The sequence below is a fragment of the Euryarchaeota archaeon genome (assembly GCA_016207515.1).
In the GTDB taxonomy this organism is placed as follows: Archaea; Thermoplasmatota; SW-10-69-26; order JACQPN01; family JACQPN01; genus JACQPN01.
In genome coordinates, this window is sequence record JACQPN010000006.1 from 1 (window position 1) to 40,853 (window position 40,853).

Annotated in this window: 33 protein-coding genes; 21 read left to right on the plus strand and 12 right to left on the minus strand. The window is 63.6% G+C overall.

Features of this window, described 5'->3' with window-relative positions; genetic code table 11:
• The first annotated feature begins 200 nt into the window (after positions 1 to 200).
• From HY556_02880 to HY556_02890, 3 genes are read left to right on the plus strand one after another with little or no spacing between them, the layout of a single operon-like run.
• Positions 201 to 734, plus strand: coding sequence for a hypothetical protein (locus tag HY556_02880; protein MBI4392727.1), 534 nt, complete (start codon positions 201 to 203; stop codon positions 732 to 734).
• 2 nt (positions 735 to 736) lie between these two features.
• Positions 737 to 1,609 carry a hypothetical protein gene (locus tag HY556_02885; protein MBI4392728.1) on the plus strand — a complete coding sequence of 291 codons (873 nt, stop codon included), beginning with the start codon at positions 737 to 739 and terminating at the stop codon, positions 1,607 to 1,609.
• Complete coding sequence (locus HY556_02890; protein MBI4392729.1) at positions 1,606 to 2,940, plus strand: hypothetical protein; 1,335 nt, start codon at positions 1,606 to 1,608, stop codon at positions 2,938 to 2,940. Before HY556_02885 ends, HY556_02890 begins: the two co-directional genes overlap by 4 nt.
• Positions 2,941 to 3,076: 136 nt before the next feature.
• Here the strand turns inward: HY556_02890 and HY556_02895 are convergent, their stop codons facing one another.
• From HY556_02895 to HY556_02910, 4 genes are all read right to left on the minus strand, one after another.
• The gene (locus HY556_02895; protein MBI4392730.1) at positions 3,077 to 4,561 is read right to left on the minus strand and encodes a hypothetical protein; all 1,485 of its coding nucleotides are present in this window, start codon (positions 4,559 to 4,561) and stop codon (positions 3,077 to 3,079) included.
• A gap of 180 nt (positions 4,562 to 4,741) precedes the next feature.
• The gene (locus HY556_02900; protein ID MBI4392731.1) at positions 4,742 to 5,575 is read right to left on the minus strand and encodes a DsbA family protein; all 834 of its coding nucleotides are present in this window, start codon (positions 5,573 to 5,575) and stop codon (positions 4,742 to 4,744) included.
• A 518-nt stretch (positions 5,576 to 6,093) separates the two neighbouring features.
• Positions 6,094 to 6,522, minus strand: coding sequence for an SRPBCC domain-containing protein (locus HY556_02905; GenBank protein MBI4392732.1), 429 nt, complete (start codon positions 6,520 to 6,522; stop codon positions 6,094 to 6,096).
• A gap of 276 nt (positions 6,523 to 6,798) precedes the next feature.
• Positions 6,799 to 7,635, minus strand: a complete 837-nt coding sequence (locus HY556_02910; protein MBI4392733.1) for a rhomboid family intramembrane serine protease — start codon at positions 7,633 to 7,635, stop codon at positions 6,799 to 6,801.
• Between the two features lie 149 nt (positions 7,636 to 7,784).
• Between HY556_02910 and HY556_02915 the strand changes: the two genes are divergently transcribed.
• Entirely contained in the window at positions 7,785 to 8,342 is a 558-nt protein-coding gene (locus tag HY556_02915; GenBank protein ID MBI4392734.1) for a hypothetical protein, read from the plus strand.
• 235 nt (positions 8,343 to 8,577) lie between these two features.
• Positions 8,578 to 10,899, plus strand: a complete 2,322-nt coding sequence (locus HY556_02920; protein ID MBI4392735.1) for a hypothetical protein — start codon at positions 8,578 to 8,580, stop codon at positions 10,897 to 10,899.
• A gap of 138 nt (positions 10,900 to 11,037) precedes the next feature.
• Here HY556_02920 and HY556_02925 read toward each other — a convergent pair whose 3' ends face one another.
• Positions 11,038 to 11,880 carry a polymer-forming cytoskeletal protein gene (locus HY556_02925; protein MBI4392736.1) on the minus strand — a complete coding sequence of 281 codons (843 nt, stop codon included), beginning with the start codon at positions 11,878 to 11,880 and terminating at the stop codon, positions 11,038 to 11,040.
• Positions 11,881 to 12,042: 162 nt separating this feature from the next.
• On the opposite strand from HY556_02925, the gene HY556_02930 reads away from it, so the two are divergent.
• The 5 genes from HY556_02930 to HY556_02950 all read left to right on the plus strand — a co-directional run bounded on the left by HY556_02930 (position 12,043) and on the right by HY556_02950 (position 18,859).
• A complete protein-coding gene (locus HY556_02930) occupies positions 12,043 to 14,961 on the plus strand; it encodes a PAS domain-containing sensor histidine kinase (protein MBI4392737.1) in 2,919 nt (972 codons plus the stop codon).
• A gap of 81 nt (positions 14,962 to 15,042) precedes the next feature.
• Complete coding sequence (locus HY556_02935; GenBank protein MBI4392738.1) at positions 15,043 to 15,507, plus strand: MaoC family dehydratase; 465 nt, start codon at positions 15,043 to 15,045, stop codon at positions 15,505 to 15,507.
• Positions 15,507 to 16,361 (plus strand): CoA ester lyase, encoded by an 855-nt coding sequence (locus HY556_02940; GenBank protein ID MBI4392739.1) that lies wholly within the window; start codon positions 15,507 to 15,509, stop codon positions 16,359 to 16,361. Before HY556_02935 ends, HY556_02940 begins: the two co-directional genes overlap by 1 nt.
• 231 nt (positions 16,362 to 16,592) lie before the next feature.
• Positions 16,593 to 18,410, plus strand: coding sequence for a PAS domain-containing protein (locus tag HY556_02945; GenBank protein ID MBI4392740.1), 1,818 nt, complete (start codon positions 16,593 to 16,595; stop codon positions 18,408 to 18,410).
• Positions 18,407 to 18,859: a response regulator gene (locus tag HY556_02950; protein MBI4392741.1), complete on the plus strand. Its 453-nt coding sequence runs from the start codon at positions 18,407 to 18,409 to the stop codon at positions 18,857 to 18,859. The genes HY556_02945 and HY556_02950 overlap by 4 nt, the downstream gene beginning before the upstream one ends.
• 58 nt (positions 18,860 to 18,917) lie before the next feature.
• On the opposite strand, the gene HY556_02955 is transcribed toward HY556_02950, so the two are convergent.
• From HY556_02955 to HY556_02985, 7 genes are all read right to left on the minus strand, one after another.
• A complete protein-coding gene (locus HY556_02955) occupies positions 18,918 to 20,462 on the minus strand; it encodes an acyl-CoA carboxylase subunit beta (GenBank protein MBI4392742.1) in 1,545 nt (514 codons plus the stop codon).
• Between the two features lie 4 nt (positions 20,463 to 20,466).
• Entirely contained in the window at positions 20,467 to 20,955 is a 489-nt protein-coding gene (locus HY556_02960) for a biotin/lipoyl-binding protein (GenBank protein ID MBI4392743.1), read from the minus strand.
• Positions 20,956 to 22,449 carry an acetyl-CoA carboxylase biotin carboxylase subunit gene (locus HY556_02965; GenBank protein MBI4392744.1) on the minus strand — a complete coding sequence of 498 codons (1,494 nt, stop codon included), beginning with the start codon at positions 22,447 to 22,449 and terminating at the stop codon, positions 20,956 to 20,958. It abuts the gene before it with no gap.
• A 38-nt stretch (positions 22,450 to 22,487) separates the two neighbouring features.
• Positions 22,488 to 23,147: a hypothetical protein gene (locus HY556_02970; GenBank protein MBI4392745.1), complete on the minus strand. Its 660-nt coding sequence runs from the start codon at positions 23,145 to 23,147 to the stop codon at positions 22,488 to 22,490.
• Between the two features lie 82 nt (positions 23,148 to 23,229).
• Positions 23,230 to 24,180, minus strand: a complete 951-nt coding sequence (locus HY556_02975) for a hypothetical protein (GenBank protein MBI4392746.1) — start codon at positions 24,178 to 24,180, stop codon at positions 23,230 to 23,232.
• Positions 24,181 to 24,219: 39 nt separating this feature from the next.
• Positions 24,220 to 24,993 (minus strand): AAA family ATPase, encoded by a 774-nt coding sequence (locus HY556_02980; GenBank protein ID MBI4392747.1) that lies wholly within the window; start codon positions 24,991 to 24,993, stop codon positions 24,220 to 24,222.
• Complete coding sequence (locus HY556_02985; protein ID MBI4392748.1) at positions 24,987 to 25,307, minus strand: hypothetical protein; 321 nt, start codon at positions 25,305 to 25,307, stop codon at positions 24,987 to 24,989. Before HY556_02985 ends, HY556_02980 begins: the two co-directional genes overlap by 7 nt.
• A 448-nt stretch (positions 25,308 to 25,755) precedes the next feature.
• Here HY556_02985 and HY556_02990 point away from each other — a divergent pair, with 448 nt between their 5' ends.
• The 11 genes from HY556_02990 to HY556_03040 form a co-directional block, all read left to right on the plus strand.
• A complete protein-coding gene (locus HY556_02990) occupies positions 25,756 to 30,444 on the plus strand; it encodes a PAS domain S-box protein (protein MBI4392749.1) in 4,689 nt (1,562 codons plus the stop codon).
• A 4-nt stretch (positions 30,445 to 30,448) separates the two neighbouring features.
• Positions 30,449 to 30,871, plus strand: a complete 423-nt coding sequence (locus tag HY556_02995) for a response regulator (protein MBI4392750.1) — start codon at positions 30,449 to 30,451, stop codon at positions 30,869 to 30,871.
• Positions 30,871 to 32,352, plus strand: coding sequence for a helix-turn-helix domain-containing protein (locus HY556_03000; GenBank protein ID MBI4392751.1), 1,482 nt, complete (start codon positions 30,871 to 30,873; stop codon positions 32,350 to 32,352). The genes HY556_02995 and HY556_03000 overlap by 1 nt, the downstream gene beginning before the upstream one ends.
• Before the next feature lie 423 nt (positions 32,353 to 32,775).
• A complete protein-coding gene (locus HY556_03005; GenBank protein MBI4392752.1) occupies positions 32,776 to 33,795 on the plus strand; it encodes a right-handed parallel beta-helix repeat-containing protein in 1,020 nt (339 codons plus the stop codon).
• Between the two features lie 187 nt (positions 33,796 to 33,982).
• Positions 33,983 to 35,050 (plus strand): winged helix-turn-helix transcriptional regulator, encoded by a 1,068-nt coding sequence (locus HY556_03010; GenBank protein MBI4392753.1) that lies wholly within the window; start codon positions 33,983 to 33,985, stop codon positions 35,048 to 35,050.
• Between the two features lie 61 nt (positions 35,051 to 35,111).
• Positions 35,112 to 35,465 carry a hypothetical protein gene (locus HY556_03015; protein MBI4392754.1) on the plus strand — a complete coding sequence of 118 codons (354 nt, stop codon included), beginning with the start codon at positions 35,112 to 35,114 and terminating at the stop codon, positions 35,463 to 35,465.
• Positions 35,466 to 35,649: 184 nt separating this feature from the next.
• A complete protein-coding gene (locus HY556_03020; protein ID MBI4392755.1) occupies positions 35,650 to 35,949 on the plus strand; it encodes a hypothetical protein in 300 nt (99 codons plus the stop codon).
• 168 nt (positions 35,950 to 36,117) lie between these two features.
• On the plus strand, positions 36,118 to 36,918 hold the full coding sequence (gene rsmA / locus HY556_03025) for a ribosomal RNA small subunit methyltransferase A (protein MBI4392756.1): 801 nt from the start codon (positions 36,118 to 36,120) through the stop codon (positions 36,916 to 36,918).
• 25 nt (positions 36,919 to 36,943) lie between these two features.
• Complete coding sequence (locus HY556_03030; protein ID MBI4392757.1) at positions 36,944 to 37,714, plus strand: methyltransferase; 771 nt, start codon at positions 36,944 to 36,946, stop codon at positions 37,712 to 37,714.
• Positions 37,715 to 37,954: 240 nt separating this feature from the next.
• On the plus strand, positions 37,955 to 39,676 hold the full coding sequence (locus HY556_03035; protein MBI4392758.1) for an HYR domain-containing protein: 1,722 nt from the start codon (positions 37,955 to 37,957) through the stop codon (positions 39,674 to 39,676).
• 262 nt (positions 39,677 to 39,938) lie between these two features.
• Positions 39,939 to 40,853 (plus strand): HYR domain-containing protein (locus HY556_03040; GenBank protein ID MBI4392759.1); only part of this gene is annotated, 915 nt, incomplete at its 3' end.

The following is a 40,853-nucleotide window of genomic DNA, read 5'->3' on the forward strand; positions in this document are numbered from 1 at the left end:
AGTCGCGCCAACACGTTGGGATCATCGAACACGGGCTTCACCAGGACCACCGGTCGGGGGTCAGGGTCGACGGGTTTTAGCCCGTTTGCCCGGGTCGTTTTTGGAGTTACAAAAGGGGCCGGTTTAGGAAGTTACAGCACAACTTAAGGCTGTCCATAATCCCTCAAATACCCGTGCCAAGACGCTACAATCTGGTCAGTATGAAGTGGGGACGTTCTGCGGTCTTTGCCAGCATAGCGATAATCGGGGGGGTCTACGCGATCGCCATCGCGCCCGCCTTTGTCGGTTTCCCGGAAGAGCTAGACGCGGTCATCGGCACGACTCAATTCGAGAACGTGCCGGGAGGCGACTCCATCTCGTCGGGTGCTCTTGGCATGACCTTCTCGCATTCTATCATCGGATTCGGCGCGCTCGTCCCCGGGGAATCCTCGGCCGCGGTCGAACTTGAAGTCACGAACTCGGGGGCGCTCCCGTTCACGCTCTCCGTCTCCGCGACGGACATGACCGACGCGGCGAGCGGTGCCTCCATCCCGGCGTCCAAGATAAGTTACGCAACGAGCGCTTCCGGCCCGGGACAAAGCCTCGCCGAGGAACAGAAGATCCCGGGTCTTTCGCTCTTGCCGGGCGAGTCCGCTTCGATATTCATCCGGCTCAAAGCCCCATACGGCGGCTCCCAGTGGCTTCCCGCGGGCGATTACCAGGGTTCCATCACGATCACGGCAAAGGGGGTCTGAAGATGAACGAAGACGACAAGCGGAACGTCCGGTTCTTGGTCGTCCTCTTCATGCCCCTGCTCTTCGCCTCGACCGCGTGGGCGGATCAAGTCCACAGCCAAGCGAGTGTGAAGAACAAGGGGCCTCACGTCGTCGGCATCGACTTCGCAGATGCCGATGATGACGAGGGCACCCCTGGAATACAGATAAGCCCAGTGCCGGGTGGGAGTCGCACGTTCTCCCTCATGGCGCATGCGCAAGACGACAACGGGTGGCAGGACATCTCAGGCATGAGCCTGAAGTTCAAGCGCCCCGACGGGTCGCAGGTGGGAGGCGACGTCTCCGGCGCCGACCGCGGCCACCAAGGGCGCTCCCGCGACTTCGCGGCCTCGTTCACGCTCCAACACTACGACCCACCGGGAACTTACGAACTCGAAGCGGAGGTCTCGGACGGAGCTGGCGACAAGGAGAGCCTCATCGTCGTCGTCACCGTCCAGCAGCTACTCGCTTTCAGCCTCGATGCAAGCTCCATCAGTTTCACGGCCGGTAGCCTCGACCCGGGTTCCTCGACCCACTCGGGACCCTCGACCGTCGGCATCATAAACAAGGGCAACGTGAAGATTGACTTGCAGGTCTCGGCCACGGACATGGCCGCCCAAGGGTTTGACGCCTCCATCCCGGCCGGTAGGATCAAGTACAGTAATGCAGCCGACATGGCGGGCGAGGTAGGGCTCGCAAGCGCACCATCGACCGACGCGTCGTTCGACCTTCTGCCAGGTTCGGGCGCCGTGCGCTCCGCGTACTTCGACATACACGTGCCGACCGGCGACGAGCAGTTCGTCCCGGCCGCCACCTACACTGGCTCGATCAGCATCGGAGCGGTGGTGAGCCAATGAAGTCCGCCACGATCATGACCCAACTCGCTTTGGCGCTCGTGACCATGCTCGCCGCGACCTCGTTGGCGGCGGCGCAGACCAACAACGCAACGAACAGCACGGGCAATGGCAGCGGTTTCGGCGTGACGCCCGTGGAGTTGGAGTTCACCGACCCCGCGCTTCTACGTGGCCAGGCCTACGAGGGCCAGTTCCGGTTGAACAACCAGTTCGACGAGACGCTCACGATCACGACTGAACCACAGGGTGTGATGGCCTCGTGGATCTCCGTGAATCCGGCCAATCCGTTCACGATTTCACCCGGCACGGCGAGGATCCTGAAAGTCACGCTCACCGTCCCGGCGGACGCGGCGAACGGCGACTATGCTGGCGCCGTGCGCATCCACGCCCAAAGCGGCGGCTCCCCGGCCGGTTCCGGCGCGAGCGTCAACATGGAACTCGTCCCCGCGATCACGGCCAAGGTCGGCGGCGTCGAGACCTTGAGGTTCTCCCTTGAAGCCGCGAAGATAGCGGATGCCGAGGCGGACAAGCCGTTGAGCGTCATCGTGGACGTGATCAACACGGGAAACGTCCGCGCGGCGCCCAGTTTCGACGTGCAAGTCTACGATGAGAACGGTGATTCCGTCCTCGTCGAGACCATCCAAGGTTCGAGTGTGCCGGCTAGCGGGCACGCGACGCAAGCGCCCCGCACCGTCAAAGGCCTCCCCGTGGGCGAGTACGAAGCCACGGTCGCGCTCTCCGAAAACGGCGACCTCGCTCCCTTCCGTGGGCTCCTCTTCAAAGTGGTCCCGGCGGGCACGCTGTCGCTTTCAGAGGGCAAACAAGGCTCCTTCGTGTCGCTCGATGCGGACAGGGCCGTGAAGCCGAACGGACTCGCGAAACTCTCCGCCGCGTTCAAGAACACGGGTGCCAAGGACATCATCAACGCCAAGCTCAACGCGGAGATCTCGCTCGATGGCGAACGCATCGCGGTCATCACGTCCGACCCCGTGTTCGTCCCTGCGGGCGAAGAGATGGAGATCCCGATGTACTGGACCGCGGGCGAAGCCGGGACCTACAAGGTCACCGGTTGGGTCACGTTCGACGGATTGAAGAGTGTTTCCAAGGACGTGGAGATCCTCGTAAGCTCCACCGCGTCAGGCTCGACGGACGGCTCGGGCTCGAAGTCGAACACCATGACCGGCGGTTCGAACGATTCGACGGGTTCGAAGGCCAGCGATGATTCAGGAAAGAGCAGTGATCAAGGCGCTCGCACGCCGGGCCTCGGCTTGCTCGAGGCGTTGAGCGTCGCGGCTGTCGCCGGGATCGCATTCGGCCGCAGATCCAGGAAGTAGGCGCCGCCTTCAAATCGCCCGAGGTCCTTCGGGTGCATTTGCCGCAGGACGCCCACGTGCAGGAATTGGACGCCATTAGCGACAGTGGCCGGCGAGCAAACCACGCCGGTCTAGTTTCTCTTCTACTTCCGCAGGTCTAGTTTCTCCTCTGCTTCTTCTTTGCATGCATCATTGCGGATCCCGCGACGAGCGCGATTGGAAGGGCCTGGGTCGGCGCATCCGCTTCGTTCGAGGACTCTGATGCGGCGACGGCATCGACCACCGGGGTGGCAGGCGGTTCCACCTCCACGTCCAAGTTGTCGCGTTCCGTCGCGGATCTAAGGCCTGTCGCCGTCCCATCAAGGGCGATAAGGATCGTGCCCGGCTCAACGGCCGGTGCCGTTATCGGCGCGCTCGGCGTCGAACTCATGCCAAAGGGAAGTGGCAATGGGTTCGGGGGGACCGGGTCAGAAGGTCTCTTGATCATGATGCTTGCGGTATCGATCGCGTTCCATGTGTCCTTCGCCGTGATGCGCAGGGTTTGCGGCGCATCCGCGTAGGGGACCCGCGTCCCATAGGATTGAGTTCGTCCTGAGAAATCGAAGTCGTTGGAACCGGCGGCAAGGGCCACCGCCTCCTCGTTCGGAAGAAGTGCTACCGTGAACCGCGTTCCGTCGTCCGTCGTGGCCTCGACTGCGGAGATGTCGCGACGCCCGTTCGTGTCCGAGACTTGGAAAACGACCGTCGCGCCGCCGTCACGCGCAGAATCGACGACCCGCTTCGCTCCGATGCGGGGGCCGGAGTTGGCGACGCTTAACGATACCGACACCGAGTGCCCGGCCCCGATGATCGCGCTCCCGGGCTCATCGCTCGCCGTCGTCGATGAGGATGGCGCCGGTTCTACGCCCGTCTTTTCAGGCTCGATGGTCTCTTTCCCGCCAGTCAACGTCGGCGTGTCTGTGGCGTCCGCGTGTGACGTGCTGCCGGGGGAGCTAGTCTCCGTGAGGCCCGCAAGTGTCGTCGACGACGCTACGGCATCCGTGCCCGTCGAAGCGGGCGACGACGGACCGGTGGCGGCTGGTTGCGTTGCGGATGTGGTAGGTTCCTTGTTCGTGGCGCTCGACGCGTCGATCACGGTCGCGGACGGCGGCGCGTCGTCGCTTTGCTCCATGGTCGTCGGTCCGTGTCGTGTGCCATCGCTCGTCGTACCGGTCTCTTCGGCGCTGTCTGATCGGGTGACATCGGTTGACGGATCGGCAACCTTCTCAGCGGGCGAGTCCTCCAACGGACCGTCTAGAGAGACCCCAGCGGTGTCGGCGTTTTCTGTGGCTTCGCTCGTGGATGTCCCGTCGCGTCCAGCGTTCGCTCCGGTTCCATCCGTCGCTTGCGCATCGGTGCCCTCCCCGATGTCGGCCGGACGCTGGTCGTTGAAAACCTGGGGCGCCGGAGCCTCGATGGGTCGTTCGCCCATGAAGGACATCCTCGCGATGGCGGTCGCGGCGCTCGCCGTGCCGTCTACCATCGAATGCACCGTGGCCATCGCTTGGCCCACTATGGCCACCTCGCCGCTCCCGGGCATTGCCATGGCGGCGCCCACGAGGGCGGCGCCCATGAGCACGCCCACTACCACCGACAGCCTCATTCGCAGTGCAGGCCGCGCAGGGGCTCATAAAGAATCTCGGAATTTTCTATTCGAGAACGCTCCAAGACCAGAAAACCATGTCACGGTGTATCATGGTAAGAAGTCTGATTTCGCGGCGCGCACGGACCATCGGTGGGGAGTACCACGTCGTTCCGGTGCCGCCGCGCCGCTATGGGTCCGCTACTTCGCGATCCAGTGCGGAGCGCCCGCCAAGGTCGTCCGCTTGAGCTTCCCCGCTTTCTCGAACGATTCGAGCTCCTTTTCCATCTTCTCCTGCGGCACGCCGAAGACGCGCGACAACTCGATGAGCGGCGCCGCGCCGTGGTGTCTCACGTAACCGATGACATCCGTCGGTGTCGCCTTCTTGAGTTTGCCGCCGGAAAGCCAGTCGATCGCGCCTTCCACTTGCTCCGGGTCGAATGCGTGGTCGATGGTCACGACCGTGCCGTGGCCGTCGGTGATCGCGATGTTGTAGAACCCGATGTGGACGTCGAACGCCTCCCCCTGCTTCTCGAACGCCGCCTGGCAGGCCTCCTCATCCGCGTACGCCTTCTCGAACTTGGAAACGTCAAGGCCGGCCGCCTTCGCAGCTTCCGTGAAATACGCATCGTCTCGCGGCCAATCGCCCTCTACGACCGTGCGGCGAAGGATTTCGCGCACGAATCGAGCGCCCTTCGAGTCGCCTTGCTTGTACGCGGCCATGGCGGCCATCGTCGCGGGAAAGACGGTCTCCGGCATGACGAGGCCATCATAGTCCGTCGGGATCGGGACGCCCATGATGTCGATCGCCTCCTTCGCCCACTCCGTCATGTCCTTCATCGAGTTGAGCTCGTAGTGCTTCTTGTACTCCGCCAGGTCGTTGTAGACGGCGAGCGTCATCGTCTTCACGTCGATCTGATTGCCATAGACAAGCTTCAGACGGTTCATCAGGGCCTCGTAGCCCCATGACCACCAGCAGGTGGGCGCGGTCGCGTGATAGACCTGGATCCGGTGTTCGTGGTCGTGATGCGTCATGAGAAACCCCACGTCGCGAGCGGGCCGACGCTATATCTGGTTTGGCTGAGGCCCAGGGAACCAGGCCCAGGCCTCCGGCACCCGACAAGGAAACACCCGAGGGTCGAAAGTCACGAAGCGGTCGGCGGACGAAACGCAGGCGATTCCCTGCGTCGGAAGGCCCCACTCTTGCACCGGTTCAAATGGGCGACGCGTCAAATACATAGTCGACAAGGAGCAACCCTGCGGTGGAAAGATAGCTGCCGTCGGGTCGTCGCTCCCCGACCGGTGGCGAAGACAACACCTCGGATCAGCGCAAGCCCCAATCGCCAAACCAGAAGCCAAGCAACGCTTGGCCCGCCACCGGCCCTCCCTCTTACAGGCGGAGGCAAGAAGGCACGGGAGGCCGGCCGTGAAGCGAACGAGCTTCCGGCAGACTGGGTGGAGGGGGACAAACCCCCTCCCCTTATTCCACGTAAGGTCGAATCGCGGTCCACACAAGTGGATGACTCTCGGTCCGCACCGTCACGTTCCCCGCATCACTTCTTTAGCCGTCTCTTCGGTAGGCACGAAATGTTCTCGGCGATGTATTCTCTCCAAGGTTTCCAGTAGTGCTCGTGCCAACCCGCATCAAGTGCTTCATACTGGTCGTCCGGGACGTTCGCGTGCACGAGATCCAAGACGGCGCCGTTCATGTCCTTCGAGAACGATAGCACCAACAAGGAATCGGCGTCATCCTCTCGCCAGTCGGAGCCGCGCCATGACTGCACGATGAGCCGCTTGGCGACGACTGCCAGGTTAACGCCTTCGATGAAGCCGTCCCAAGCCGTGAACGGGGCGCCAAGCTTCATCGAGATCATCGCTCCACCGCCCGTCGCCGCGGAGTGTCTTTTCGGATCGAGGTAAGTGTCGAACAAGTCGTCGGGCGTCGTCGCGAACTTCACGCTCTGGATGATGGTCCTCGCCATAGGGTCGGCCTTCCAAGGAGGGACACGCGGCTCCCCGCTTAATCATGCCCTTTCGCCGTTCGAGCCGACCGGGTGAAACGGGATAATCTTCTCCCGCCATCGAACAGCTGTCTGCCACGAGGGACGCGTCAGACCCACGGCCAAGACGCGTCTCGTGGCGGCACTCTCACAAGCGAGATCCGCCACCTCTCCCGTGGACACCGATCCCACGTGGTGAGATGGGACGAACCCCCGGATCGTGGGACGGGTCCGCCCTGTCCCAGCACCGAGGGCGCGTCAGTGACGGCGATGGAGGATCTCCACCCCACTTCGCCGGCGCACGAGTCTCGCTTTGAGGTCGTAGCCGTAGGCGACCCCGGCCGCGAGCCCCGCAAGATGCGCGAGGTGGGCGATCTTGGTCCCGTCGCCTAGCCCGAAGATGTCGAGGACCGCGAAAATCGCCGTCATCGCGTAAAGCGGCATCGGGAATATGATGAAGATGACGGTTAGGTTCGGGTAGAGGATGGTCACGGCACCGAGCACGCCCATCAAAGCGCCGCTGGCGCCGAGCACGGTTCCCGGGAACAGGAGAGACTGCGCGACGCCGGCCACGAGGCCGCACACGATGAAGAACCCGAGGAACCGCGCCGGCCCTATCTCCCGCTCCAGGTAGGGGCCGAAGAAGTAGAGGAAGAGCGAGTTGAAGAGGAGATGGAAGGGGTTGTACGGGTCGTGGGAGACGATCGACGTGAGAAGGGTCCACGGGGCGCTTTGGACCGTCCCGACGTTGAGGCCGAAAAGTGCCAGGACCACGCGCGGGTCCCCCGAGTAAAAGAGGACCGCCCACTCGGCCAGGTACACGACCACGAGTGTCAAAAGCAGTTTCTTGTTCATCGAACCGCGCGTGAAGGTCCGTACGCGCGACGCGACCGACGGCCCGCGCGCGACGGGTGAGCGCCACTCGGGTTGGAAGAACTGTCCCGAAGACCTCGCGCTCTCCCGATATTGCGAGAGGGCCGCGCATTGGTGGCTCTCCGGCAATCGGTGGTTGACGCAGAACGCGCGGTTGCAGAACCTGCATTCGAAGGGCAGATACTCCTCACGGCCGCACAGATGGCAGCTTCCCGAGACCATCGAGGCGGCGAACGCGCCATGCTATAAAATAGGTTGTTCGCGCTGCACCGTCCATGGTACAGGGGCCTTTCTCCGGCGCGGAAGCGAGGGGCGGTAGGGAAGCCAGAAAACCCAACCCGCGGTCGCGACCGATCCTACCGTTTACTCCTATGCCGATCGGCTCGGCCTTGAGCGCCGACCCGGCGGTCGCGACGATGATGGCGGCGGGCCGTCTCATCGCTGCCGCGCGTCTTCCGGCGAACACGGTCGTCGACCTCTCGTCACGCTACGGTCCTCGAGTCACCGCCACGGCCGCTGGGTCTCCCTGCGGAAAACTTGAGCCCGATCACTTCGTCGAGATCGTCGACTACGATCCCAGGCTCAACAATCTCACGTTCATCGGACCCGCCCCTGCCGGAGATTTCGCGCCCCTCCACTGGCTGATCCATCGCGCGAAAAGGGAAGTGAACGCCGTCATCTCGGTGAGAGACGACGTCGTTGACGAGGCGCGAAGGAAAGGCGCGGATTTCACGGCGACGACGGGCCCGCCGGCGCGCGACTTTCTGGAACTCGCCATGCAAGTTCTCGCCGGGTTGAGGGCGTCGAACTACGTCGTCACCGAAGGGCACGGTATCGTCTGCGCAGGAAAGACGCACGACGAGGTCGCGAAGACGGTGGTGGGGCACCGGGACATGGCGCAACGGTTCCTTGCCGGACGGACGAGTTGAAGGGTTTTCTCTTTCGCGTCCGCGCTCCATCATAGTGAACCCTCCGGTTGCACTTCACGGCCGTTGGAGAACACTTGTTCAACAAACCATATCGGGGACCTCCGGTAAGCCGCGTTACGGGCTTTTCGTGGCTAAGCCTTCTCCAGATGGGGAGAACCAAGGTTCAACAAAGCCTATATATTGAGCACGGCAAGTCTGGTCATCCCTTCTTAAAGGGAAATAGGAGTCGAGTCCGATGAAAAAAGCCCGCGCCAAAACCTTCGCGATCCTCGCTGTCTGCTTCATGGCACTCTCGGTCGTTCCGGCCGGAGCGCTTCCTACGCCAGGCCTGTCGGGCTCAGCCTCGCAGACCGTACTCGGGCGCGTCTTCCCGGAAGCCATGCAGACGAACGATTACATCTCGTACGACGAGGCGAGACAAGGCCTGGACATGCTCGCCGCGGCTCATAGCGACCTCATGAAGGTCATCGAGGTCGGTCCCTCCGTCGGTTGGGTCAACGCGGCGACCGGACAAAAGGAGCCGAGCCAGGTCATAATGGTGGAGATGACGAACACCAAGTCGGCGATCGCCCGCGAGGACAAGATCGTCGTCCTCTACATGCTCTCGATCCACGGCAACGAGAAGGGCGGCCGCGAGGGGGGACTCCGGGTCATCGAAGACCTCGTGACGACGCAGGGGATCGTCGTCGCGAAGCCCGAACTCAAGAAGTACCTCGATTACATGATACTCCTCTTCCTTTTCCCGAACCCAGACGGTTGGACGCACGAGGAGGCCGAGTACCGGGCGAACTGCCCCGGTTACTTCCCCGTGCCGGCTCCGACCCCTGACGGGTGCATCGAGAGCCAGAACTTCGTCCGCGTCAACGGCAACGGCGTGGATCTCAACAGGCAAGGGCCGACCGTCGGATGGTCGCGCGGCCAAGGCTCGCACGCGTCCATGTCGCAGCCCGAGTCGCAGGCCTACTTCAATTACATCAAGGCGAACTACGACAAGATCGACTACGCCACGGACATCCACGGGATGTTGCAGCCGGCAGACGGCGACCAGAACGTGGTGAACCAGAACGCGCAACCGCCGGATCCGATGGACGGGGCGCCGAACCCCGATGACTTCGTCCACACGGGCCCCGTGATGGAGAACGACGTGAGGTCGCGTGGCCATTTCGTCCTCACGATGCTTCCCGCCGGCCGGTTCACGCCGAGCGAGATGGTCGATATCACGTCGCTTGCGGAGCTCGTGAAGGAGCGCCTCAACGCCGACCCCGCCTTCACCGAGTGGAGCACGCTGCCGCAGTCCGGGGTCGCCTGGGGAGGCGAGTTCAACGAGTGGGGTACCGTCTGGGACACGATCGGTTACACGGACAGCGGTTTCTCGTCCGACTTCTTCGCGCAGGACCAGGGCCTCAACGCGCCGGGTGTCGACTTCGAGCTCGCGTACAACCACGTCACGTTCGACAACTACTACCCAGGCCTCGCTGCGCGCATCAACGCGTACCACGTCGAGGCCGTCCGCATAATCGTCTCCGCCTTCATGGACCAGGCGGCAAAGCAGATCAAGAACTCGATCGAGACCAACGGCAAGAGGACGGCCTATCTTGACAACCCGAAGGTCGTGACCAACGCCGACGATGGCAAGCCATTGGAGGGCTGGGCGAAGGAGAACCCGTTCGACGACACGTGGGACCTCGACCACATCGTCTTCCAAGCGACGCCGAACGACTACTTCGCGGACCTCAAGCCGTTCGTCGCCGACGGCGACAGGCCCGGTGTGCTGATGCCGATCGTCGCACGGGAACTCGCGACGCCGGCGCTTTCGAACTACGACAACCTGATAGTCGCCGGAAGCGCCGCGGAGACGATCAGCGGGAACGCCCAGGCGATCACCGCGCTCAAGGACTGGGTGTCGGCCGGCGGGAACCTCGTCGTCACCGATTCGGCGTTGACGCTTCTTGGCGAGATGGGGATCGTGCCTTCGGCCTCCATCCACCAGAGCTTCTACTACGCCGGCTGCAGTAACCTGGTGCGCGAACACGCCTTGAACGTGGGAGTGCGGGGTCTTGCAAGGATGCTCTACGAGCCCGTGCCGCTCGGTTACACCATCTCCAGTAACTCCGCCCCGGGTTATTACTTCGACCTGGATGCGATGAAGGGTGCGGGAGCGGACATCGCCGGCTACGGCGGCGCGGGCCAAGGTTGCGTCGAGCGCGTGAACCAGACGAACCTCGGCATCGTGAAGCTGGGAAGCGGCAAGGTCACGTTCATCGGCGCGATGCTGCCGGACCCGTCGGAGGAGTTCTACCACCCGTACGGGCTCGACTCGTACGCGACTACCTATTCCGCGAACCAGATCCTCAGAAACGCCTTGGGTTGGGAGCAGGTATACGCGCAGCCGCCGAAGGTCCTCGACGACCTTGGAAAGGAGGTCACGGCAGACCTCGGCGCAGGGCTCGACGCGCAGACGACGGCTCCCTCCAGGACACCAGGCTTCGAGACGATGGCGCTCGTCCTGGCAGGGGCATTCGTTGCCCTCGCCGGACGCCGGAAGCGAAGCGCCTAGGCGCCTCTCGTCGCCCGTGTGGGCGCGGAACGCGTCGTTTCATCGCGGTGGGCGCTAGAAAGAGCCGTGCTCAAGGCGGATTGCGTGAACCGTGCCCCCTGATATTGGGACTTTGACGCCTCTTCGACGGTGGACGCCTCATTCGCCGAGGGAGACCCACGCCTGTACCGACGACGGATCGGTCTCCAAGGCGGGAAGCTGCCCGTCAGCGCCTGTCACAAGCTTGAAGTTAGGCGAAAACGCGTGGCCAAGGACGTTGACGAGCGACAGGACGGGGATCGGCCACCCCGGCTGCGACCCTACGTCGCCGGGAAGGTCTTCTGGTTTTCCGGCCGTGATGAGTGCCCGGTGCTTGCCGAAACGTTCGACCGACACCGGGATGACGAGCGGCACGACCTTCGCAAGCAGCACATCGAGTACGTCCGAGTGGGTCCACGGGCGTTCGCCCTCCTCGATCCCGTAGACGGTGGCGATCGGGGCGCGTAGCGCGGTGAGTGTGTCTTCGAGGGCATCATCCGGCAGGCCCCACCACGTGCCGGCGGCGTAGGAAGCCCTTCGTTTGAAGGTGTCAAGAGCTAGAAGGAGGAGACATGATAGCGTGTCCCGGATCGCCCCACGGGCCAACTCGACTTCCAGCGCTTCGACGCGTTCGGGGGCCTGGGCGCGAGGCTCCGGGCCTGTGGGCGGTCTCGGGCCGGGCTGTTCGTCGTCAAGTTCCCCGGCCGAACTCACGTCCGCGAAAGAATGGACCTCGCCCTCGATGACGGCGCCCGCCTCGACTAGTACGGGGCCTCGTGACGAGACATCGCCCTTGACGCGCGCGCCGCCCGAAACGACGACGCCGCGCAATCCCACGACGTCCCCGGAGCACACGGCACCTTCCCCGATTACGAGGACGCCCGAAGCCGAGATGCCTGCCGGCACTCGCGTACCCGGAGGGATCTGGAGGTCGCCGGCGAACCTAGTCAGTCTTCGCTGCATGGGAGGAGTCTCCTTCTATGCACGATTCTTCGTCACTTCTCTATTTGGACTTGTCGAGGGGGGAGTCGCAACGGCGCAGCGTCGGGGCTCCTTCTCCTTGGAAGGCAGCCTAAATAGTTGTCGCATGTCGGTTAAGTACGGGGGGCAAGGAAGGACTCTCCCATGGGCGGCCAAGATCCGGGCGCTCCAGCCGACGCGCCAGCTACGAGCCCGCAGATGGGGAAGGTGTTCTCCGCGGAGAAGCGCATCGCGGGCGTGCGGCTTGCGGTGATCGCGACCGGCACCATCCTCTACCCCATGGTTCTCGACAAGACGGGCACTATCCCCTGGCTTGCGTATTCGCTGCTTGGCCTTGCCTGGGTGTATGGGACGTACGTCTACGTCGCGGAGCCGTATCGAAGCAACCCCGTGCTCCTATCCTCATACGTGTCGGTCGTCACGGACGCCTTCTTCACAATGCTCTGGCTCTACGCGACGGGCGGCTTCGAATCCCCGTTCTACATCGCCCTGTACCTTGCGGTCGTGGCGGTGGCTTTCCGGTTCGGGCCCAAGGAGACGATGTTCGCCGCGACCGCGTATGCGGCGGGCTACGTGGCTCTTCTCTGGCTCACCGGCGAGTTGGTAGCTCACGAAGGCGAGACGTTGACGCGGGTCACGTACATTTTTCTCGCAGGCCTCGTGGGCGGCGTCATCGCAAAGGAGATGCTCGTAGAGACGGGCGAAAAGCAGGAGGCGCGCCTCCTCGCCCAGGATCTTGACCGCCAGGTCAGGGAACGGAAGGAGGCCGAAAAGGAACTTCGTCGACAGAAAGACCAGTACGAGACGCTGCTCCAAGCGCAAAGCGACGCCGGCGAAGCGGTCGCCGTGGTCGACATCTTGACCCAGCGCGTCATCTACGCCAACGACGCGATCCTCCGCGTGCTCGGCTACACCAGGGACGAACTCCAAGGCACGCCCTTCACCGCGTTTGCGGCACCCGAAAGCATGGACATAGTGGTCTCTCTGGTAAAGGCGGCGATTGGGGGAAAACGCCTTGGTGAACGTTACGAGGTGGTCGTGCTGAGAAAGGACGGGAGACGAGTGACCGTGGAGGTGACGGCGAAACGCCTCGAAGGCCAACCGGGCCTGAAGTTCATGATCGTTGGGCGCGACGTAACGGAAAGGAAGGCGCATGAGGTCGCCCTCGAACAGAGCGAACGCCGGTTCATGGCGCTTTCGAACGCGGCCCTGGTCGGCGTCGTCATCCACGAGAACGGAAAGATCGTGGAGTGCAACGCGGAGTTCGCGAGGATGTACGGCTATTCGCGCGACGAGCTCTTGGGCAAAAACGGCCTCGACCTCATCGCCCCGGCCTCCGTCGAGGAGGTGAAACGGGGTCTAATGGACCTCCGTGGCGACACCTACCTAGTCACCGCCCTGCGAAAGGACGGTTCCACGTTCCTCATGGAAGGAGCCGCGCGCGATCTGACGTTCGAAGGACGACCCGCGAGTGTCGCGACGGTCCGCGACGTGACGGCGAGCAAACGGGCAGAGACCGAGATAAAGGAGACCGCATCGCTCTATTCGGCGACGCTCGAATCAACGGGCGACGCGATCGTCGTCATCGGCCGAGGGGGAAAGATCAGAAGCTACAACCAGCGCTTCATTGAGATGTGGAAGATCCCCGAAAGCATGATGCGATCCGGCGACGACGCCAAGGCGATCGCGTCCGTTCTGGGCCAGCTTTCCGATCCCGAAGCCTTCGTCAAGAAAGTGGATGCCCTGTACGCCGACCCCGACGCCGAGAGCTTCGATGAAATCCGATTCCGCGACGGGCGCATCGTCGAGCGCTATTCGCGCCCTCAAAGGGTATCGGGAAAGAGCGTGGGCCGCGTCTGGAGCTTCAGGGACGTGACAGAACGCAGGCAGGCGGAGGAAGCGCTCAGGAACAGCGAGGAAAAATACCGGCGGGTCGTGGACAGCATCCAAGACGGCTACTACGAGGTGGACCGTCATGGCACGATCATTCTTTTCAACGATTCCCTCGCCCGCCTCACGGGACTCGGAGCCGACGAGCTTTTCCACGCGAACTACGCGGATTTCATGGACAAGGCGGAGGCGTTCCGGGTCTTTCAGGCCTTCAACAGCGTCTGGCAGACGGGGGGCCCGATGGACAGCTTCCCTTTCACCCTGCGCCACAAACGCGGCGAGGAGACCCCCGTCGAGTGCTCGGTCTCACTCGTGGTCGACGACCACGGGCATAAGGCAGGCTTCCGGGGCATCCTTCGTAACGTCGCCGAGAGGCGGCGCGCCGACGAACTTGCCGAGCAGGCGAAGGAGCTTGAACGCCTCAAGGACATGAACGAGTTCAAGGCGCGTTTCCTCAACACGGCGGCCCACGAACTGAACACGCCGCTCACCCCGATAAAACTCCAGTTGCACCTGCTTCGCACCGAGGCGAAGGGCACGCTCGCCCCCGGACAGGCCCGCGCCGTCGTCCTCCTGGAGCGCAACATCGACCGGCTAGGTCGGCTCGTCGGCGACCTCCTCGAGGCCTCGAGGCTCCAAGCGGGAAAGCTCGGCATCGAACACAAGCCAGTGGACGTGAACGTTGTGGCCCGGGAGGCGATTGAATCATTCAACGAGCCCGCGCGAAGGGCAGGCGTGGAACTCGTGCTGCACGAAGGCCCCAAGGCGATCGTCCTCGGCGACGACAAACGCCTGACCCAGGTCCTCTACAATCTCTTGAGCAATGCCGTGAAGTTCACGGAGGAAGGCGGCCGCATCGACATCGACACGGGCACCCACCGGGGCGCGGCGGTCGTTCGCGTGAGCGACACCGGCGTCGGCATCCCAAGACCCGACATGAAAAGGCTTTTCCAACCCTTCAGCCAAGTCCCCGATCCCGGAGGAAAGCCGCGCCCGGGCACGGGACTTGGCCTCTACGTCAGCAAAGGGATAGTTGAACTCCACGCCGGCCGCATCTGGTGCGAAAGCGCCGGAAGGGGACAAGGGGCAAGTTTTGCCTTCGAGATACCGCTCGCGAGCGAATCGAACCACACGCCTCCGTCGGCCGAGGGCACTACGACGGGCCAGGCATAGGAAAGAGGACGCGCGCCCCCCACGCCGCCACTTGACGGCAGGTCAAAAGATTTTAACGCGACCAGAGGCCTTCCCGTCCACGTGCCGGGCAGATCTTACGAGGACTTCCAGGTCGGCGAAGTGATCATGCACACCATGAAACGCACGATCACGGAGTCGGACAACACGCTCTTCTGCTCGCTCACGATGAACACGCAGCCCCTCCACATGGACGAGGAGTACGCGAAGAAAAGCGCGTTCGGGGCCCGGATCGTGAACGGGCTGCTCACGATGGCGCTATCCGTGGGGATCAGCGTCCGCGACCTCACCGAAGGCACGCTCATCGCGAACCTCGGCTACGACCGCGTGGAGCACCCGAAGCCCGTCTTCCACGGCGACACCATCGGCGTCGAGACGAAGGTGCTCTCGAAGCGCCGCACCTCGCAGCCCGGGCGCGGCCTCGTGGAGTTAGCGCACACGGTGAAGAACCAGAACGGCGAGGTCGTCTGCAAGTACCAGCGCACGGTCCTCATCCAGGTGCGCGACCCGGAAGAGAGCGGTGCTTGATGGACCACCGACCCCTGCGCAGCGTACTTTTCACTCCCGCCACAAGGGCGGACCGGTGGTTGAAAGCGCTTGAAGGGCCGGCGGATGTCGCCGTCATCGACCTCGAAGACGCGGTCGCTCCTGCGGACAAAGAGACTGCCCGGCGCTCGGTAGCCGACGCGCTGAAATCGACGAGGGCCGGGAAGACGCTCCGGGGTGTTCGCATGAATTCGTGGACGAGCCGGTGGGCCAAGGACGACTTGGAGGCGATCGCTCCCCTTCGACCGGACCTAGTCGTCCTCCCGAAGGTCGAATCCGGCGACGACGTGATCGGGGCCGACCTCCTCCTCACAGAACGCGGATGCGACGCGGAACTCCTTCTCATCATCGAGACGGCAAGGGGCGTCATGGCGGCCTCCGCGATCGCCTCCGCCTCACCTCGCGTACGCGCCGTGGCGTTCGGGGCGGAGGACTACGCGGCAAGTGTAGGCGCAAGGCGGACCGTCGACGGACTCGAAGTCCTCTATGCGCGTAGCCACGTCGTCGCCTCCGCAGCGGCCGCGGACGTGGACGCGATCGACCAGGTCTTCGTGGATTTCAAGGACGCCGCCGGGCTCGAACGCGACACACGTTTCGGCGCCCAATTGGGGTTCACGGGTAAACAGGTCATCCATCCCGACCAGGTCCCGACGGTGCACCGGGCGTTTCGGCCATCGGCCGGCGAAGTGGCATGGGCGAAAAAGGTGCTGGACGCCGTACGCTCGGCGGGGACCGGCCAAGGCGGTGTCGTCGCCGTCGATGGCCGCATGATCGACCCGCCGTTGATCCGCCAAGCCGAGCGCGTCATCGCATTATCTGTCTTAGACGCGCCTTGAGATCGCCGGGCAGCAGTACGCCAGAAGCATGACATCACCACACCGGACGCGGCCACCCACGGCCCTAGGCGCGCCCGTCGGATGCGCCGATTGATTCGCACGCATTCTAGAGGCTGCACCTGACCCCGGGACAGTGCTTCGACGCCCGTAGCAAGAACCCGCACCTCGGGAGAAAGCCGTATTTAAGCCATTCCGTCAAACGGGATTAACCAATTCGGCGGAGGGAGAACCGTGAATCCCGTTCCCGCCCACGCTCCCGTTTCGATGCCTGACCGGGGGGAGTCACCGACGAATGTCAGCTCCCCCGGCAGATTGCAGGCGACGCTCAACGAGACCGTCGCGGGTTACATCTCGCCCGTCTCCCTCGGGCTTGGGATTCTCTACGCAGTGCTTGCAACCATCTACTTGACGACGCTCCCTCCGCCAATCAACGTCGGCGTAAGTCTGGCACACGCGACCGCCTCCGTCCTCCTTCTTGGACTGCACATCGCGGTGCGAGGCCGCACTGTACCCGGCGATCTCTCGCACATGATAGGTACAGGTGTGGCGCTCGTCGCCACTGTCGTCGCGGCGGCGCTCGTCGTCCTCACGGGAAACGCCGTCCACAGCACGTCATTCACCATCATCGTGATCGGCGTCGGCGTGTTCTTCCTGTCGTGGCGCTGGCTCGCGGCCGCCGTCTTCGCCGCGGACTGCGCGTGGCTCGCGGTCGCCTCCTTGGGCGGCCCTTCCCCGTATTGGACGCAACTCGGGTTGTCCCTTTTCTCCGCCAACGTCCTCGCGTTCCTAGTCCACCTCGTCAGGATGCGCACGATCGGCGGCCTCGAGACGCTACGCTCCGTCGAGGCCGAGCAAAGCCGTAAGCTCGAACGCCAGACGGAGAAGCTTCGTGAGGCGCAACGCACGGCGCACATCGGGAGCTTCGAGTGGGACATCACCTCGGGTCGGGTCGTCTGGTCGGACGAGCTGTACCGCCTCTTCGGGATCGCCCCAGGGTCGATGGCAGTCACATACGACCAATGGCTTTCGATGCTTCGGCCGGAGGATCGGGACGAGGCCGGAGTCCTCGTCCGAAACGCGCTTGACAATGGAACGCCCTTCGAGTTCGACTACCAGGTGAGGCAGCCCGATGGCAGCATGCGATGGATTCAAGGCCGCGCCCATGTCGTGGCCGACGCGTCCGGCAAGCCCGTGAAGCTCGTCGGGACCGCCCAGGACATCACGCGTCGCAAACTCGCCGAAGAGGAAGCCAACAGGCTCAACGCGGAACTCGAATCGCGCGTCGCGCAAAGGACGGCCGAACTGGAGGCCGCGAACAAGGAACTAGAGGCCTTCAGTTACTCGGTGTCGCACGACCTAAGAGCACCCTTGATGACGGTGGACGGGTTCAGCCAGGCGCTTCTTGAAGACTACGGCGACAAGCTGGACGATGAAGGGAAGAAGACGATCCTACGAGTACGCGAGGCAACGAAGCGCATGGCCGAGCTCATAGAGGCGATACTCAAATTGTCGCGGCTAGGCCGAAGTGCCTTGAAGCCGCAGCGGGTGAACCTCTCGGTCCTTGCAAAGACCTACGCCGAGGAACTCCACAAGACGCAACCGACGCGCAAAGTCGAAGTCAAGGTCGAGCCCGGCGTCCATGCCGAGGGCGATCCGCCGCTCCTACGCGTCGTCATGGAGAACCTCATCGGCAACGCATGGAAATTCACGTCGCGAAAGGAGAACGCCTTCATCGAGTTCGGCGCGATGAAGCGGCGCGACGGGACCGTCTACTTCGTGCGAGACGACGGCGCCGGGTTCGACCCAGAGTACGCGGCCAAGCTCTTCCTTCCCTTCGAGCGCCTTCACGCGGCGAAGGACTTCCCCGGCACCGGGATAGGCCTCGCCAGCGTCAAGCGCATCATCGACCGCCACGGCGGGCGCGTGTGGGCCGACGGTTACCCGGGAAAGGGTGCCCAGTTCTACTTCACGATCGGCGCCAAGGAGGAAGGACGCGCGTCCGCGGACGTACAGCCCGCGATACGGGAGGGACGAGGGGTGAACACTTGACGGAACCAGTGATACTTCTAGTCGAAGACAACCCGGACCATGCAGACCTTACGCTCCGGGCGCTTAGGAAGAACAACATCGTGAACGACGTCGTCGTCGCCACGGACGGCGTCGAAGCCATCGATTACCTGTTCAGGACCGGAAAATACGAGAACAACGCGCGTTGGACGCTTCCACGGCTCGTCATCCTCGATCTGAAACTGCCGCGCCTAGGCGGCCTCGACGTCTTGAAGAAGCTTCGTTCGGACGAACGGACGAGGCTCCTTCCCGTCGTCATCCTCACCTCATCGAACGAGGAACGCGATCTCTTGGACGGTTACGGTCTCGGCGCCAACAGCTACGTGAGGAAGCCAATAAACTTCAACGATTTCGCAGAGGCCGTGCGCCAACTCGGGCTGTACTGGTTGATCCTCAACGAGCCCGTCCCGAAGAGGACCACAGCCACCTAGACCGCGGCCGCCCAAAGGACGGTAAGGCGCTCGGATACTGTGGTGGCGGGCGGCCGGACTAGATGACGGTCCCGTGCTTTTTCCCGGGCAACGGGTGGTCCTTGTGCCTCGCCGCCCTTAGTCTTTTGATGAGTTCGTCTCGTAGCTCCGACGGCGGCACCACGTGGTCCACGACGAGATCGTCTGCCATGACGTGGACGTCTATGTCGGCCTTGTAGGATTCACGTTTCTCCGCGATGAACCGTTCTCGCTCCGCCGGGTCCTTGATCGCGTCGATGTGCCGCCTGTACACGGCGTTTATCGCGGCCTCCGCGCCCATGACGGCGATCTCGGCGCCCGGAAGCGCCAAGGTCGCTTCGGGTTCGAAGGCGGGTCCGCACATTGCGTAGATCCCGGCGCCGTAGGCTTTCCTCACGACGACACAGAACTTCGGCACCGTCGCGGTCGACGTCGCGTAGATGAATTTCTTGCCCCGCTTCAGGATGCCGGCCTTCTCCATCGCAAGGCCCACCATGAAACCCGGCGTGTCGCACAGGTAGACGAGAGGCACGTTGAACGCGTCGCACTTGAGGATGAACTCGGCCGCCTTGTCCGACGATTCCGGGAAGATCGCCCCCGCCTTGTGCTTGCTGTTGTTCGCGACGATACCGACCACGTGGCCGCCGAGGCGGGCGAAGGCCGTCACTAGCTCCGGAGCGTAGTCGGGCCCGAGTTCAAGAAGCGACCCCTCGTCGACGAGGGCCTCCAGAAGCTCGTGCATGTCGAAGGGGAGGTTCGGGTCCGTCGGTACCAGGTCGGCGATCTTTGACGTAGGTCGTGCGCTCGGCCGGGCATCATAATGCGGCGGGTCTTCCTCGTAACCGTCGGGAAGATACGATAGGAGGCGCCAGACGAGCCGCGCCGCGTCCTCCTCGTTCTCCGCGATGAGGTGGCAGCTGCCCGACTCGGTCGCATGGAGTTCGGGCCCCCCGAGTGTCTGGAGGTCGGTCTTCTCGCCCGTCACCATCTCGACCATGCGAGGGCTAGCGATGCACATCGCGCTCATCTTGCGCACCATTATCGTGAAATCGCAAAACACAGGCGTATAGGCCGCGCCGGCGACGCACGGCCCGTATAGCACCGCGATCTGGGGGATCGCGCCCGAAAGGAGCGAGTGGTAGTAGAAGTACTTCCCGATGCCCCTGAGGTTAGCAAAGAAGCCCGACTGGTCGGTGATCCGTGCGCCGCTCGAATCGACGAGGTAGAGGATCGGCTTCTTCGCCCGCAGAGCGCGTTCCTGGAGCCGCAGGAACTTCTCGACGCCCTTCTCCGCCATGCTCCCCGCTTTCACCGTGTAGTCGTTCGCCATCACGTAGACGCTTCGCCCGTCGAAGTCCCCGACACCGGTCACCATCCCGTCGGCCGGGAGGTCGGCGTTGCGGTTGTTCGCGAACAATCCGTCCTCGAAACTGAGACCACCCGGGAAGAATAGTTTCAACCTCTCCCGGACGAACAGTTTCCCCTCGTCTTTCAGCGCGGCCCTGTACTTCTCCGGCCCACCCTTCTTGAGCTTCGCCGCCTCCCCTTGTATGCTCGCTTCCCGGGCGCTTGCATCGTTTGCCATCTTCTCACCCTTCTATCTCGGCGAGCACCGTGTGCGAATCCACCACGTCGCCCGCCTTCACTAGCAATCGTTTCAGCACACCGCCAGTCGGGGCCGTTACCTCGTTTTGCATCTTCATCGCCTCGAGTATCATAAGTACATCCCCCTTGGCCACCTTCTCGCCTTCGGACGCTCTCACGGCGACGATGCGGCCCGGCATCGGGGGCCTTATCCTGGCTTTCCCCGTCTCCTCGACCTCGTGTTTTCCGGGAGCGCCGCGCGGCGAGAAGAAGGCGACCCTATAACCCACGGGGCGCCCGTCTATCAGGGCCTTCTCGGCGGCGACGAGCTCGACGTGGTGGCGCCGGCCCGAAAGCCCCACCGCGACGGAGCGCCCCGCCGCCTCGCAGGAGAGCTCGTACGTCTCTCCGCCGACCTCCACGCTCACCTTGTCCTCCACGCGCAAAAGCCACAGTTCGTGGCGTTCCCCATCGATCTCAATTACGACGTGCAATCAGGGCGCCTCCCTGGAACGTCGCGGCGGAAGGGTGTGCGAGTGGTGCGCCGCGCCGAGCCCGCCTCGCCCCCCGACGGCCAATGCGGCGGCGATCAAGGCGGCCCGCTGCCTCGAGGAACCGACACGTTTCTCCTCCTCAAGCCGTGTTCTCTCGATTATCCCGCGCTCCTCGATGAAGCGCGTCGACAGGTCGCCTTTGAGGAAGGCCTCGTCGGCCAATATCACGCGGTGAAACCCGACGTTCGACGGAAGACCGGAGAGCGTGAAGGAGCCGAGTGCCGCCCGCATCCTCGCGGCCGCCTCGGGCCTCGTGGGACCCCAGGCGATGACTTTCGCGACCAGACCGTCGTAGTGGCTTGGCACGTCAAGGCCTTCGACGATCGCGGAATCGATCCGAATCCCCGGCATGGAAGGCGCGCTGTACCGGGTCACGCGTCCGGGCGAAGGACGGAAGTCGTTGAGGGGATCCTCGGCGTTGATCCTGCATTCGATCGCGTGGCCGTCCGTCCTGATGTCGCGTTGATGGAGCGTCAGGGGTTCCCCGGCGGCGATGCGGATCTGCCACTTCACGATGTCGACCCCGGTCACCATCTCCGTCACCGGGTGCTCGACCTGGAGCCTCGTGTTCATCTCGTTGAAGTTGAACCGGCCGTTCGAGTAGAGGAATTCCATCGTGCCGGCGTTCGTGTAACCGCCGGCCTTGGCGAGTTTCACCGCGAGCTCTCCAAGGTCGCTCCTTTGTGCCTGGCCGAGCGCCGGACTCGGGGCCTCTTCGAGCAGTTTCTGGTGCCTGCGCTGGATGCTGCATTCGCGCTCGCCCAAGTGGATGAGGTGGCCTTTCTCGTCGCCAAGGACCTGCACCTCGATGTGGCGGGGCCTCTCCAGGAACTTCTCGATGAAGACGGAGCCGTTCCCGAAGGCTGCGGCCGCTTGGGAACTCGCGGCATCGAACATGGCGCCGATCTCCGATCCGTCCCGGACTATCCGCATGCCCATCCCGCCTCCGCCTGCTGCGGCCTTGAGGATCACCGGGTAACCGATCCTTGCCGCCACCCGTTCCGCCTCCGCAGGATCCGCGAGCGCGCCGTCGCTACCAGGCGCCACCGGGACGCCTTCGCGGATGGCCAGGGCCCGGGCCCTCACCTTGTCTCCAAGGACCTCCATCGCCTCGGGCGAGGGGCCGATGAACTTGATCCCTGCCTTCCCGCATGCTCTGGCGAACATGGCGTTCTCCGAGAGAAAACCGTATCCGGGGTGTATCGAATCACATCCGGTCCGCTCGGCCGCTTGTAGGATGAGGTCGATGCGGAGGTAACTTTCGGCCGGAGGGGCGGGCCCGAGGCGGACGGCGGATGTCGCAATCTTCACGTGCGGGGCACGTTCATCCGCGTCACTGTGGACGGCGATGGTCTCTATTCCCATCTCGGTGGCGGCCTTCATGACGCGTAGCGCTATCTCGCCGCGGTTGGCCACCAGTATCCGTTCGAACATCACGCCATCCGCACTTCTTCGAAGGCATTTAAACTCATTCAAGACGTGGGAGCGAGGCCGACGCTCCTACGAAGCCATCGAGGGGGCGAATACGCGAAAAGGCCGAGGAGTGCGGCAAGCATTCCGAACGCCCGGATGAGTATCTGTGCTGCGTCGCTTTGGAAGGCCCCTGGAAGCGGGATGAGCACGATGCTCAAGGTCAAGGCGATGATGCTCCATGAGGCGAACCGTATCCGGTGCCTCACCTCGGGGTCGGTGACGCGGCGGCCCAGAACAAGGTATGAAATCGAGGCGAGCGTCTGCGGGACTGCGAGGAACACCAGGATCATGAGGAGTAATGCGGGGTTCGAAGGGACGCTCGGGACGAACGCGGTCCGCCATGGTCCGACAGTGAAGCCGGTGGGTCTAGTGCTCACGATGTTATAGACGAGTACGAAGAAGTACATGCCGTACAGGACGAGGATCGGGAGGAGAAGAGTCTTGGTCCCAGTGAAGACGTAAAGGAGGTAGTAGAGGAGGCAGGTGAGCGAGAAGCAGAGGAGCAGTAGGTTCACGAAGATGATCGTGGTGTAAAGGCTCAGGTCGACAAGCCCGTTCTCGGCGCCAAGGCCGAGAAGACCGTAGACGACCTTGTTCGCGCCGATGGCGATCCACCAGGTCGAAAAGAGCGTGGACGCGAGTTGATCGGTAGGCGCCACGCGCCGTTGCAAAAGCTTCCGGCCGACAAAGGCGTAAACGGATCCCTCAAGGATGGTCAACAGGGCGCCGACGAGGACCAGGTCAGGCCACCCCGGCGGCGTGGAGAATGGCAAAGCACCTATCGCATGCCCGCGTCACGGGGCGTGCGCCGTCTTGCAGGATCCCGCTCGCCGACGACGCGCCCGCCAAGGACTGCGGTCGAAGGCCCGGGCGCTCCATCTGGATGGCCCGTTCGCCCGCGCCGCCGGTCGGGTCTTGCATCTCTCCTTGTCTACGCCCGGATGCCGGCGGGGCGTAGGCCACGTAGATCACGGAGGCGGCCGCCAGGCCGATGAGGCGGCTTACGACCTGCCACACGTCGCCGACGGTGAGACCGAAGGCCCACGGCGAAGTGCTTCCAGATATCCCGAAAGAGGATGCCATGAAAATCGCGCCGAACCATATCGCGATGCTGCCCGCGACCAGGAGGATGCGGCGCTTCTGTGCCTTCTCTCCGACCCGGAAGTAGAGGCTCAGGTAGGCGATGGCGCCCAGGGTCGGGGGGACGAGGAGCCCCAGGAGGACGGCGTAGAACACCGGGCCGCTTGTGATCTGGTGCGCGTAGAATACCCTGGTCTGCCACTTGGTGACCTCCACTCCGGCCGGGCCACTTGCGTCGACGTAGTAGACGAGCAGGGCGAAGTACAGGAAGTAGAGGCCGGCGATCGGGTAGAGGAGGTTCCGTCTTCCCGTGTAGACGTACAGGAGGTAGTATAGGAGGCCCACGAACGCGATGCAAAGGGCTAGTAGCAGCATGTACGTGATGCTCAAGTGGAGGGATAGGTCACTCGAACCGAGGGCGCCGGCGACCGAAAGGACCGAGCCGGCCGCGGTGATGGCGCCCAGCCCCATCCACCATATGGCGAACGATCGCGAGGCGGAGCGCGCTTCGGCGGAGACGCTTCGTTCGTTCACCCGCAGGCCGACCGACGCGTACACGATGGCGGTGACCAGCCCGAAGATCGCGTTCGCAAGCAGCGTTGTTTCAACCAAGGCTTCATTTCCCCCTGTTCCCTTGCGTTTTGTCCTGCATCAGACCAGTTCCCGTGCGCGTTCGACGGCCGTCCGGCGACCGTAGCCGCCGATGATGTTCTCGACGCCGGCAAAGCCGGGTTCGACCACCGCTCCCCGTGATGTGAGTTTGAGCGATCGGAAGCGCCGGTCGTGGTCTCCGCCCCGGAACTTCATGACGCTTACGGCTTTTCTAAGCTCGCTTTCGAGTTCCACGTACCGGAGCACGATGACGTTGTCGACAAGGAATTCGAGACCATAAGCGCTTATGGTCACCGCCGGCCCCACGATCTGCGGGACCTCGTGGCTCACGATGGTCGTCACTTGCGTGAGCTTGAAGTGGTTGAGGAGGCCCGCGATGTTCGAGCGCAGCACCTGCGGCGGCCAACCGAGGAATTCGAAGTGGCTCAAGGAATCTATCACTAGCCGCGAGGCCCCGATGGCGGCCATCGCCTCGTCGAGGATCGTGGCCCCGGACTCCCCTTGGGCGACCAGTATCTCGGGTGTCGTGCATACGACTCGGACGCGCCCTTCGTCCTCCCACTTTCGAAGCGGCCACCCCTTCGCCGCGGCGTCCCTGTAGAGTTGTTGGGGGAGGTACTCGAAGGTGACGAACACCCCGTTCTCCCCGGCCATAACGCCGGCCGCGATGAACTGTAGCGCGAGCGTCGTCTTGCCGGTTCCGGGGCTTCCGGCAAGTAGCGTCGAGTCGCCTTGGACCAGCCCGCCACCGAGCATCTCGTCGAGGCCGGCGACCCCCGTCGATACGCGTGGCGCCTTGTCGAGGCTCAACATGGTTCGGGCTCCGAGTCCCCACGCCGGGCGCGCCGGGCGATCAAGCGCTCCACCTCGTCGTTGCGGTGGCGGTCGTAAACGAGGACTTTGCGTCCGCCCGCGTCGCGAAGGCGCACGATGCCGAGGCGCACGTGCTCGGCGATCTCCTTTCGAAGCGTCTCCTGTGGGATGCCAAGCCGCAACGCGAGCCCTTCGAGGGTCTCGATTATCCCCGGGTTGCGGTGGAAAAAGACCAGGACTTGGATCTTTGTATCGGAATCCGCCCACGCGGCGAGGAGCGCTTCCGTCTCCTCGTCCTCGCTTGTTGCCGCCATGATCTTCGCAAGACTCCAACGTGGCACCGCCTCCACGGGTTAGGGGAACGCGTACCGGCCGAACGTCGCGTGCGGGGTTGGCGCTCGGTGCCCTTCGATCGGTATGGTGCCGTGTCCGTCGAGGCTGAAACGCCGCTTATTAGTTTACGGAATAGACCATCGACCAACTGGCACCGAAATAATCGGCACTGCTCAACGTCGAATCTCAAGACTGTCCGGAGCCACGTTCGGAGTTAGCGCCCTGGGTTGACCCATTGTCCTCTTGGGCAATCATTAAATATCAACCGTGATACTTACCTGTCGCTCGGATAGGTGTGGCTTGGGCAAGAACCCTAAACCCTCAGGTAAAAAAACCAGCACTACTCCCAGTGCGGCCAAGAGAAGCCACCGCGTCCCAAAGCGCGCGCCAGAACGGCCCCGCCCGTCACCTCTCGCGGCCCTTGCCGCCATGCGCCGGATAGCGTCGCATTTCGACGTCCGCCTAGACCTCGACAGGCTCCTACTCGAGATCGCGAACGGCATCACGCAAGCCACCGATTTCGACGCCGCGATCATCAACCTCTACAACGCCCACGACGAGTTGGAGGTCCGGGCCTCTAAAGGCATCCCGCCGGGCGTCGCCCGCAAGCTCACGCGCGAGCACATCCCAAGGAAACGCATCGAGACGCTTCTAAGGAAAGCCGAACCGATCTCACAATCGTACTTCATCTCGCACTCTTCGCGGCCGTGGGGAAAGTACCCGGACAGTTGGACCTACGCCCCGAAGATGAAGATGATAAAAGGCCCATCAGCCTGGCACCCCGACGACGCGCTCATTGTCCCGCTAGGCATTACGGGCCGGGGCACGATCGGTTTCATCTCCGTCGACAAACCGCGCTCGGGCCGGATACCAGACCGCGAGGAGGTGGCGCTCCTCGAACTCTTCGCCGCCCAAGCGGCCATCGCCGTCGAGAACTCGTCGCTCTACCACCAGATCGAGCGCGCCAACGACAAACTCGTCCATGGACGAAACGTCCTGAAGGACCTCTACGAGGAGGCGGAGCGCAAGGCCCAGGAACTTGTGACCCTCACCAGGATCGGCCAGGTGCTCGCCTCGAGCCTGAACACGGACGTGCTGCTCGAGACCATCTACAGGCAGATGGGTCTCCTCATGGACACTTCCAACATGTACATCGCGATCTACGACGAGAAGAGGAAATGGCTTGAGTTCCCCCTATACTACGAAGCGGGCAAGCGCATAAGGCGCGAGGGACGCCCGCTCCAAAAAGGGCTGACCGAGCACATCATCTTCACGAGGAAGCCCCTTCTAATCCGCCACGACTTCGAGAAGGCCACGAAGAGGCTCGGCATCCGTTACTTCAGGACGCCGGCGAAGTCGTACATAGGCGTCCCGATGATGACGGAAGGCCGGGTCCTCGGCGTCATCGCGATAAACAATTTCAAGGACGAGGATGCCTACGACGAAGGCCACGTGGAACTGGTATCGACCTTCGCGAGCCAGGCCGCAGTGGCCTTAAGAAACGCCGAACTCTACGCGGAGATAGTCGAATCGAGGAACAACTACGCGACCGTAGTGGAGACGGCGTCGCGCGCGGGTCAGGGCATCGCCATCCTCCACGACGAGGCGAAGGGCGAAGGCACGTACGGATTCGCCAACGACGAATTCTGCCGCATCACGGGCTACACGCGGCAAGAACTCATGGGGATGACCTACAAGGATCTCGTCGCCCCCGAGGAGATTGCCCGCGTCCGAGCGATTTACGACCGTCGCAAGCGCGGCGAGCCCGTCCCCCTCACGTACGAGACGATGCTTCTGTCGAAAGACGGTCGAAGAGTCCCCGTCGAGATCTCGGCCACGGTGACGCGCCGCGACGACGGGGTGGCCACCGTCGCGTTCGTCCACGACATCACCGACCGCAAGAGGGCCGAGGAGAACCTGCGCGAGACCGCGGATTCCCTGGCCGAGGCACAGAACATCGCGCATCTTGGGAATTGGGACTGGGACCTAGGAAGCGGAGAGGTCACTTGGTCGGATGAGATGTACCGCATCTACGGTTACGGGGCCGAGCGTTTCCCCGTGACGTTCGAACGCGCGATGGAACGGGTCGTGCCCGAGGACGCGAAGACCGTCTCGCAACTGTTGGCGCGCGACATAGCGGCCTTCCGGCCTCCCGAGACCAACTTTGCCGGTGCAGAGTACCGGATCCTTCTTCCAAGCGGTGAACAGCGCGTCCTGTACGGCACGGCCAAGGCGACAGGTAGCGAGAACGGAAAACCAGTCCGCCTCGTCGGGACCGTGCAGGACGTGACCGAGCACAGGAAAGCGGAGGACGAGTTGAGGCGCACCGTCTCGCTCGTCCAGGCGACCCTCGAATCGACGGCCGATGGGATACTCGTCGTCGACCAGGCGGGGAAGATCGTCGGGTTCAACAGGCGTTTCGTGGAGATGTGGCGCATCCCCGCCGAGATCGTCGCCTCCCGCGACGACCAACGCGCCCTCGGGTTCGTCCTTGACCAACTGGAAAGCCCCGAGGAGTTCGTGAAGAAGGTGAAGGAACTATACGCCGCCCCAGAAGCCGAGAGCTTCGATGTGCTGCGTTTCCTTGACGGACGCATCTTCGAGCGCTACTCGCTCCCGCAACGCGTCGAGGGAAAGAGCGCCGGCCGTGTCTGGAGCTTCAGGGACGTGACAAAGCGGAAACGGGCCGAAGAGGCGCTCCGGGCCTCCGAGGAGAAACTGCGCTCGATCGTCGACAGTGTCCCCGACATAATCATGACCGTCGACCGCACGGGAAACCTCCTTTACACCAACAGGCCCATCGCACCGGTCGGCGCAAACGCCGTAGGTGCCCGCGTACAGTCGCTCCTGCGGCCGAGCGCCGGTCCAGTGCTCGAATCCGTCCTCAAGGAGGTGTTCGAAGAAGAGGAGACCGTGCACTTCGAGCTCGAAGGTGCCGACGAGCATGGTGCCACGATCTGGTACGACAGCAGGATGGGCCCGATAAGCATCGGGGGCAAGGTGGATTCCGCCATCCTCGTGTGCCTCGATGTCACGAAGCGCAAACTCGCCGAAGCCGAGATCATGGCACTCTCGAACCTCAACCGCGAGATCGTGGAGAACGCGCCCGTCGGGATCCTTTACATGGACACCGAGGGCCGGATAACTTTCGAGAACCAGAGCCTCCTTGGGATCATGGGCCACCAGGGAGACCGCCCGCCGCTCAATTGGCATGAACGCATCAGCGAGCTTCCCCCCGTGAAGGCGGTGCCGAAGCTTCGCGCGATGCTCCTCGAGCTACTCGAGGGGCGTCCCTTCTGGGACTTCGAGACGGAATACACGTCCCTCTACGGCAAGCAGTTGACGATGTCGGTGTCCGGTGTGCCGCTTCGCGCCTCCGACGGCGCCCTGAAAGGAGCGCTTCTCCTCGTCTCCGACGTGACGGATCGGGTGCGCCTCCAACGTGAACTCGAATCGCATGCGAGGGAACTGGAGGCCCGCGTCGAGGAAAGGACCAAGGCGCTCGTGGCCTCGAACCGTCACCTCGCGGAGGCCAAGGCCAACCTCGAGACGATCTACAATGCGACGATCGACGGTTTCCTCTTCGTCGACAAGAACATGGACCTAGTGTCGGCCAACCAACGATTCTGCGACATCTTCGACTTCAGGCTCGACGAGCTTCTTTCCGGCGACAAGACGACGGTCCGGCAGGTGGCGAGGTCGAGGTACAAGGATCCCAGGATATTCGACGACGATCTCCGCGTCTACGATCACCCCGAGGTCGTCCTCGACAACGAGATCGAGCTAGAAAGGCCGGTGCCCCGCTGGGTCCATCAGCACAGCGAGGCCATCTACGACGATCAAGGGGGCTATCTCGGCCGCGTCTGGACGTACAGGGACATCACAGCCCAGAAAAAGCTCGCGGAGGAGGTGCGCGACCGGTCGGAACTCCTCGCGACCATAACCGAGAACACGGCCGACGTCGTGATGGCCCTCGATGGCGCCGGGGTGATACAGTTCTGCAACCGGAAATACGGCGAGCTTTTCGGATGGCCCGCCTCCGAGATCGTCGGAAAGCCGTTCTGGGAACTCTTCGCCACGACCGGAACGGGCCCGCCGTTGCAAGACCAGTCGATGGAGAACTGGAAAAGCCTTCTCCGAGGAGGGCGACTTCCTCCTCGCGACATCTCTATCCCGACGCGCGACGGCGGACACCGGGAGATGATCGTGAACGCGGCGCCCATCATGGAGGGCGGGAAACTGTCGCGGCTCGTGGTGACGCTCACCGATATCACCGAAAGAAAACGTCTAGAAGAGGAACTGAAGCGTTACACGACCCACTTGGAGCTCGAAGTGGAACGGCGGACCCTCGAACTAGTGCAATCCGCGAAGATGGCGGCCCTGGGCCAACTCGTCGCCGGTGTCGCCCACGAGATAAACAACCCTCTCGCGTTCGTGAAGAGCAACACCCAGAACGTCCGCGAGGTCCTCCACGATCTCACGGAGAGCGCGTTCCTTCGCGCCGTCGACGAAGGGCGGGTCCCGCCCGAGGCGGTGCGGGAGTTCCGCTCGTCGCCGGAGTACGCGTTCATCAAGAAGGACCTCGAACGGTTGATGGAGCAGAACCTGAAAGGCCTCGACAGGATATCACAGATCGTGTTCAACCTGAAGCATTTCGCGAGCCCCCAACAAGGACGGCGCGAACCCGTCGACATCAACCTCCTCCTCAAGGACACGATAACGATCTTCCACCCGCAGTTCAGGGGCCGCATCGAGCTTGTCGAGGAGCTCGGGGACATCCCGAAGGCGGTAGTCGATTCGGGCCAGGTGAACCAGGTCTTCATGAACGTGCTCGTCAACGCCGCGCAGGCCATACCGGGCAAGGGCACGATAACGGTGAGGACGCGCGGCACCGCCGACGCCGTGGAGGTGTCGATAACGGACACGGGGACCGGCATCGCCCCGGAGAACCGCAAACGCATCTTCGACCCGTTCTTCACCACCAAGCAACGTGGGAACACCGGGCTCGGGCTTTCCATCTGCTACCAGATAATCAAGGAGCACGGCGGGGACATCCTCGTCGAGTCAGAGTTGGGAAAAGGGACGACTTTCATCATCAGATTGCCCGTGAGGACGTGAAACCATGAACCAGAGGACGACAAGAGGCGGGGCGCAGAAGGTGTACGAGATACTGTTGGTCGACGACGAGCCGGAGGTCCTCGACGCCTTGGCGATGACGCTGAAGCGGGCCAAGAACTTCCAGTGCAACATCAAGTCGTTCTCCGACCCTCTTGAGGCGAAAAGGGAGCTCGAAGCCCGGCCCTTCGACATGGTCCTCGCCGATTACCGCATGCCGAACATGACGGGCGTCGAGCTCCTGAAACACGTCCACGAGAAGTACCCGACGACCGTGCGGGCCCTCATCACCGGATACACGGACGTCGAGATCGCCATGGAGGCGATGGACCAGGCGAAGATCCACTATTACGTGCAGAAACCGTGGAACAACGACGAGCTGCGGCTCACGGTGTACGAGGCGTTGTCCGGAAAGGCAGGAGGCTCGTGATGAGCCTCGCGGAGGTCGTCTTCGAGGCGGAGAAACGCGACTACGCGATGTGCCGCTTCACCGCGGAGCACCCGGACGTCCGGGCGATCTTCAGGCCCATAAAGTGGGGTCGCGAGGAGAACCGCATACGGGGTGTCTTGACCATCGTCGGGGCGACCGAGGTGACGAACTCGCTTGTCAAAGAACTCAAGGAGGCGGGCCAGTACGAGCATTTCGAGATCATGTCCATAGCCCCTTATGCGATCGTCCTTTCGCTTGAGGCACAGACCACTGGCGCCGGCCACAGTGGCGTGGAACTTGCCGCCCTCACGTTTTCCGCCCTCGGCTCCGAGACGATCCTCGAGCCCATCATCTTCGACAAAGGGAAGGCCCGGGTGACCGGGCTCTGCCCCCAGGTCGGCGACACGAAGGAAGCGCTCCTTCGCCTCCAGGAGCTCCAGAAGGTGCAGGAGTGGACGCAGTTCCGGGTCATCCGCGTCGGTACGTTCGATCCCGTGGGCTTTGGCGAGAAGCTCCGACCGGTCCTGGACGCCGATCAGGAGGAATTGATGATGCTCGCGATCTCGATGGGTTACTACGAGGTCCCGAAGCGCTGCAACCTCGAGGACATCGCAGGCCGCGTCGGGCTTTCGGTCTCGCCTGTGCACAAGAAACTCAAGGAGATCGAGCACACGCTCATCAACTCCTATCTCGACCCCGCCTACAAGGTCGTGAAGCGGCGCCGCAGGACGTCCTTGGGGGCGAAATCCCCCGGCGCCGCGCTCATGCGCGAGATAATCCTACGCCTCCGGCTCACGGATTTCGCGCCCGCCGGTTTCACCAAACGTTATCGTGAATCGCGCCTTATCTACCAGATCCTCGAGGAGGATACGGCCGAGAAGCGCTCGACGGGGCTCTTCGTCTTCGTCGCCGCACAGTTGTTGTTCGACGAGTTCCTGAAGTCGATGGAACGCGGCGCCGACACGATCTCCGTGGAGACCTTGGGCCGCGACGCCGACCACCTATCGCTACGCGTGAGGCAGAAGATCTTGCAGGAAGGGATCCGGACAGGCCCAATGGTGCTTCATGAACTCGTCCGCCGCTTCGGTCGCGACTCGTACGTGAAGCCCATCATCATCGAGGACGGGGAACTGCTCGTCCGCATGGTCACGACGAGGAAGGTCTCATCTGACGATATCCTTCGCGGCCTCACGGAGCTTCAAGGGGCCGGCGGCATCGTGGATTTCGACCTGTTGAACGTGAAGGACGTGACGGCCGACACGGCAATCGCAAGCATCCCGCAGCAGGAGAAGATCACCCCGCGGCAGGAGGAGGTCTTGAAGATCGCCCACGCCATGGGCTACTACAGGACCCCGAGGGAGTGCACTCTAGAGGACATCGCGCACACGCTCGGCATCAGCACCAACGCGGTGCACAAGAACCTCACGGCCGCGGAGCAGAAGATCGCGTGCGGGTACTTCGCGGGCACCTCGCGGAGTTGAAACTCCGCTTGCCTCCGACCGGGGAGCGTGGAGACTACCGGTCGGTGGCTTCGCGCAGCTGATGCTGCGCTCGTCCCAGCTAGGCCTCGGCCGGGACACTTGGGGACTTCCGGCCTTCGGCTTCGCGGGCACGTCCCGGAGCTGGTCTCCGCGTCGATACACGCCCTGTGCGCGCGACGGCATGTCCCCGGCGTCCTCGCCCGCACGGTGGGATCACCCCGCGCGCTAGGATCGCCCATGCGCGCGTCCTAGGCGTCTTCGAAAAGTAACATCTCCAGCTCTTCCCACTCGTCGTCGGTCACCATGAAACCGACCATCCAAAGATCAGAATCGAAGGCAAGGAGGAAAGCCCCCGCACGGGGATCGCCCCGGCCGGGCCGGGTTGGAGCGGCGGGTGTCCTGTCGCTTTTGTTCCTTGGGCCGATGGGACTGGCGCTAGCCCTTCCCAGCGGCCCGGTGGTCTTCGTCTACGAAGACGGCGAGTACACGTTCACCGCCCCGCTGACGGTCCCCGCCGGGACCACGGTGGAGTTTCGTAACGCCATCGTCCACCTCGACGGCCCGGAACGCAATTGCACCGGCCACATCGCCGTGGCCGGCCACTGCATAAGCGACATCGAGGTCGAAGGCGGCACGCTACGCATCATCGGGAGCCGGATCGACCGGACGCTCGGCGATCGGGAGCTCATGATAGGAGCCGTGGGCGGAGTGCTCGAGATCCGTGAGAGCAGCCTGTCGCGCGTCGAGACGGTCTACGTCGAAGGCGGAAGGCCCGACGGGGCCGTTTCCGTGATTTCCGACAGTGCATTCAGCGGCACGGGTTTCGCCGTCCAGGCCTACTACGGAGCACCCCTTGTCGTCGAACGCAACGTCTTCACGGGTTTTTCACGCGCCGTCAACGTGTTCATGGCCTCGCCGCAGATCCGAGACAACCACATCCGCGCCTCGTCTTACGCCGGCATCTTCATCGCCGCCCAGACGGACAAGGCCATCCCGAACATGCCTTTGATCGAGGGAAACACGATAGAGGACTCGTTCTTCGGCATCGTGAACCTCAACGGGTTCCCCAACGTGATCCGGGAAAACACCTTGAGAAACAACACCGTAGGCGCCGCCATCGGCATACCGCCGCCACAGTTCGGCGTGAAGCGGCCCGGGCCCGTCTTCGAGCGTAACACGTTGGAGGGCAACCACATCGCGTTACGCACCTACGACGTGAGCACCGTGTTCGGCGACCCGGCCATCAGTTGGGAAGTACACGACAACGACTTCCTCTCATCGCGATGCATCGACATCGACGCGAGCGCCCGCATAGCATACCACGTCGACGCGACCTCGAACTACTGGGGTTCGCCGCAAGGACCGCAGCGGCACGGCGAGGGGTGCGAAGCGGTGGTCGGCGACGTCGATGTGGACCCGTGGCGGAGCGAGAGGGCGACGTAGGGAAGTGGTCCACACGAGCGGCGTGGATACGGCGGCCGCTGGGATGCGTTTCGGGTCCCACCCGCCGTTCCAACCCCTGCACCCACGTTGCAGGGCACTCAATGTCCTAGGGTCTCACGAAAAACCAGATAACCCCCGAACGTCGCCTATTGCCAGAGGCCGGATGTCGCTTTCCCGCGTTTTCATCGTGGTTTCTGTGACCCTGGCGGTCTTGGCTCTTCCGGCCGCGGGGGTGCTCGGTCCTGGGGACGGCGTAAAGGTCGGCCCCGGGGAGGCGGATTCGGTGGCCGCAAGCGCGGCGTTCCACGGATTCCGCTTGGAGCGACAGATCGCCTTGCCGGCGCCTTTGCCGGCGGACGCACGCGTCGACACGCAGCGTCTCCTGGAAGGGACCTGGTCGCCGGTCGTCGACGCGGAATACACCGCGACGGGGCTCCAATCGTTTGCCCGGCGGGCCGTAGGCGAGTCGTACGCATCAGGCCTCGACGAGGCCATGACGGTCGCCGGGATCGTTCCGCGTATCGGCGTGCCGCGGGAATCACCGGTGGAGCTCGTGTTCCTCATCGACGATCTCCGCGTTTCCGGCGACGCGGCAGACGCGGACGAAGCGACCTCGGCCAAAGGCGACGATTCCCCGCGGTTGCGGGAAGAAGACCCCGTCGAACGGGCCGTTCCCGGCCGCGCACCGAGGACGGCCGACGCCGGCCCGTCGATGGAACCGGTGAAGGACCACCCGTCCGGTATCCGGGAGGCGATCACCCCCCGCCCGGGCCCCGAGCCTGAAGGCGCAGGCCCCGCGCTCATCGTCGCCGGCACCTTGACCTCGATCTTAGCGCTGATCCTCGCCCGGCGCATGATCGACCGGCGCCGGCTTCTCACGGTCTCGAGCCGCAACCGTGTCCTCGAAGTCGTCACGAAGCGCCGCGGCGCGCCCATTTCGGCCATCGCCCGCGAGACGCGCCTTGCGGCGAGTACGGCGGAGTACCACGTCCGGATCCTCATGGACTTCGGGCTTGTCGTCCGCACACGCCTTCGCGGACGTGCCATCTACTTTCCTGCGGGCCTCGAGCCCGCGTCACGGGCGCGACTTGCCCTGGAGGCCAACGAGCGCACGAAGGCCATCCTGCGGCTACTCGAGCGCGCTCCCGAGGCCACGGTCCGGGACGTTGCGGCGCAAGTCGGCGTGAGCCGAACGGCCGCGCATTGGCACATGGTCCGTATCCGGGAGGCGAAGGCCCTTCACATGGCCACTTGACGATGGCGAGGATGGCTGGGCGGGCGACCACGCGACGCTCCACCCTCCGTGGCGGTTGAGATTGCCGGTCGAGGTGATCCTGGTAGCCCGTAGGATACCGAAAACTCCTTTGCCTGCAACCGACGTGTTGCATCAAGTTGGGAGCATGGGAGAACCATTGCGCACGCTGACGCCCGATGCCTTCGAGGCGATGTTGGCCAAGGCCGAGGAGCGTGCGAACGCTGCGGCCGCCACCGTGGCGGCTCGGACGAAGCGCATCGAAGAACTCCGGCAAACTAACGCGGGGATGCGTGCCGATGAGATCCGTCTCAAGGCCAGCGAGTCGGTCCGAGAGATCGCCGAACGTGACGCGGCACCGCAGAAATCGACCGAAATCGACAAGTTCGGTTTCGTCGTCCGCGTGATGAAGCGGTGAAGACAAGGACCCTTTTGCGCCCGTGGCCCACGGTGCCGTGAACGGCCTGTCATTCTCCTTGGAACCGCGCTTGGTCCGATCGGATCGGAAGATCCCTGCCGGCCCACGCCGGCAAGCCCTTGCCTTCACGTTTCGACGCTTGTCCCAATCCCGTTAAGTGGTCTCCCGCCGGTTTCCTGGATGCATGACCGAGAAGCGTAGGGATGGGACTCTCGCGACCCCGGCGCATGATATGCGCTCGGAGGACGCGTTCGAATTCGTATTGGAGGATACCGTGAGACGGCCAGAGCCGCCGCCAGTCGCCCCGGGGGGCGATCTGTCGCAAGACGACCAGGGTTTCAAGCGGCGCCTCGTCGAAGCCGAGCTCAAGGCCGAGAGGGCAAGGACCATCGCGCAGAAGGTCGCCGAGGACCTTGCCGACCTCGAGCCCAATACAGGCGCCGACAGGCGCGAGCGACTGGGCCTTCACGCAGGCGGAGCCTGAAGGGGCCCGAGCCGCTCCGGGGAGGACGGCCCACGGGGTGTCGCTGGCATTGGGTCCCCGCCGGCCGGCGGCTCCTTCCTGGAAGCGCGGTCTCGGGCCCATGGCGCTTGATTCCGGCGGCGAACCCAATCCCGACCCTTTTTAACGGGAACCTTCCATGATTTGCCCGTGCCCATAAGGCGAAAAGACGGCACCATCCGGCCGAAACTAGGCCAACATTTCCTGAAAGACCCGCGTGTCGCCGCGCGCCACGTGGGCTACGCGAGCGTTGGCCCAGGAGACGCCGTCCTCGAGATCGGGCCGGGGCCGGGGATCCTGACTTTTGCCCTCGCCGAGGCCGCCAAACACGTGTACGCAGTGGAGATCGACCGCGAATTGGCCGACCGGCTGGAGGCGAAAGGCCTACCCGCCAATGTGGAGGTGATCCGAGGCGACGCTTTGAAGGTGACGCTGCCGCGTGTCGACAAGGTGGTCGCGAACCTCCCGTACAAGATCTCCTCGGCCATCACGTTCCGACTCCTCAAGCACGGCTTCAAGATCGCCGCACTCATGTATCAGAAGGAGTTCGCCGACCGATTGGTCGGAAAGCCCGGCACCGACGACTATTCGCGCCTTTCCGTGAACGTCGCATACCGTGCAGATTGCAAGGTCATGGAGACGGTCCCCCCCGGCGCCTTTGACCCGCCTCCACGCGTGCACTCGGCCATCGTCACGCTTTCGCCCCGTCCCGCTCCGTTCAAAGTGATCGACGACGACCTCTTCGAGGACGTGGTCCGTCTGGCCTTCGGCAGCCGCCGCAAGACGCTGCGCAATGCGCTCTTGGGGCGAAGCGAATCGTTGGGGTTCACGAAGACAAGGTTGGCGGAGATAATCCCCGCGAGCGCCGAGTACGAGCGTCGCGGCGAAGTGCTGACGCCCGCGGAGTTCGCAGCGGTCGCCAATCGCATAGCACAGGGGAGGGCAGGTTGAGCATGGCTTGCGGGTGGTGGTCAGATTGACGCCCCCAGGAGCGCCCGGAAAGCAGTCGAGGCGCGCCACGATCGATTACTATGGTATCGCGTTGGAGATCCACCCTGAGGTGTACGAACCGGCCGAGGACACGGAAGCCATGCTGGAAGCGCTGCGTGTGAGGCCGGGACAACGCGTACTTGACATCGGGACGGGAACGGGAGTACTCGCGATCCAGGCAGCCCGTGCGGGAGGCCGCGTCGTGGCCACCGACGTGAACCCATACGCCGTGGCACTCGCCCGGCTCAATGCCGCTCGAAACGGCGTGGCCATTGATGTCGTGCGCGCCAGCCTTTTCCAGCCCTTCAGGGGGCGTTTCGACGTAGTACTCTTCAACCCGCCTTACCTCCCGGTCGATCCGGGGGACCGGATCCGCGGTTGGCTGAACCTTGCTCTCGACGGCGGCGAGACGGGGGATGCGGTCATCGAGCCGTTCCTAAGGGACCTCGCCGGCCACCTGGAGCCGCACCACGGGAAGGCGTTCATGCTCGTCTCGAGCTTCACAGGCGGAGGCATCGAGCAGCAGGAAGGAAACGCACAATCAAGGGGTTTCAGGGTCGTGGAGGTCGCATCGCGTCGCCTGCCGTACGAGAGGTTGGCGGTGCTCGAATTGCTCCCAAGGACCGAGGAGACCGTCGAGTTCAAGATCGAGGAGCCGGCGCGGGAGGCGAAGGAGCCCCTGTTTTTCAGGCCGGCCTTCAAGATGGCGGAGCCGCGAGCCGGCAAAGAGGTCGACCGTGATTCAAAGCTCGTTTGATCAGACCTGGAAGCTGCGGAAACCGAGCGTCGCCTTGACCTGTGAACGCCGAATGGTCCAGAATCCATCCTAAAGTGTCTTTTGGCCAAACGCTAAAGAGAAGCGGTCGGGAAAAACCGGCGGTGTGCCCTTGCACTCTTCCGATCGCACTTTACCAGATGATAGTCGGCCAGGGTTGTGCAATAGTTGGATGTAGTACCTTTCACAGAGCGCGTCCAACGGATTTCTTCTGGTGATTGATTGGCACTCAAGAGAATAGTCGTGGTCGGTATTGCGATGATATTGGTCGGCACAAACGTGGCCTTGGCCGATAACGTGGTGAACGATATTGCCGCCAACGGCGGGGACACAGTCGACGTCGGCGAGACCACGTCGATAGGATTCAAGATAGTAGCGACGGCGACGCAGCAAGGCGACACCCAGCAGGGTTGCAATGCGGCCGACGGGACGCCCGCGGCCGTGACGATACACTACCCGGAGCACGTGAGCGCGGTGCCCGACGTTCTCACATTCACCAGATGTAACGCCTTCCAGGACGTGATCTTCTCCGGCGATACCGCGGGCGACTACGAGATCAGCGCGACCGCGGACGATGCAGGGTCCGGCACGTACGCTTCGCACCAGGCCACCTTCATCCTCCACGTCGGTGAGGGCGGCTCCGGTGCCGATACGACGGCACCGCAGATCTCGATTTCCGGTGACATGGAAGCCGAGGCATCCGGCCCCGACGGAGCCACGGTCGACTACTCGATCTCGGCCGAGGACGATAGTGGGGGGGCGGTCGAGCTGTCCTGCCAGCCGCCTTCCGGTGCGACGTTCCCGCTCGGCGTCACCCTCGTCCACTGTGTGGCGACGGACACTTCGGGAAACAGCGCCGAAGCGACCTTCTCGGTCACGGTCAGCGACACCACCGCGCCCGCCATCGACGCCCATGACGACGTTTACGCCGAGGCCACGGGTCCCGGCGGAGCGATCGTGGATTACGGCTATCCAGCGTGGCATGACGCGGTAGACGGCGATGGAGTGGCGTCTTGCGTTCCCGCAAGCGGCGAGACCTACGCTCTTGGCCGCACGGAAGTCACGTGTAGCGCTAGTGATGCGGCCGGAAACTCGGCCGCGTCCTTCTTTGACGTGTGGGTGGTCGACACCACGCCCCCGGCCATCGAAGGGCACGACGACATCGTGGTCGAGGCGACGGGCCCCGATGGCGCGGCGGTCGATTACTTGGCCCCCGCCAGCCACGATCTGGTGGACGGCGACGGGGTGGCGACTTGCGACCCGGCGGCCGGCTCGATGTTCGCGCTTGGGGATTCGTCCGTGGATTGTGTTGCCGCTGACGCGGCCGGCAATTCTGCGTCGAGCGGGTTCACGGTCTCGGTCGTCGACACGACGCCACCGGTTTTGAGCCTCCCGGCCGACTTCCTTGAGGCCGCGGATGGTTATCCGGACGGCACGGTATCGTACGAAGCCTCGGCCTGGGACCTCGTTGACGGCGCCGTCGCGGTGGTATGCGATCCCGCCTCCGGCTCGCTCTTCGCTTACGGCACGACCACGGTCACGTGTAGCGCCACCGACTCCCGCGGCAACAGCGCCTCGGGGAGCTTCGATGTGACCGTCTACGTGTCGTGGTGCGGGTTCCAACCGCCTCTTGCCAACGGCCGATCGGTGTTCAAGCTCGGAAGCATCATCCCGGTGAAGTTCTGCCTCACGGCGGAAAGCGCTGGGATCACGGACCTGGTCGCCCACATCTATGTCAAGAAGCTGAGTAACAGCGCATCCGGAACGGAAATTGCGGCCGGTTCCACGTCCGCCGCAGACGTTGGCAACACGTTCCGCTACAGCGCCGACGGGGCCCAATACATCTTCAACTTGGGCACGAAGACGCTCTCGAGAGGCATGTGGCAGATCCGGGTGGACCTTGGTGACGGAGTTTGGCATACGACCAACGTGTCGCTGAAGTAGGCCCTTCCACGGCCGACACAGGGCGCGCTCCCAGCGGGGCCGCCCGGCCGTCGGCGCGGGCTTCCCGTCGCGGCGATTCCCCGAGCGGGAGGCTCGATCGGCCACGCCCCGCCCGGCCGTCGTCAACTGGGCTCGGACGAAGGCCAGTAACCTTGTGTATACGGGGAAGTCCTCGCTGTGTCCGACCAGTTATAGATGACTTTCACCAAACGCTTATAAGTGGCCGTCGCCGAGCCTTGCTTCACTGGAACGGAGGAAAATCTTGAAACATCAGGGTAACCCCCGCAAGGGGGACGGTCGAAGCCATCTGTGGCTCACGATGGCCGTAGCCGGCGCCTTGGTGCTGTCCGTCATCCCCGCGGCCTCTGCGGCGGACAACACGCCGCCAGTGTTGTCGATCCCCGCGGACATTACCGTTTACGTTGGGACCGATCCGGGCGTTGTCCTCTCCTGGTCCGCGTCAGCCGTTGACGACCAGGACGGCTCCGTTCCGGTTGCGTGCTCGCCATCAAGCGGCTCGTTTTTCCCTGTCGGCGACCACGTGATCTTCTGCTTTGCCTCGGACAGCAACCTCAACACCGCCATCGGCAGCTTCATGGCGTTCGTCCTAGGCGGGTCGCCGCCGCTGGCGCAGCCTCCGGTGATTCTCGTGCCCCCTGACCTGCGTATCACGGTCGCCAACGGGGTGACCGGTACGGTGGTGGCGTACGAGGTGGCCGCCGTCGATGAAGTGGACGGCACCATGGCGGCCGTTTGCCAACCGGCCTCAGGGTCTTTTTTCGTCGTGGGGACCACGTTGGTGAGGTGCCAGGCGACGAACAGCCGGAACCTTACCGGCTTCGGGTCGTTCAACGTGACCATCGACGAGGCCGCGCCACCTGGAGGTGGCGGCTCGGGCGGCTCGGGAAGCACTTCGGACAATGTTCCGCCTTTTCTCACGATCCCGGCAGACATGACGTTCAGGGCGGCCGGCGGCGGGGCGGTCGTCTATTTCGGAAGCACGGCCGTGGACGATAAGGACGGGGACGTGACCGTGGACTGTTCCCCCGCAAGCGGGAGCTTCTTCCCTCTTGGCGTGACCAGCGTTGTCTGCCAGGCCGTTGATTCGAACGGTAACATCGCGATCGGTGCTTTCAGCATCACGATCCTCGACCCGCCCTTCCCGCCCCCACCGCCG

What these genes read in the sequence shown, in the direction of transcription:
- HY556_02880 (MBI4392727.1), top strand. Translation starts at nt 201, where the DNA reads ATGAAGTGGGGACGTTCTGCGGTCTTTGCCAGCATAGCGATAATCGGG.
- HY556_02885 (MBI4392728.1), top strand. Translation starts at nt 737, where the DNA reads ATGAACGAAGACGACAAGCGGAACGTCCGGTTCTTGGTCGTCCTCTTC.
- HY556_02890 (MBI4392729.1), top strand. Translation starts at nt 1,606, where the DNA reads ATGAAGTCCGCCACGATCATGACCCAACTCGCTTTGGCGCTCGTGACC.
- HY556_02895 (MBI4392730.1), bottom strand. Translation starts at nt 4,561, where the DNA reads ATGAGGCTGTCGGTGGTAGTGGGCGTGCTCATGGGCGCCGCCCTCGTG.
- HY556_02900 (MBI4392731.1), bottom strand. Translation starts at nt 5,575, where the DNA reads ATGACGCATCACGACCACGAACACCGGATCCAGGTCTATCACGCGACC.
- HY556_02905 (MBI4392732.1), bottom strand. Translation starts at nt 6,522, where the DNA reads ATGGCGAGGACCATCATCCAGAGCGTGAAGTTCGCGACGACGCCCGAC.
- HY556_02910 (MBI4392733.1), bottom strand. Translation starts at nt 7,635, where the DNA reads ATGGTCTCGGGAAGCTGCCATCTGTGCGGCCGTGAGGAGTATCTGCCC.
- HY556_02915 (MBI4392734.1), top strand. Translation starts at nt 7,785, where the DNA reads ATGCCGATCGGCTCGGCCTTGAGCGCCGACCCGGCGGTCGCGACGATG.
- HY556_02920 (MBI4392735.1), top strand. Translation starts at nt 8,578, where the DNA reads ATGAAAAAAGCCCGCGCCAAAACCTTCGCGATCCTCGCTGTCTGCTTC.
- HY556_02925 (MBI4392736.1), bottom strand. Translation starts at nt 11,880, where the DNA reads ATGCAGCGAAGACTGACTAGGTTCGCCGGCGACCTCCAGATCCCTCCG.
- HY556_02930 (MBI4392737.1), top strand. Translation starts at nt 12,043, where the DNA reads ATGGGCGGCCAAGATCCGGGCGCTCCAGCCGACGCGCCAGCTACGAGC.
- HY556_02940 (MBI4392739.1), top strand. Translation starts at nt 15,507, where the DNA reads ATGGACCACCGACCCCTGCGCAGCGTACTTTTCACTCCCGCCACAAGG.
- HY556_02955 (MBI4392742.1), bottom strand. Translation starts at nt 20,462, where the DNA reads ATGGCAAACGATGCAAGCGCCCGGGAAGCGAGCATACAAGGGGAGGCG.
- HY556_02965 (MBI4392744.1), bottom strand. Translation starts at nt 22,449, where the DNA reads ATGTTCGAACGGATACTGGTGGCCAACCGCGGCGAGATAGCGCTACGC.
- HY556_02980 (MBI4392747.1), bottom strand. Translation starts at nt 24,993, where the DNA reads ATGTTGAGCCTCGACAAGGCGCCACGCGTATCGACGGGGGTCGCCGGC.
- HY556_02985 (MBI4392748.1), bottom strand. Translation starts at nt 25,307, where the DNA reads ATGGCGGCAACAAGCGAGGACGAGGAGACGGAAGCGCTCCTCGCCGCG.
- HY556_02990 (MBI4392749.1), top strand. Translation starts at nt 25,756, where the DNA reads ATGCGCCGGATAGCGTCGCATTTCGACGTCCGCCTAGACCTCGACAGG.
- HY556_02995 (MBI4392750.1), top strand. Translation starts at nt 30,449, where the DNA reads ATGAACCAGAGGACGACAAGAGGCGGGGCGCAGAAGGTGTACGAGATA.
- HY556_03000 (MBI4392751.1), top strand. Translation starts at nt 30,871, where the DNA reads ATGAGCCTCGCGGAGGTCGTCTTCGAGGCGGAGAAACGCGACTACGCG.
- HY556_03005 (MBI4392752.1), top strand. Translation starts at nt 32,776, where the DNA reads ATGGGACTGGCGCTAGCCCTTCCCAGCGGCCCGGTGGTCTTCGTCTAC.
- HY556_03020 (MBI4392755.1), top strand. Translation starts at nt 35,650, where the DNA reads ATGACCGAGAAGCGTAGGGATGGGACTCTCGCGACCCCGGCGCATGAT.